Below are 57,671 nucleotides of genomic sequence, written 5' to 3'. Positions count from 1 at the left end.
CAACGAGTACACCGGTGCCGATGATCCGGGCGTACAGTCGGTCACCCGCATCTACAACTACTACAAGTCCAATGACTACAAGACCGTGGTCATGGGCGCGAGCTTCCGCAACCTCAACCAGATCGAGCAACTGGCTGGCTGCGACCGCCTGACCATCAGCCCGGACCTGATCGACAAGCTGGCGGCCGATACCGGCAAGCTGGAGCGCAAACTGGCCCCGGGTAACGCCGGTGAAGCCCGTCTGAGCCTCAACGAAGCGCAATTCCGCTGGTTGTCCAACGAAGACGCAATGGCCACCGAGAAGCTGGCTGAGGGCATTCGTCAGTTTGCTCGTGACCAGGAGAAGCTCGAGGCGCTGTTGCAGGCCAAGCTGTGATTTGAGTTAGCGAAATGCAAAAAGGGCGAATCCTGGTGGATTCGCCCTTTTTTATTCAGTCAGCCATGGAAAATGTATCGTCTGATCTGAAGCCTTCGCGAGCAAGCTCGCTCCCACAAGGGGATTGGTGATCGACACTGAGCCAGTGTGGGAGTGAGCTTGCTCGCGAAGGGGCCAGCCCAGAAAACATCACTTCATGAGATCAATGCCGCTCGAGGGCATTGACCAGGTCATGGAACGCTTCACGGTTGGAATCGTTCAGGCCCATGAGAATCTTGTGCGCTTCAAGCACCTTGATCCGCACCACTTCTTCCGACTGATCCTGATCCGGCAGGTCGTCCAGGCACTCCGGGCATGGCACCGGGTGGTTGACGATGTTGAACACCTGCTCGAAGCCCATCGATTGCAGCAGACGGGTGATGTCTTCGTGGGTGGTGACAACGGTCGGCAACAGGCCGACCTTCTGCCGCGACAGGATCGACAGTTTGGCCAGCAGGCCTAACGTCGTGCTGTCGATGCTGCGGGTTTCGGTCAAATCGATCACGATCGCGTTGAAATTCAGCGCGGTGAAGATTTTCTCAATAGTCGCATCCAACGCCGAACACAGGGTCAGGCGAACTTCACCGACGAACTTGAGGACGAAGGTGCCGTCCTGCTCGGCGAACTGGATTCTACCGGTACTCATTAAAGATTCCTGCTCAACACCAACAGGGCGATATCATCCGGCATCTCCCCTAGCGTGGCCAATCCAAACACTTGCCGCAGACCATCCAGGCTGCCGCCCGCCGACTTCACCCGTTGCGGCAAAGCGGCTTCTTTTTCTTTGAGCGTAGGTTCTGGCAAAAGATCCAGAATGCCATCGGACATCAGCGTCAGGCTGAACGTCGGCGGCAGCTCAAGCACGTGATCTTCGTAGGTGGCTTCATTGAAGAGGCCCACCGGCAGACCACGTCCTTCGAGATAACGAACACTGTCAGGCGTGTACAACACAGGCAACGGCAGGTGCCCGCCGATGCTATAGGTCAACAAACCGGTCTCCTCGTCGATGACTCCACCGACCATTGTGACGTGTTTACCCAGCTTACAACTGATCAGCCCCCGGTTGATATGACCAAGGACTTCCGAAGGCTTGAATTCCGGCAATGTGCCGTTGCGCTTGGATTCGAACAGCAAGCGCGTGGTCATGAACTTCAGCAGCACGGTGACGAAGGCTGAAGAGGCGCCATGACCGGAAACGTCCGCCAGGTAAAACGCGACCCGGCGCTCGTCGACGCGGAAATAGTCGACAAAATCACCCGACAGGTACAACGACGGGATGATCTGGTGCGCGAACTTGAACTCGTCGATGCTCCACGGGCTTTCCGGCAGCATGTTCATCTGCACCTGGCGACCGGCGTTCTGGTCTTCCTGCAGCAGGTTCAGGCTGGCCTCAAGCTCGCGGTTGGCCTTTTCCAGCTTCTCGCGGTAGCGCTGGTTTTCCAGCAGCAGGCGCGCACGATCCAGGGCCCGGCGCACAGAGTGCTCGAGCACAGCCAGATCTTCGAGAGGCTTGATCAGGTAATCCGCCGCGCCCAGGCGCAGGGCCTCGACCGCGTCGTTCATCACGCCGGCACCCGACACCACGATCACCGGCGTCTGCGGTGACCGCTCGGTGACCTGACGAATCAGTTCGAGACCGCCCATCTGCGGCATGCGCAGATCGCAGATGACCAAGTCGGGCTGTTCTTGCTCGAATACCTGAAGACCCTGTTGGCCGTTACTGGCCTGCAGGACGCTGAAACCACTGTCTTCCAAATAGGCCGCGAGGCTCGCGCGCACTACTTCGTCATCATCGATTATCAGCAGCGTGGCACTGGTTTTTGGCATGTGGGCAAACGGCGCCAGAATTAGGTTGGCGTAGTTGGCGGGGCATTTGACCCTGCGCTGACTACTGGATTCGCTTTCTAGCCTCTCTGCTGCACCGCTTTCGAGCATTGGCTGCAAATGCGGTTGCACCAGAGGTGCCCTTCTAAGGCGCAGACGGTACTCCCATCCGCAGAGCGTTTCAAGCATGCGCCGATGGTCGCTTGACGACTTTACTTGTCAAATCACCGAGAGTTATAAGAACCGCTCAAACCGTAACCCAATGGAAGGACGTAACCATGAGTCAAACCAGTCGGGACTACAGCGAAAAGCGCGATTTCATCCGCATGCGGGTCGATGCCGATGTCGTGTTGATTCATGAAGGGGATGAGATTTCGGGGGTATGCATCGATCTTTCCAGCAGTGGCATGCAGGTCGAGGCGCCCCGTCAGTTCGCGGTCGGCGACCGTTTGAGCGTACGCATCGACTCTGACCATGCCGCACTCAGCGGCCTTGAGGCCGACACTCAAGTGGTCTGGGTCAGGCCGCAGGACGGCGGCGGACAGAAACTCGGGCTGACCATTTTGAAGATGAAATAGCTACACACAAAAAAGGCGACCCTGCGGTCGCCTTTCTTTTTACCGGTCGAGATTAAAAATCGTCTTCGACCTGGCCATCCTTCACTTTGAACTCGCGGTTCTGCAAGTAGGCATTGCGGATGAAGGTGTACTTGTCGCCGCTGATCAGCTTCTCGCTCGACAGCAGGCTGGCGCGGGTGTCGACGATGTTCAGACCGAAAATCGAGTTACGCGTAGGCACGTGGTCGATGTAGCGGTACATACCGGTGTAGCTGTCAACGTACTTGGATGGCGCATCACGCAAAGTGCTCGGCCCCATCAACGGCAGCATCACGTACGGACCGCTACCTACGCCCCAGTAACCGAGGGTCTGGCCAAAGTCTTCGTCGCTACGGTTCAGGCCCATTTGGGTGCCGACGTCGAAGAAACCGAGCAGGCCAAACGTGGTGTTGAAGATCAGCCGCGCCGTGTCGACGCCCGCCGCAGCCGGTTTGGCTTGCAGAATGTTGTTGGCAAGGTTGGTGACATCGCCAACGTTGCGGAACATGTTGTGAATGCCGTCTTCGAGGAACTGCGGTGTCACGAACTCATAGCCCTGGGCCAGTGGCTTCAGCGCGTAAGTGTCAACGAAGTCGTTGAACTGGAAGATTGGACGGTTGACGCTTTCCCAAGGGTCTTCTTCCGTTGCCGCCTGAGTGGCGAACGGCGCCAGCATCAAGCCGGCACATACACTTAGCTGAGCGAGCGGATAGCTCCAGCGCATAGAAAAACTCCTTGGATGTGTACTGTCGCGGACATCGGGGCCCGGGCATTAAGGCCGCTAGTATAAGCGTAAAAGGCCGTTTGGGCAGTCAGCCAATTGTGCAAAGTTGTAGGACGCCTCCCACACCGTGCTTCACATAGCCGTCACGCAACTGTCACCTGGAATGACTAGCCTTATCGGTATTTCAGGGACGCTGCCATGACACACGCCGAAACCTTGCCCGTCGCTGCGCCCAGCCTGACCGCTGTGCTGTTCGGACTCAGCGGTTGTCTGGTGGATTTCGGTGCCCGCGCCCGGCAAGACACCCTCGCCCTGCCCGAATACGCGCAAGCCACGCCGGGCGCACTCGACAGTCTGCACAGCTTGCAGCGCCAGCAAATCCCCTGCGCCTGGCTGGATGAGTTGCCCCCTGCCCTCACCCAACCGTTGTCGGCCTCGCTACCGGCGTGGATCAAACCTGTGCAACATTCGGCAACAATCACTCCGTGGCCCTCCCCGAACGCCTGCTGGCAAGCGTTGATGACGTTGAACGTCGGCAGCCTGGACGGCTGCGTGCTGGTCAGTGGCGAACCGCGTCTGTTACAGGCCGGCCTGAATGCCGGGTTGTGGACCATTGGCCTCGCCTCCTGCGGCTCACTGTGCGGGCTGGCGCCGGGCGAATGGCAAGCCTTGAGCCAAAAAGAACGCGAACAGTTACGTGGCAAGGCCACCGTGCAGTTATTCGGACTGGGCGTGCATTCGGTGATCGACCACCTGGGCGAACTCGACACCTGTCTCGCGGACATCAACCTGCGCCGCCTCAAAGGCGAAAAGCCCTGATCGGGATCATGCAGGTTTGCCGCGAGTGGATTAATCTAAAGGTCAGCCATAGACCTTTGGCGCGCGGCTGCGGTCAATGCCAGTGCCTATTGATAAAAGGAAAACACCATGCCCGCCCAAGAACTGCAAAAACAGCTCGATACCCTGCGCGAGCAGCTGGAGCAGAACCCGCCGCTGTCGGAAGCCGAGCGTGAGGATTTGCATGCGCTGATGGCGCAGATTGAATCCGAGATTCAACTGGAGACTGCCACGCAAGACACCAGCATCGCCGATGGCGTGAACCTGGCGGTTGATCGCTTCGAACTCGAACACCCGGCCATCGCCGGCACCCTGCGCAACATCGTCAATGCGCTGGGCAGCATGGGGATCTAACTCCCCTCCCCTGAAAATGCAAAAAGCCCTGCCATCACTGGCAGGGCTTTTTCATTTCTACTTTGGCAATGCATTCCCCTGTAGGAGTGAGCCTGCTCGCGATAGCGGTGTGTCAGTTAACATCATCGTCAGCTGACGCACCGCTATCGCGAGCAGGCTCACTCCTACAGTTGATCTTTACTGACGTACGAGGCGATGGTTCGGCAGCTGTACGCTTTCGGTACTGCGATACGGGTTGATATCCAGACCGCCGCGACGCACGTAACGTGCGAACACCGTGAGCTTCTCGGGTTTCAGCAAGCGCTGCAGATCCAGGAATATCCGCTCCACACACTGCTCATGGAAGTCCGAGTGCTGACGGAAGCTGACGATGTATTCCAGCAGACTGGCGTGATCCAGCGCCGAACCACGATACTCCACCACCACCGTGCCCCAGTCCGGCTGACTGGTGACCGGACAGTTGGATTTGAGCAGATGGCTATACACCGTTTCTTCGACGATCCGCGAATCATCGCAACGCAGCAGTTCCGGGCGCGGATGCTCGTAGTTGCTGACGCTGATGTCGAGATCATCGATGCACACGCCCGGCAACGCCACGACGCCTTCCGCCTCAACGTCCTTCAGGCTGCGAACGCGCACGCCCACCGGTTTGCCGGCGGCGGCCGACAGATCCTTGACCAGCGTCGCTTCCAGAGTCGCGACGTCGGCAAACGGCGTCTGGTTCAGCGAGTTCAAATACAGCTTGAACGACTTCGATTCGATGATATTCGGCGAGTCCGCCGGAATGCTGAATTCACCGATCGCCACCACTGGCTTGCCCGACGGCAGCAGCCAGGACAGCTCGAAGCAGTTCCAGAAATCCACACCTTTATACGGCAGGGTTTCGGCGGTCAGGCCCAGTTCTGCCCATTTCGCGGTGCGCGGAATCGGGAACAGCAGGGACGGCGTGTACGTGGCGATGTATTCGCTGGATTTGCCCAGCGGCGAATGTTCGGCTGCGGGATGCATGGCGGAAACCTGACTGAAGAATCAGCGGATTCTACCAGCCTTTGCCCGCGCCTTTGAGTGCTTACTGACTGACCGTCAGTTTGCCGACCATACCGGCCTGATAATGCCCGGGAATATTGCAGGCAAATTCCAGGCTCGTCGCCTTGCTGAAGGTCCAGGTCAGTTCGGCCGTCTTACCCGGCTCGACCAGCACGCTGTTGGGGTCGTCGTGCTTCATGCCATGGCCCATCGCCGCGTGATCCATGCCGGCCATATCGTGGGACATTTCCTTCATGCCGGTAGGTGTAAGCATGCCGCTTTGCTGCATCTGCAACATTTCCTGCTGGTGTCTGGCATGCATTGCCGCGTCACCGAGGTTGAATTCATGCAACAACTGGCCTTTATTCACCAGGACAAAACGAACGGTCTCACCGGCCTTGATCTGAATGGCCTTGGGATCGAACGACATATCGCCCATCACCACCTCAATGCTGCGCGTGGCTTTGGCGGCCGGTGCTGGCTGGCCGAAATCGTAGGTGTGGGCTGGCGCGGCCCACACTGGCGAACTCAGCGCCAACAGACAGGCAGCCAACGTCAGGGATTGGCGTAAAAACATGGTCGTTCTCCAACTGGATAAGGTTCAGCCTGTGGGAAACTTTAGCCGGCCTGCGCTGGCATCTACCTGACAGGCAGATTACAACTTTGTCAGGTTGGCGTTTGTCGCCTGCGCTCACGGTATAAAGCTTTCGTTTCTACACCCCCGAACAAACCCGAGTTGCCCATGAAACTGTTGATCGTCGAAGACCAAGCAAAAACCGGCCAATATCTGCGCCAGGGCCTGACCGAGGCCGGGTTCAACACGGAGCTGGTGGCCGACGGTAACAGCGGTCAGCAATTGGCGCTGAGCGGTGACTACGCGCTGCTGATTCTTGACGTAATGCTGCCGGGGCGCAGTGGCTGGCAGATTCTGCAAGCGGTGCGCAGCGCCGGACTGGAAACACCGGTACTTTTTCTGACAGCCAAAGACGCCGTGGAAGACAGGGTTCATGGCCTCGAACTGGGCGCCGACGATTATCTGGTCAAACCGTTCGCTTTCTCCGAACTGCTGGCGCGGGTGCGTAGCCTGTTGCGGCGCGGCAGCGCGACACCGCAGGAAACCAGTCTGCAACTGGCCGACCTGCGTCTGGATCTGATCCGCCGCCGGGTTGAACGCTCTGGCCAACGCATCGACCTGACCGCCAAAGAATTCGCGCTGCTGGAAATGCTTCTGCGTCGCCAAGGCGAAGTGCTGCCGAAATCGCTGATCGCCTCGCAAGTCTGGGATATGAATTTCGACAGCGACACCAATGTCATCGAAGTCGCAATCCGCCGTTTACGGCTGAAGATCGACGATGAGTTCCCCAACAAACTGATCCACACCGTGCGCGGCATGGGATACGTGCTCGAAGAGCGTGGTGCCTGATGCGCCGGTTGTCCTTGAGTTCGCGCCTGGCCCTGTTGTTTGCCGCCTGCACTGCTGTGGTGTCGCTGTTCGCCGGCGTGTTGTTCGACCGTGCCAGCGAGGCGCACTTCATCGAACTCGACCAGCAACAACTGGACGGCAAACTGATCGGCCTGCGCCGCGCCTTGCAGGATGTTCAACCCGCTCAACGCGAGGCACGGCTGGCGGATGAGCTGAGCCGTCAGGCCGATCTGTCGCTACGCATCACCGGCAGCGACGGCCAACGCTGGTACGAAAGTTCGACGCAGATTCCCAAGGATTTGCCGCCACACTCCGGCCTGTCGACCGTGCGTCACGACGGCACCGACTATCGCGTGCTCAACGCCCCGCTCTACCCGGACCAACCCGACTCGCCGCAATTGACCTTGCTGCTGGACATCACCCACCACCAACACTTCCTGCAACGCATGCAGCACCTGATCTGGCTCACCGTCGGCCTCTCGGCGCTGGCCACTGCCTTGCTCGGCGCCTGGGCCGCGCGCAGCGGCTTGCGCCCGTTGCGGCGCATGAGCGCAGTCGCCCGTGGGATTTCCGCACAATCGCTGAATGCCCGACTGCCGGAACCGCAAATGCCGCCAGAGCTTGCGGAATTGGCCCACAGTTTCAACGCCATGCTCGCACGCCTCGACGACTCGTTTCAGCGCCTCTCGGCGTTTTCCGCCGACATTGCCCACGAACTGCGCACACCGTTGTCGAACCTGCTGACCCACACCCAGGTCACCCTCACCCGTCCCCGGCCGATCGAGGATTACCGCGAAGCGTTGCACAGCAATCTCGAAGAACTGCAGTGGATGGCGCAACTGGTCAACGACATGTTGTATCTGGCCAAGGCGGATCACGGCTTGCTGATGCCCAAGCGTGAACCGCTGCAACTGGCGGATGAAACGGATGTGCTTTTGGAGTTTTTTGCGCCGCTGGCGGAAGACGCCGGGGTCAGGCTGAGCCGGGAGGGCAATGCACGGATCGAGGGGGATCGCAGTATGTTGCGCCGGGCCTTGTCGAATTTGCTGGATAACGCGCTGCGGTTTACCTCGGCTGAGGGCTACGTGAGTTTGCGCATTGTTGATCAACCGAACGCCGTGCGCATTTCAGTCGAAAACAGTGGCGAAGGCATTTCTGCGCAGTTGCTGCCACGCTTGTTTGATCGGTTTTATCGGGCGGATCCGGCGCGGCAGGAAGGCAGCAGTGAGCATGCGGGGTTGGGATTGGCGATTACTCAGTCCATCGTCCGGGCCCATGGCGGACAGATTCATTGCGAATCGGAGGCGGGCTGGACGCGGTTTGTGATTGAGTTGCCCAAGCAGAATTGAGGCCAGCCATTCAGGCCCCTTCGCGAGCAAGCCCGCTCCCACATGGGATCTGCGTCGTTCACAAATCCAATGTGGGAGCGGGCTTGCTCGCGAAAGCGGTCTGGCAGATTACGAATACCTAAGCGCGTGAGCCGGCTCGATCTTCGCCGCCCGCCAGGCCGGATACACCGTCGCCAAAAAGCTCAGGATAAAACCCGCCGAGCAAATCAACAGCACATCGCCACCCTGCAATTCCGATGGCAGATTGCTGACGAAATACACGTCCGAACTGAAGATATGCTGCCCGCTGACTTGCTCGATCCAGCCCACAATCTGACTGACATTCAGCGCCGCAATCACACCCAGCACGCCGCCAATGATCGTCCCGACAATGCCGATCACCGTGCCCTGCACCATGAAGATCGCCATGATCTGCCGTGGCGTGGCGCCGATGGTGCGCAGGATCGCGATGTCCGCGCCCTTGTCGTTCACCACCATGATCAACGTCGCAATGATGTTGAACGCCGCCACCGCGACGATCATCAGCAACAGCAGGCCGATCATGGTTTTTTCCATCTTCATTGCGCTGAACAGACTGCCCTGGGTGTGGGTCCAGTCGTCAGCCTTGAACTCGGCGCCCAAACCGGCGGCGATGTCCGAGGAGACTTTCGGCGCGGCGTACAGGTCTTTGACCGCCAGACGCACGCTCTGTACCTGATTCGGTTGCCAATGCTGCATGGTCGCGGCATCGGCGACGTGGATCAGGCCCATCGAGCCGTCCAGCTCGGCACCGACCTTGAACACGCCGACCACGTTCAGACGCTGCATGCGTGGGGTGATGCCACCCGGCGCAGTGCTGACTTCCGGCACGATCAGGGTGATCTTGTCGCCAACATTGAGGCGGAAACGTCGCGCGGTGATCTCGCCGATCACCACGCCGAACTCGCCCGGTTTCAAGGCGTCGAGACGGCCCTGCACGATGTGCTGGGCAACGATGGAAACCTTGCCTTCCTGCGCCGGATCGACGCCGCTGATCTGGATCGGCTGCATCAGGCCCTTGTAGGACAGCATGCCTTCCATCTCGGTGAACGGCACGGCGGCGGTCACTTGAGGATTTTTCATCGCCGCAGCGGCGACCGGCTGCCAGTCATCGATCGGCTTGACGCCCACGATGGTCGCGTGCGGCACCATGCCGAGGATGCGCGAGCTCATTTCGCGCTGGAAGCCGTTCATCACCGACAACACCACGATCATCGCCAGCACGCCGAGGGCGAGGCCGATCATCGAGGTCATCGAAATGAACGAAACAAAGCGATTGCGGCGCTTGGCGCGGGTATAGCGCGTGCCGATAAAGATCGATAACGGTCTGAACATTCGCTGGGGCACCGTATAAAAATAAAAGACCCGACGCCTTTACAGACGTCGGGTTTCAGCCAATCAGATGGGTGTCAGGCAACCTTCTTGCAGGTGCAATACGCGATCCATCTGGCGAGCCAGGTTCATGTCGTGGGTCACCACCAGAAACGCCGTGCGCATCGAGGTGCTGAGTTCCAGCATCAAATCCTGAATGCCTTGCGCGGTGTGCGAGTCGAGGTTGCCGGTTGGCTCATCGAGCATCACCAGGCCTGGCTTGTTCACCAAGGCGCGGGCGATGGCCACACGCTGACGTTCACCACCGGACAGTTCCGCCGGTTTGTGCTCCAGACGATGACCGAGGCCAACGCGCTCCAGCAATGCCGTGGCGCGCTGACGAGCTTCCGGGATCGGTGTCTTGCCGATCAACAGCGGCATGCAGACGTTTTCCAGCGCGGTGAATTCCGGCAGCAAGTGGTGGAACTGGTAAACGAAACCGAGCGAACGGTTACGCAGCAGGCCACGCTTCTTCTCGCTCAGCGCCGACAGCTCTTCACCGTCGAGCCAGACGCTGCCCTTGGTCGGCGTGTCGAGGCCGCCGAGCAGGTTGAGCAACGTACTTTTGCCCGAACCCGAAGTGCCCACGATCGCGACACGCTCGCCCGGATGCAACTCCAGTTGCAGGCCGGCCAGTACTTCTACCGATTCCGGGCCTTCCTCGTAGGATTTGCCCAGGTTACGGCAGCTCAAGATTGCTTGTTCACTCATGCCCGACTCACTCATAACGTAGCGCCTCCGCCGGCTGGGTGCGCGCGGCACGCCAGGCTGGATACAGGGTGGCGAGGAAACTCAGGACCAACGCAGCGGCGCAGACCATGAGCACATCCTGGCTCTGCACCTGCGACGGAAGATAATCAATAAAATACACGTCAGCATTAAGGAATTTGTGGCCGATCAGGCCTTCCAGTGCCGAGATCGCCGCACTGACGTTAAGCGCCGCGAAAATGCCGAGCACCGCACCAATCGCCGTGCCGACCACACCGATGACCGTACCTTGCACCATGAACGTGCGCATGATCGTGCCCGGCGTCGCGCCCAAGGTGCGCAGAATGGCGATGTCGCCCTTCTTGTCGTTGACCACCATCACCAGTGTGGAAATGATGTTGAACGCAGCGACGGCGACGATCAGCAGCAACAGCAGGCCGATCATGGCTTTTTCCATGCGGATCGCCTGATACAGATTACCGTGGGTGCGGGTCCAGTCGCGGGCGTAGTAATGGTCTTCGCCAAGCTGCTGAGCGATGTTCCACGCCACACGCGGTGCCTGGAACAGGTCGTCGAACTTCAGGCGGATGCCCTGCACCTGATCAGGCTTCCAGCGGTGCATCTTCGCCAGATCCTGCAGGTTGGTGACGCCCAGATAGCCATCGAGCTCGCCAGCGCCGACATGGAAAATGCCCACGACGGTGAAGCGCTTCATGCGCGGGAACATCCCGGCCGGGGTCACACTGACCTCCGGCGCGACGAAGGTGACCTTGTCACCGATGCCCACGCCGAGCTTGGTCGCGGCCTTGTCGCCGATGACGATGCCGAAGCTGCCCGGCGTCAGATCGTCGAGTTTGCCCTGCTTCATGAAGTTGTCGATGATCGACACATTGCGCTCGAGTGCAGGGTCGATGGCGTTGAGCAACACCTTGGACACCTGACCGTTATTGGTCAGCAGGCCCTGCATCTGCGTGAACGGCGCTACCGCCGTCACCTGCGGGTTCTGCTTGACTTGGGTCGCCAGGCTTTGCCAATCGTTGAGCGGCTCAGTGGATTCAATGGTCGCGTGGGGCACCATGCCCAGCACACGGGTGCGCATCTCATGATCGAAGCCGTTCATCACCGACAGCACGACGATCATCACGACCACGCCAAGGGCGAGCCCGATCATCGAAGTCAGGGAAATGAATGACACAAAATGATTGCGACGCTTTGCACGGGTATAACGCGTGCCGATAAATACGAAGAGAGGTCTGAACATGTCGGGGCTTGTTCGGAGGGAAAAGGAACGTCCTTGTGGCGGGGGTCGATAACCAGCTTTACACTCAGACCACCGCCGCTACCATGGGTTCGCCATGTCGACATTAGATGAAGAAGATCGCCGCGAATACTACCGTATCGAGGACACGATCGCACTGGAAATTCGGCCCCTGTCTGCTCCCGAAGCCGCAGGCCAGGAAGTGTTGCAGGATGCTTCCCCACTGTTCAACCTGCTCAGCGAACTGCACCTGAGCGAATTCGAGTCGCAACACCTGTTGCGCCAGATCAGCGAGCGCGACCGGGCCATCGCCGCGTTCCTGAAATCCCAGAACAAACGCATCGACCTGCTCAGCCAGGTAGTCGCCCTGACCGTGCTCGGCCAGATCGGCGAGCCGCAACCGGTGATCATCTCCGAAGGCGGGATCGACTTTCAGCATCCGACACCGATTGCCGCCGGAGCACACCTGTCAGTGAAACTGGTGCTGATGCCGCAAGCACTGGGTCTGTTGCTGCGCGCCCGCGTCACCCACTGCGACCGCAAAGGCGAAGGCTACGACGTCGGCACCGAGTTCGAACACTTGACCGACGCCCAGCGCCAGTTGCTCGCCCGCTATATCTTGCAGAAGCAGGCTCAGGAACGACGTCTGGCCCGCGAACAGAACGAATCAGGCATTTAATTTAAGGAAGAACCGTGACCCTCATCTACGGCCACCGCGGCGCCAAGGGCGAAGCACCGGAAAACACCCTGAGCAGTTTTCAGGAATGTCTCAAGCACGGCGTGCGCCGTTGCGAACTGGACCTGCACCTGTCCAAGGACGGTGAGTTGATGGTCATCCACGACCCGACCCTCAAACGCACCACGGAGCGCCGCGGCAAAGTCGTTGAGCATACTGCCGCCGAACTGGTGACCTACGACGCGCGCAAGGGCGGCCCGGGCTGGATCAAGCCGTGCCCGATTCCGACACTGGAAGAGTTGTTCGAGAAGTGTGATTTCGAGCACTGGCAACTGGAAGTCAAAAGCGCCTCACGTACGCGCGCGGCAACCACGGTGCTGGCGATTCGTGAAATGGCCCAGCGCCACGGCCTGCTCGACAAGGTGACGATCACCTCGAGTTCGCGGGAAGTGCTGAAGGCGGCGCTGGATCTGGTGCCGGACGTGTCACGCGGCCTGGTGGCCGAATACGCCTGGCTCGACCCGTTGAAAGTCGCGGCCAGCTATGGCTGCGAGATTCTCGCCTTGAACTGGACGTTGTGTACGCCGGAACGCCTGCAGAAGGCGCAGCGTCAAGGGCTGCATGTGTCGGTGTGGACCGTCAACGAGCCTGCGCTGATGCGCAGACTCGCCGACTTCGGCGTTGACAGCCTGATTACAGACTTTCCCGGTTTGGCCACTGCCACCCTCGAGAATTGCTGAAATCGGTCTCCCCGGCCGGCTCAGGCCACCGGCCGGAGCCCGTCAAAAAAGCCGGTTGAGACCGTCGTACGCCGCTACCCGATAGGCTTCAGCCATGGTCGGGTAGTTGAACGTGGTATTGACGAAGTATTTCAGGGTGTTCAGTTCGCCCGGTTGGCTCATGATCGCCTGACCGATGTGGACGATCTCCGACGCCTGATAACCGAAGCAGTGAACGCCCAGCACTTCCAGGGTTTCGCGGTGGAACAGGATCTTCAGCATGCCTTGCGGCTCGCCGGCGATCTGCGCACGGGCCATGCTCTTGAAGAACGCCTTGCCGACTTCGTACGGGACTTTGGCCTGGGTCAGTTCCTGCTCGTTCTTGCCGATCGAGCTGATCTCCGGAATGGTGTAGATGCCGGTCGGCACATCATTCACAAAGCGCCAGCTACCGTTATCAACGATGCTGCCGGCGGCCGAACGACCCTGGTCGTGGGCGGCGCTGGCCAGGCTCGGCCAGCCGATCACATCACCTGCGCCATAGATGTTCTCGACGCAGGTGCGGTAGTTCTGGTCGACTTCGATCTGGCCACGGCTGTTGACCTTGACCCCGATGTTTTCCAGACCCAGCGTGTCGGTGTTGCCGGTACGGCCGTTGCACCAGAGCAAGGCGTCGGCCTTGATCTTCTTGCCGGACTTGAGGTGCAGGATCACTCCGTTATCCACGCCTTCGACGCGATCGTATTCCTCGTTGTGGCGCACGGTGATGTTGTTGTTGCTGAAGTGGTAGCTCAACGCCTGGGAGATTTCCGAGTCGAGGAAGCTCAGCAACTGGCCACGGTTGTCGACCAGCTCGACCAGCACACCCAGACCACTGAAGATCGACGCGTATTCGCAACCGATCACGCCAGCCCCGTAAACGATCAGTTTGCGCGGGGTGTGGCCGAGGCTGAGGATGGTGTCGCTATCGTAGATGCGCGGATGATGAAAATCGATGTCCGCCGGGCGATAAGGGCGCGAACCGGTGGCGATGATGATGTGCTTGGCCACCAGTTTTTCGACCACACCGTTGCCGCATACCACTTCGATGGTTTGCTCGTCGGCGAAGCTGCCGGTGCCGAAGAACACGTCGACGCGGTTACGGGCGTAGTAGCCGGTGCGCGAAGCGACTTGCTTGGAAATGACCTTCTCGGCGCTTTTCAACACGTCCGGGAAAGAGAACCAGCGCGGCTCGCCGATCGCCCGGAACATCGGATTAGTGTTGAACTGCATGATCTGCCGCACCGAGTGACGCAGTGCCTTGGACGGGATGGTGCCGAGGTGGGTGCAGTTGCCGCCGACCTGGCGACGGCTGTCGACCATCGCGACCTTGCGCCCTGCTTTGGCGGCGTTCATTGCCGCGCCTTCTCCCGCCGGGCCGGAACCCAGCACCACCACGTCGTAGTTGTAGACAGCCATGCGTACTCCTCAGAACAGGCCGCGGTGCCAGCAGCACCGGCGGCTAAATCACGCCGAACGGCGGCGCGAAGGAACAATTGGGGGTCATTCAAGAACCCGGACACAGTCTATAGAAGCGTCAACGCCGCGCACATTAACCCTTGGTCGCGTCGTAGGCTACTTTTGCCTGCACTACAACGCCAGCTTTCGTATTGTTCTCAGTCAGTTTTTTGCGCCACTGAGGCGTTCGAAAGCCTCGTTGGTTCGGACGACAAAACCTGTATCGGCACGAATCACAAAGAATGCACCAATGTCATGTTTTTCGGCATAGGCCCATGCCCTTTCCGGGCCGAGAATCAGCAACAGCGTCGATAGTCCATCGGCCATCAACGCTGAAGGATGAATCACTGTGACTGACGCCAGGTCGTGTAGGACCGGTGCGCCAGTGCGCGCATCAAAGGTGTGGGAATAGCGTCGACCGTCCTGCAGGAAATAGTTGCGATAATCGCCAGAGGTAGAAACCCCGTAGCCGTCGACATTGATGATGCGCTCGGCGACCTGCCGATCATCACGGGGCTCTTCCAAAGCAATGCGCCAGGGCGAGCCGTCGAGCTTTCTGCCTTTGGCCTTTAATTCACCCGTGACTTCAGCGAGGTAATCGTCGATGCCCATGGCGTCGAGCCTGGCCGCAATGGTATCGACGGCATAACCGGCGGCGATGCTGTTGAAATCGACTTCGACGGCGGCGTCCTTGCACAACTGATCGCCCTTGATATGCAGATGCTGGTGGCCAACCCGCTGCATCGCTTCGGCCAACGCAGCGGCGCCAGGGACCTTCTCTTCGCGGCCTTGTGGGCCGAAGCCCCAGAGATTCATCAGAGGTTCGACGGTGAGGTCGTAGGAACCTTCGCTTTGTAGTGAGAGTTGTTCGCCTGTACGCACCAGTTCAAGCACCGGCACGGGCATTGTCTGACAGCTATTGGCCGGCAAAGCGTTGAAGCGTTCGATATCCGAATCATTGCGATAGGTGGACAGCTGTCGATCAACTTCGCCGAGGATACCTTCCACTTCCCGGCGAACTTGCGCGGAATCAGCGAGGCCGGCGTGGCGCACGTATTTGATCGAATAGGAGCTGCCCATGGTCGGGCCGGCGAAGCTCTCCATGGAGTTGCCATTGCCGCAGCCGGACAAAATACCCGCGAGCACCACAACCACCCACCCTCGTCCAGTTAACAATTCTTCATCTCTCCGCAAAACCGCGCCGGCCATTATGGGACACGAGCGAAACGCTTTCTTACAAGATTTAAAGTGAGTATCCAGAAATGTCTTCCACGACCGGTACAGGCAAGGCGATTTTTCGCGTTGTCAGCGGCAATTTCCTCGAAATGTTCGACTTCATGGTTTATGGCTTCTACGCCACAGCCATCGCCAAGACCTTCTTCCCGACCGACAGCGCCTTCGCCTCCCTGATGCTTTCCCTGGCCACTTTCGGCGCAGGTTTCCTGATGCGTCCACTGGGGGCGATTTTCCTCGGCGCCTACATCGACCGCCATGGCCGCCGCAAAGGCCTGATCATCACCTTGGCCATGATGGCTGCCGGTACCGTGCTGATTGCCTGCGTGCCGGGCTACGCGACGCTCGGCGTGGCGGCTCCCCTGCTGGTGCTGTTCGGACGCCTGCTGCAAGGCTTCTCGGCCGGGGTCGAACTGGGCGGGGTGTCAGTGTATCTGGCGGAAATTTCCACACCCGGACGCAAAGGCTTTTTCGTCAGTTGGCAGTCCGCCAGCCAACAAGCGGCGGTGGTCTTCGCCGGCCTGCTCGGCGTCGGCCTCAATCACTGGCTGAGTCCGGAACAAATGGGTGACTGGGGCTGGCGCGTGCCGTTCCTGATCGGCTGCATGATCGTGCCAGTGATCTTCGTCATTCGCCGCTCGCTGGAGGAAACGCCGGAGTTCCAGGCCAGAAAACACCGCCCTACCCTTCAGGAAATTGTTCGCTCGATCGGTCAGAACTTCGGCATCGTCATCGCTGGCATGGCGCTGGTGGTGATGACCACGGTGTCTTTCTACCTGATCACCGCGTACACCCCGACGTTCGGCAAGGCTGAGCTGCATCTGTCGGACCTCGACGCGTTGCTGGTGACGGTGTGCATCGGCCTGTCGAACTTCTTCTGGTTGCCGGTAATGGGTTCGGTGTCTGACAGGATCGGCCGTAAACCCCTACTGCTGGCGGCGACGATTCTGGCAATCCTGACGGCCTACCCTGCGCTGTCGTGGCTGGTGGCGAACCCGAGCTTCAGCCATCTGCTGATCGTCGAGTTGTGGCTGTCGTTCCTGTACGGTTCGTACAACGGTGCGATGGTGGTAGCGCTGACCGAGATCATGCCGGTGGAGGTTCGTACGACCGGTTTCTCGCTGGCTTATAGCCTGGCAACCGCGACATTCGGCGGGTTTACCCCGGCGGCGTGCACGTATCTGATTCATGTGCTGGATAACAAGGCTGCGCCGGGGATCTGGCTCAGTGGCGCGGCGGTGTTGGGATTGATCGCTACGCTGGTGTTGTTCCGTGGCAACAAGCATGAACTGCGGACTGCGCAAGCGGCCATACCCGGCGGCGCGCGATAGGACGCCATCGCTGGCAAGCCATCGATGAGGCCGCAACAGCCAATCGAGATTTAGCAGGCATAAAAAAACGCCCCGACCTAAGCCGGGGCGTTTTCATGTGCAGCTATCGCTTAGCGCGGGAACGCTCGCGGGTTTACACCGGCCATGTCTTCCATCACGCGAATCACCTGGCAGCTGTAGCCGAACTCGTTGTCGTACCAGACGTACAGAACAACGCGGTTGTCCTGAACGATGGTCGCTTCAGCGTCGACCACACCGGCGTGGCGCGAGCCAACGAAGTCAGTGGACACCACTTCCTGCGAGTTGACGAAGTCGATTTGCTTGTGCAGATCGGAGTGCAGCGCCATGTAGCGCAGGTACTCGTTCATCTCTTCACGGGTAGCGGCTTTCTCAAGGTTGAGGTTGAGAATGGCCATCGACACGTTCGGCGTCGGAACGCGGATCGCGTTACCGGTCAGCTTGCCGGCCAGCTCCGGCAGGGCCTTGGCAGCAGCGGTGGCAGCACCGGTCTCGGTGATGACCATGTTCAGCGCGGCGCTACGGCCACGGCGATCGCCCTTGTGGAAGTTGTCGATCAGGTTCTGGTCGTTGGTGTACGAGTGAACGGTTTCGACGTGACCGTTGATGATGCCGAACTTGTCATTCACGGCTTTCAGCACCGGCACGATGGCGTTGGTGGTGCAGGAAGCGGCGGACACGATCTTGTCGTCAGCGGTGATTTCGTTGTGGTTGATGCCGTGAACGATGTTCTTCAGCTTGCCCTTGCCAGGTGCGGTCAGAACAACGCGGTCGATACCCGGGCACGCCAGGTGCTGACCCAGACCATCGGCGTCACGCCATACACCGGTGTTGTCCACCAGCAGCGCGTCTTTGATGCCGTACTGGGTGTAATCCACCTCGGTCGGGTTCTTCGCGTAGATCACCTGGATCAGGTTACCGTTGGCGGTGATGGTGTTGTTTTCTTCGTCGATGGTGATGGTGCCGTTGAACGAACCGTGTACCGAATCGCGGCGCAGCAGGCTGGCGCGTTTGGTCAGGTCGTTTTCGGCGCCTTTGCGCACCACGATGGCACGCAGACGCAGACCGTCGCCACCACCGGTTTTCTCGATCAGGATACGCGCCAGCAGACGACCGATACGGCCGAAGCCGTACAGCACAACATCGGTGCCTTTACGTGCGGAAGCGTTTTGCTGGCCAACCACGTCAGCCATTTCTTCACGAACGAATTGCTCGGCGCTGCGGCCATTGCCTTCGTTACGGAATTTGAACGCCAACTTGCCCAGATCCACCGAAGCCGCGCCGAGCTTGAGCTCGCTCATGGCCTTGAGCAGTGGGAATGTTTCGTGGACGGAGAGTTCGCTGTCGTCGGAAGAACGGTGGCGAGCAAAGCGGTGAGCTTTGAGAATCGCGATGACAGACTGGTTGATCAGGCTGCGGCCATAGATCGAACTCACCACGTTGTTATTGCGGTAGAGCTGACCGATAAGCGGGATCATCGCTTCTGCGAGTGCTTCACGGTCGATCCATTCACCAAGACACTGGTCGGGCTTCTGAGTCACGGTAACCTTCCACATGTAGGGGCAGAAAAAAGGGGCTACATTATGCCGCCGACAACCTCATTCAGCAATGCGCGCTTGTCGCGAAACCGGTAACAAAATCCTGTTCAAAAAATTTGCGCATCGCGCCAGCCCAATAAAACCGGGGCTTTCAGCGCAGTCAATTTTTCGACGACTGTTAGACGATGTCTGTAACCCTCCGTAACACTACCTACTTTCGGCACTACATAATCGCTAAAAAACCGCTGGTTTTTATGGTTACCACTACATTTCGCCTAAACATCGAAGATAGACGTAGTCTGCAACTGACAGGCGGCACCGGACGCCGCTACAATTACCGACTTTGTCGCAAAGCCTGGAGCTCAACCTTCCGTGCCCGTTCTGCGTCTACCGCTACTCCCTGCCGAGGCAGGTAAACAGCATTGGGGCAATCTGCCCGGTGCTGCCCTCAGTCTCGCGATTGCCGAGGCTGCCAGCGCTGCCAAGCGCTTCACCCTGCTACTGACCGCCGACAGCCAGAGCGCTGAACGACTGGAACAGGAGCTGAGTTTTTTCGCCCCGGATTTGCCCGTGCTGCATTTTCCCGACTGGGAAACCCTGCCGTACGATCTGTTCTCGCCGCACCAGGACATTATTTCCCAGCGTATCGCCAGCCTGTATAGACTGCCGGAGCTGGCGCATGGCGTGCTGGTGGTGCCGATCACCACAGCGTTGCACCGGTTGGCGCCGACCAAATTTCTGCTCGGCAGCAGTCTGGTGCTGGATGTCGGGCAGAAACTCGATGTCGAACAGATGCGCTCGCGGCTCGAAGCCAGTGGTTATCGCTACGTCGACACGGTTTATGAGCACGGCGAGTTCACCGTTCGCGGTGCGCTGATCGACCTGTTCCCGATGGGCAGCAAACTGCCCTACCGCATCGACCTGTTCGACGACGAAATCGAAACCCTGCGTACCTTCGATCCGGAAAACCAGCGTTCCATCGATAAGGTCGACTCGGTCAAGCTGTTGCCGGCCCGTGAATTTCCGCTGCAGAAAGATGCGGTCACCCGCTTCAAGGCTCGGTTCCGCGAGCGTTTCGACGTCGACTTCCGTCGCTGCCCGATCTTTCAGGACCTGAGCAGCGGCATTACCCCGGCCGGTATCGAGTACTACCTGCCGCTGTTCTTCGACGAAACCTCGACCCTGTTCGATTACTTGCCGCAGGACACCCAAGTGTTTTCGCTGCCGGGCATCGAGCAAGCGGCGGAAAACTTCTGGAACGACGTGCGCAATCGTTATGAAGAGCGTCGCGTCGACCCTTCGCGTCCTTTATTGCCGCCGGCGGAACTGTTCCTGCCGGTGGAAGATTGCTTCGCGCGCCTGAAGAGCTGGCCACGGGTGGTCGCCAGCCAGCAGGACGTGGAAAGCGGTGTCGGCCGCGAACGCTTCCCGGCACAGGCACTGCCGAATCTGGCGATCGAAGCCAAAGCCACGCAACCGCTGGCGGCACTGTCGGCATTTCTCGATGAATTCCCCGGTCGCGTGTTGTTCACCGCCGAATCCGCCGGCCGTCGCGAAGTGCTGCTGGAGTTGCTTGAACGCCTGAAGCTGCGGCCGAAAACCGTCGACAGCTGGCCGGACTTCGTCGCGAGCAAGGATCGTCTGGCGATCACCATTGCTCCGCTCGACGAAGGCCTGATGCTGGATGAGCCGGCGCTGGCACTGGTCGCGGAAAGTCCGCTGTTCGGCCAGCGCGTGATGCAACGTCGTCGCCGCGAAAAACGCAGCGACGTCAGCAACGACGCAGTGATCAAGAACCTCACCGAGCTGCGCGAAGGTGCGCCGGTGGTGCACATCGACCACGGTGTCGGCCGTTATCTGGGCCTGACGATCCTGGAAATCGACAATCAGGCGGCCGAATTTCTCACCCTCGAATACGCCGAGAACGCCAAGCTCTACGTGCCGGTGGCCAACCTGCATTTGATCGCGCGTTACACCGGCAGCGACGATGCCCTGGCCCCGCTGCACCGCCTCGGCTCGGAAACCTGGCAGAAAGCCAAGCGCAAAGCCGCCGAACAGGTGCGCGATGTCGCCGCTGAATTGCTCGACATCTATGCCCGTCGCGCCGCTCGCGAAGGCTACGCATTCGCCGACCCGAAAGCCGATTACGCAACGTTCAGCGCCGGTTTCCCGTTCGAAGAAACCCCCGATCAACAATCGACCATCGAAGCCGTGCGCGAAGACATGCTCGCGCCGAAGCCAATGGATCGACTGGTCTGCGGCGACGTCGGTTTCGGCAAGACCGAAGTGGCCATGCGCGCTGCATTCATCGCCGTGCACGGCGGTCGCCAAGTGGCAATTCTGGTGCCGACCACCCTGCTCGCCCAGCAGCACTACAACAGCTTCCGCGACCGCTTCGCCGACTGGCCGGTGACCGTGGAAGTGATGAGCCGCTTCAAGTCAGCCAAGGAAGTCAGCGCCGCGATCGCCGATCTGGCCGAAGGCAAGATCGACATCGTCATCGGCACGCACAAGCTGCTGTCCGACGACGTGAAGATCAAAAACCTCGGGCTGGTGATCATCGACGAAGAGCACCGCTTTGGTGTCCGTCAAAAAGAACAGCTCAAGGCGCTGCGCAGCGAAGTCGACATTCTGACCCTGACCGCCACGCCGATTCCGCGCACGCTGAACATGGCGGTGTCGGGCATGCGCGACCTGTCGATCATCGCCACGCCGCCGGCGCGACGCCTGTCGGTGCGCACCTTCGTCATGGAGCAGAACAAGAGCACGGTCAAAGAGGCCCTGCTCCGCGAACTGCTGCGTGGTGGTCAGGTTTACTACCTGCACAACGATGTGAAGACCATCGAGAAATGCGCCGCCGATCTCGCCGAACTGGTGCCGGAAGCCCGTATCGGTATCGGTCACGGGCAGATGCGCGAGCGCGAACTCGAGCAGGTGATGAGCGACTTCTATCACAAGCGTTTCAACGTGCTGATCGCCTCGACCATCATCGAGACCGGCATCGACGTGCCGAGCGCCAACACCATCATCATCGAGCGCGCCGACAAGTTCGGCCTGGCGCAACTGCACCAGTTGCGTGGCCGTGTCGGCCGCAGTCACCACCAGGCTTACGCCTACCTGTTGACACCGCCGCGCCAGCAAATCACCTCGGATGCGGAAAAGCGTCTGGAAGCGATCGCCAATACTCAGGATCTCGGTGCCGGTTTCGTCCTCGCGACCAACGATCTGGAAATCCGTGGCGCCGGCGAACTGCTCGGCGATGGTCAGAGCGGGCAGATTCAGGCCGTGGGCTTCACCCTGTACATGGAAATGCTCGAGCGCGCGGTGAAGTCGATCCGCAAGGGCGAACAACCGAACCTCGATCAGCCATTGGGCGGTGGCCCGGAAGTCAACCTGCGGGTGCCGGCGCTGATTCCGGAAGACTATTTGCCGGATGTTCACGCGCGTCTGATTCTGTACAAGCGCATCGCTTCGGCCACCGACGAGGAAGGCCTCAAGGATCTGCAAGTCGAGATGATCGACCGCTTCGGCCTGTTGCCGGAGCCGACCAAGAATCTGGTGCGGATCACGGCGTTGAAGCTGCAGGCAGAAAAACTTGGCATCAAGAAAGTCGATGGTGGCCCACAAGGTGGGCGCATCGAGTTCGAAGCGCAGACCCCGGTCGACCCGATGACCCTGATCAAGCTGATCCAGAGCCAGCCAAAACGCTACAAATTCGAAGGCGCGACGATGTTCAAGTTCCAGGTCCCTATGGAACGCCCGGAAGAGCGCTTTAATACTGTAGAGGCGCTGTTTGAGCGCCTCCTCCCGAAAACTGTTTGAAGGACGCCCAATGCGCCTGTTTCGCTCGCTGACTTTGCTGCTCACCTTGGTAGCACCCTCGGCTTTCGCCGATGACCTGTATCAGGTCGAAATGATTCTGGTGCGCCAGAATGCTGTGCCAGCCATCGTCAGTCGCGCCGCTCCGGAAGACTGGGCGGCCGGCGCCCAACGCTTGGCCGATGACAGCAAGCGCACGCCTGCACTGAATGAGGTTGTCACCAAGCTAACGGCCAGCGGCGACTACAGCGTGCTGATGCACAAGGCCTGGCAGCAAACCCTCGGTGAGACACCGGCCAAAGTCGCGGTCAGCGACGGCCAGGAGCAATTCGGCCAGTTCCCGATCGAGGGCACGCTGGAAATGAAGCTGGGGCGCTTCACCGATGTGAACGCCGATTTCTGGGTCAATCAGATCGACGCCAATGGCCTGGTCACCGCCAGTGAGCGCCTGAAACAGGACAGCCACACCAAGAACGGCCAACTCAACTACCTGGACAACGGCCACTTGGCCCTGCTGATCAAGATCACTTCCCTGACCGCGCCTGCGCCACGGGAAGCGCCTGAAGACATTCCGGACTGATCGAAGTCCTTATGCCCCCACCCCTGAGTAAACCGTTGGCACCCTCCTGGGTCAGCCGATTCAAGGAACAGAGCCTGGAGCGTGGCCGCCGCTACGCCCTGGAAAACCGGGTACGCATCGCCCAGGTCGGCGATGCGACCATCACCGCCAGTTGCGAAGGCTCTGGCGGTAACGTTTATCGCCAGACCATTCAGCTGCGCGAATCCGCCAAAAGCACTTTGCTGCTGGTCGATGCCAGTTGCACATGCCCGGTTCGCAGCAACTGCAAACACTGCGCCGCGGTGCTGCTGAAAGTGCAGGAAACCCTCGATTACCCCGCTGCCGCCAAAGACGCCGAACTCTTGGAAAAGCTGCAAGCCGTGCTGGAAAACCGCAGCCCGAAAGCGCCGCCGCAAGTGTTGGTCGACAATGTGCAGCCATTGCCACGCCTGTGGCTGGCCAGCGTCGAATTCAGCGCTTTCGAACCGCGCAACGGCAAGATGCAGCGCTACATTCAGCATCGCGCGGCGCTGTCGTTCAGTTACCTCGACGAGTACGTCAGCGGGCAGAAGAACAGCGATATCCTGATTCGCCAGGAAAGCCAGACGCTGCGGGTCAAACGTCACCCGGACATCGAGCAGTCCTACCGCGAACAGTTGCGCATCCTCGGCTTTCGCATCGCCACTCGCCAGAGCAAAGCCCTGCCGGAAAGCGCCGGCGAGCTGTACGAGATGGTCAATGACAGCGCCTGGCTGACCTTCACCCTCAACGACCTGCCGAAACTGCGCAGCCAGGGCTGGGAGCTGCAGATCGATGAGGAATTCGGCTTCGATCTGACCGCCGTGGATGACTGGTACGCCACCGTCGAACAGGCGCCGGAGCGCGATTGGTTTGATCTGGAACTGGGGATCATCGTCAACGGCGAGCGCCTGAGCCTGTTGCCGATCCTGCTCAATCTGATGCGCTCGCACGCGGAAATCCTCAATCCGGAACGTATGGCGCGCCGCCGCGATGACGAGCTGATCCTGGTGAATATTCCGCAGCGCAACAGCGAGCACGGGCCGTTGCAGGTGGCGTTGCCGCTGGGTCGGTTGAAACCCGTACTCATGACACTTGGCGAGTTTTATTTGCAGGAGCCGGGCGAAACTACGCTGCGTTTGAGCAAGGCTGACGCCACGCGACTCAACTCGCTGGAAGGCCTCCCGCTGCTGTGGGAGGGTGGCGAGCAGATCCGCACGTTCGCCCAGCGCCTGCGGGATATTCGTGATTTCAGCGCAGAGGCGCCTGAAGGCTTGAACGCGACACTACGCCCCTATCAGCTCGAAGGCTTGAGCTGGATGCAGTCGCTGCGGCAACTGGAAGTCGGTGGGATTCTCGCGGATGACATGGGTCTGGGTAAAACCCTACAGACCCTGGCGCATATTCTCAGCGAGAAAAACGCCGGACGCCTCGATCGCCCGTGCATGGTGGTGATGCCGACCAGCCTGATTCCCAACTGGCTCGATGAGGCGGCGCACTTCACTCCGCAACTGAAAGTGGTTGCGCTGTACGGTGCCAGCCGCAAAAAGCACTTCGACAATCTGGCGGATTTCGACCTGATCCTCACCACTTACGCACTGCTGCCCAAAGACGTCGAACGTCTGGCCAGGCAACCGCTGCATGTGTTGGTGCTGGACGAGGCGCAGTACATCAAGAACCCGAACAGCAAAGCCGCACAAGCGGCGCGCGAGCTGAATGCGCGTCAGCGCCTGTGCCTCAGCGGTACGCCGCTGGAAAACCACCTGGGCGAGCTGTGGTCGCTGTTTCACTTCCTGCTGCCGGGCTGGCTAGGCGACGTAAAAAGCTTCAACGCCGATTACCGCGTGCCGATTGAAAAGCGCGGCAGCGAAGTCAGACTTCAGCACCTGAACGGTCGGATAAAACCGTTTCTGCTGCGCCGCACCAAAGAACAGGTGGCCACCGAGTTGCCACCGAAAACCGAGATCATCCATTGGGTCGATCTCAACGAAGCGCAACGTGATGTGTACGAAACCATGCGCCTGGCGATGGACAAGAAGGTCCGCGACGAGATCACCCGCAAAGGCGTGGCGCGCAGCCAGATCATCATTCTTGAGGCGCTGCTCAAGCTGCGCCAGGTCTGCTGTGATCTGCGCCTGGTCAATGACGCCACCCTGCCCGCCCGCGGTAGCACCTCGGGCAAACTCGACAGCTTGATGGAAATGCTCGAAGAGCTGTTCGAGGAAGGTCGGCGGATTCTGCTGTTTTCACAGTTCACCTCGATGCTGTCATTGATCGAAGACGAGCTGAAAAAGCGCAATGTCGCTTATGCACTGCTGACTGGCCAGACTCGCGATCGGCGTACGCCGGTGAAGGAATTCCAGAGCGGCAAGCGTCAGATCTTCCTGATCAGCCTGAAGGCTGGCGGTGTCGGCTTAAACCTGACCGAGGCGGATACGGTGATCCACTACGACCCGTGGTGGAACCCGGCGACCGAGAATCAGGCGACGGATCGCGCCTATCGAATCGGCCAGGAGAAACCGGTGTTCGTCTACAAAATGATTGCCCGGGGCACGGTGGAAGAGAAAATTCAGCACCTGCAGAAGGAAAAATCCGACTTGGCGGCAGGCGTGCTGGATGGGCGCAAGGCCGGGGACTGGAAGCTGCAGAGTGATGATATTGAAGCGTTGTTTGCGCCGTTGCCGGATAAGGCCGACAAGCGTTGAAATATTTGCTGCCTGTTAGATAGCTATCGCGAGCAGGCTCGCTCCTACAATGAGTTTGTGGTTGCCACAGATGCAATGTAGGAGTGAGCCTGCTCGCGATTGAATCGACTCGATCTAACGCCAGCCTCAGCCCTTGAGCACCCGCGCCAACGCCGATTTCACCTTGCCCATGCCGTCATGCAGCGCCTGCTCGATTTCGGCCATGGTGATCACGTCGGTGGTCTTGCCCGCCGCCGGATTCACTACCAGCGCCAGACAGGCGTAATCCAGATCCAGCTCACGCGCCAGCGCCGCTTCCGGCATGCCAGTCATGCCCACGATGTCGCAGCCATCGCGTTCCAGACGCACGATCTCGGCAACGGTCTCGAGGCGTGGACCCTGGGTGCAGGCATACACCCCCTGATCGCTGTACTCGCAACCTTCGGCGGCCACGGCGGCGATCAATTGCTGACGCAACGGCTCGCTGTAGGGGAAGCTGAAGTCGATGTGCGTGACATGTTCCAGATCATCAGCGAAGAAAGTGTGCTCGCGCCCGCTGGTGTAGTCGACGATCTGGTGCGGCACGCAGAAATGCCCCGTGCCCATGGCCGGATGAATCCCGCCCACCGCGTTAACGGCGATGATCGCTTCGGCACCGGCCTGCTTCAACGCCCACAGATTGGCGCGGTAGTTGACCTTGTGCGGCGGGAAGCGATGCGGGTGGCCGTGACGGGCGAGGAACAGCACTTCCTTGCCGGCGTATTCGCCGATCTGCACGTCGGCCGATGGCGCGCCGTAGGGCGTGTCCACTGCCAGCGATTGGCGAATGGTCAAGCCTTCGAGCTGGGTCAGGCCGGTGCCGCCGATGATTGCGTAAACCGTCATAGCAAAAATCCTTAATCGATCAGTTGAGCGTCTTTGAGCGCGCCAATAGCGGTGAGCCAGCGCGGATCCTGACGGTAGTCGGTGCTGGCGAATGCCTGACCACGCATACGTGCGATGCGCGCGGATGGCTTGACCTTCATGCGTTGCGCGGCACTGAGGGCCAGCTCTGCAGCGGCGCGGTCGTTGCACACCAGGCCCATGTCGCAGCCGGCAGTCAAAGCGGCTTCGATACGGCTGGCGGCATCGCCGACCACGTGGGCGCCGGCCATCGACAGGTCGTCACTGAAGATCACGCCATCGAACTGCAATTCGCCGCGCAGGATGTCCTGCAACCAGCGCCGGGAAAAACCGGCGGGCTGCGAATCCACTTGCGGATAAATCACGTGGGCCGGCATTACAGCGGCCAGTTGCTTGCTCAATCGGGCGAAAGGCACAAGGTCGTTGGCGCGTATCTCGTCGAGGCTGCGCTCGTCGTTCGGGATCGCTACATGGGAATCCGCTTCGGCCCAGCCGTGGCCGGGGAAGTGCTTGCCGGTGGCAGCCATGCCCGCGCTGTTCATGCCGCGAATAAAGGCTCCGGCGAGCACGGCAGCGCGTTCGGGATCGCCCTCGAATGAACGGGTGCCAACCACGGCGCTGCGCTGGTAATCCAGATCAAGCACCGGGGCGAAACTCAGGTCGAGTCCGACTGCCAGCACTTCAGTGGCCATGATCCAGCCGCACTGCTCGGCGAGGTATTCGGCGTTCGAGTTGTCGGCGATGGCACGCATGGCCGGCAGGCGCACAAAGCCCTGACGCAGGCGCTGTACGCGACCGCCCTCTTGATCCACCGCCAGCAGCAGATCCGGACGAATCGCGCGAATCGCCGCACTGAGTTCACGCACCTGGCGCGGATGCTCAATGTTACGCGCGAAAATAATCAGGCCGCCCACTTCGGGCTGACGCAACAATTGGCGATCTTCGGCCGTCAGCCAGGTACCGGCGACGTCCACCATCAACGAGCCTTGCAGGCCAGCAGTCATAGAGATTCCTTGAAAACGAAAAACCCGATCCGCAAGAAATCGCTACCGTGAGCCATGCTCGGCAGGTCGGCAATTTCTATGGATTTCGGGTTCAGAACGAGAGTCGGCATGGGCGGCTAGCTTAGCGGATACCAGCTGCCGCGCCCACCCGTGCGCGGTTAAACCTTGGCGGCGACCGGCGTTGATTTGCTCCGAGGACGCAGTTGCGCGGTGGCCATGGCGGCATCAGTAACGCCGGTTTCGGCACGCATGCCCGCAGCGAGGAACGGTACCATCAGGCGCATCACTTGCTCGATAGAAGTGTTGACGCCGAAATCGGTCTCGGCGATCGCACGCAACGCCTTGATACCGGACATGCTGAACGCCGCGGCGCCGAGCATGAAGTGCACGCGCCAGAACAGCTCGATCGGCGGAATGCGCGGCGCAGCCTCGTTGACCAGCAGCATGTAGCGACGGAACACCTTGCCGTACATGTCTTCCAGATAACGGCGCAGGTGGCCTTGGCTCTGGCTGAACGCCAGACCGAGCAAGCGCATGAAGATCGACAGGTCGTTGCCACTGCGTGGTTGAACCACGAGGGCTTGCTCGACGAGGATTTCCAGCAGTTCTTCGAGGGTTGGCTTGTTTTCAGGCTTGGCCTGACGTCGCTCCAGCTCTTTGTCGAGGCTGATGCAGAACGGACCGAGGAAGCGCGAGAAAACCGCTTGGATCAGCGCTTTTTTCGAGCCGAAATGATAGTTCACCGCTGCCAGGTTGACGCCAGCCTTGCTGGTGATCAAACGCAATGAGGTTTCAGCGAAACCTTTCTCCGCGAACAACTGCTCGGCAGCATCAAGAATGCGTTCAACGGTTTCCGACTGGGCCATGGCTACTCCGCCTGACAAACACTTGTTTGAAACATACGTTTCAGCCTGTGCCTTGTCAAGCCTGCCAGTTCGTTTTGGGAATGGTCGGTCAGCTATTTAACCACACAAGCTCAATGCATTAATAAGCACGAATGCCGACCGTCTGGCGGCATGCAAAAAAACGGGCATTGCCAAGGGCGCTTCACTGTATATAATCCCAGTCACTGTATAAAAAGACAGAGCGATCAATATGCTAAAGCTGACGCCACGCCAAGCCGAGATTCTGGCCTTTATCAAACGCTGCCTCGAAGACAACGGCTACCCGCCAACCCGAGCGGAAATCGCTCAGGAACTGGGCTTCAAGTCGCCGAACGCGGCTGAAGAACATCTCAAGGCACTGGCCCGAAAAGGCGCCATCGAGATGACCCCCGGCGCTTCTCGCGGTATTCGCATTCCCGGCTTCGAAGCCAAGGCCGATGACTCTACCCTGCCCATCATTGGCCGGGTCGCTGCCGGCGCGCCAATCCTCGCCCAGCAGCACATCGAAGAATCCTGCAACATCAATCCGGCCTTCTTTCATCCACGCGCTGACTATCTGTTGCGTGTACACGGCATGAGCATGAAGGACATCGGCATTTTCGATGGTGACCTGCTCGCCGTGCATACCACCCGCGAAGCACGTAATGGCCAGGTTGTCGTTGCCCGCATCGGCGATGAAGTGACGGTCAAACGCTTCAAACGTGAAGGCAGCAAGGTCTGGCTGATCGCCGAAAACCCCGAGTTCGCCCCTATCGAAGTCGACCTGAAAGATCAGGAACTGGTGATCGAAGGCTTGAGTGTCGGCGTTATCCGCCGCTAATTGGAGGCTTTATGCAGTTCCCACACACACCTCAGCAAACACAACTGCCTTTATTCGAAGCGTTTCTGGCACAACCGATGGCGCCGATCCTGAAAGACGTGGTCGAGCGCCCGTGGACTGCCGAACCCGAAGTATTCAGTGAGCTGTCACTGCGCGGTGCTGCCGGGAACTGCCTGAACCTGCTCGCCCCGATCCTTCGCGAACTCAGTGAAGATCAGGACGCGCGCTGGCTGACACTGATCGCACCACCAGCCAGCCTGACCCAAACCTGGCTGAGGGATGCGGGCCTGAACCGCGAGCGCATCCTGCTGCTGCAACCACGGGGCGCTCAAAGCGCTCAGCAACTGGCGTGCGAAGCTCTAAGACTGGGTCGCAGTCACACTGTGGTCACTTGGCTCAACCCGCTAAGCACCAGCTCGCGGCAACAACTGATCAGCGCCGCACGCACGGGCGAGGCTCAGAGCCTGAACATTCGTTTGGGTTGATTGATGGGCAACAAGCGCTGTGTGAAGCGCAGGGCTTCTCCAGGGACAGAGAAGCCGATCTGAAGCGGTAACGTCCAACAGTAAAAAGGCGGGGATCAATGAAGAACCCGCGGCCCTTCTTCCTTATCAAACTCGCCTTCGACCATGCGACCGGCCATCTGCACGCCGACGCTTAACATCGCTTTAGCGATTTCCACATGCTGACCTTGCAGGAACGCCTTGGCATCCTCGGAGAAATCCAGCGTCACCAAAGAACCCTCGTCCTCAGCCCTGCGCAGTTCGATTCGGCCGTCTGGTAACTCGACAATTTCTAGAAAGGACGTTGGCATAAAGGTCTGTTCTCCACGAAAGGCAGGGATTATATAGACATCATTCAGGCTTCGCTCGGGATCTTGACCAGCAGCATGTTTCAGATTGCCACTGTGTCGATCGCCCTCAGCACTCGTTCAAGCCTTCGCGAAAACGAATCGCCAGACCTTTCAAGTTCTGCCGCCAGCTCTCCAGCTCCTCTCGGCTCAACTCTTCTGCCGCGTCTTCTTCATCCAGGTTAATCGCCTGAATCAATGGCTGTGTCACATCGCCCTTCGGTTTGTGTGGAACGCGCGGCGGCTGAAACAGCGCCGAATGCGCAGCCAGCAGTTTCGCCAGCCAGGTTTCAGGATTACCCGCCAGCTCGACCATCTCGGCCAACTCGGGAATCGCAATCGACTCCAGAACTTCATGCGTCAGCAGCATCTCGGCGCGCGGTGCATTGGCCTGCGGCAGCCGATAGAAACCCGCAATCTCATGACAAAGACCGAGCAACGCGCCGTAGAGGTGAAACAATGCTGACTCACGCCCAGCCTGAATCAACGCCAGAGAATTCATCGCGCGCCCTTCTTCGGCTCGAGCCAGAGCCTCGAGTGACAGGCCGGCGAAATAGATCTTCTGGTTGGTGCGGGTATAGAGCTCGTGGGCCATGACGGCAGTCTCCACTACGAAATAATTGCTTCACACAGGCCGGACAGTGTCGTGGATCAGCCGATCCCACCGCAAGCACAAAACAAAAAGGCCGCATGAAAACCCGAGGGGTCGTCATGCGGCCTTTCAGTTTCAGGCTAATGTTTACTCAGCCTTGGCCTTCGTACGCTTGTCTTCAACCGTCCACTTACCGCCGTCGAAGTACGCCTTCCAACCGGTAGGCTTGCCATCGACTTCGGTCTGTACGTATTGCTCCTTGGTCTTGCGGCTGTAGCGGATCACCGCCGGCAAACCATCAGGATCCTTCTGTGGAGCTTCGCAGAGGAAGTGGTACTTCGGATCGATCTCGTCCTTGTGCGGCAGAATCTCGATCACCAGCGGAGCACGGGTCTCGCGGTTTTTCGGGAACTGACTGGCAGCCAGAAACAGACCAGACGCACCATCACGCAGGATGTAGGTGTCGTTGACCTTTTCGCATTTCAGCTCAGGCATCTTCACCGGGTCCATCTTCGGCGGCGCCGCGTCACCGCTCTTCAGCAGTTTGCGGGTGTTTTTGCAGGTCGGGTTGGTGCAACCGAAGAACTTGCCGAACCGGCCGGTCTTGAGCTGCATCTGACTGCCGCACTTGTCGCATTCCAGGCTCGGACCTTCGTAGCCCTTGATGCGATAGCTGCCCTCTTCGATTTCGTAGCCGGCGCAATCCGGGTTGTTACCGCAGATGTGCAGCTTGCGCTTCTCGTCCAGCAGGTAAGCGTCCATTGCCGTGCTGCAGATCGGGCAGCGATGCTTGCCGCGCAGCACCAGCGATTCCGACTCGCCTTCGTCGTCCGCGGCGATTTCATCGCCCGGCACGAGGTTGACGGTGGCCTTGCAGCGTTCTTTCGGCGGCAGGCTGTAGCCCGAGCAACCGAGGAACACGCCGGTCGATGCGGTACGGATCTGCATCGGACGGCCGCACGTGGTGCACGGAATGTCAGTCATGACCGGCTGATTGGCACGCATGCCGCTGTCCGGATTTTCGGCCACTTCGAGTTTCTTCTTGAAGTCGCCGTAGAACTCGTCCAGCACGTTTTTCCAGTCGCGCTCACCCTGCGCCACGTCATCGAGATTCTCTTCCATGCCGGCGGTGAAGCCATAGTCCATGAGGTTCGAGAAGCTTTCCGACAGGCGCTCGGTGACGATATCGCCCATCTTTTCCGAGTAGAAACGACGGTTGTGCAGGGTCACGTAGCCGCGATCCTGAATGGTCGAAATGATCGCAGCGTACGTCGAAGGACGACCGATACCGCGCTTTTCCATTTCCTTCACCAGACTGGCTTCCGAGTAACGCGCCGGCGGCTTGGTGAAGTGCTGCGACGGATCGAGCTTGATTAGCTTCATCACGTCGCCTTGCGCCATATCAGGCAGAACGTCGTCATCACCTGGCTTGGCAATCTGCGGCATGACGCGCGTGTAACCGTCGAACTTGAGGATACGGCCCTTGGCGCGCAGCTCGAAGTCACCAGCGCCTACGCTGACGGTGGTCGACAGGTATTGCGCTGGCAGCATCTGGCAAGCGAGGAACTGGCGCCAGATCAGCTCGTAGAGGCGCTCAGCGTCACGCTCCATGCCCGCCAGCTTGCTCGGAATGGTGTTGGCGTCGGACGGACGAATCGCTTCGTGAGCCTCTTGCGCGCCTTCCTTGCTGCTGTAGACGTTCGGCGTTTCCGGCAGGTATTTCTTGCCGAATTCGTCTTCGATATAAGTGCGCGCCATCGCCACGGCATCAGCCGAGAGGTTGGTCGAGTCAGTACGCATATAAGTGATGTAGCCGGCTTCGTACAGACGCTGGGCCATCATCATGGTTTTCTTCACGCCGAAGCCCAAGCGGTTGCTTGCAGCCTGTTGCAGGGTCGAGGTGATGAACGGCGCCGAAGGCTTGCTGCTGGTCGGCTTGTCTTCGCGCTTGACGATGCTGTAGCTGGAGGACTTGAGCTTCTCCAGCGCAGCCATGGCCTGGGCTTCGTTCAACGGCTTGAAGGCCTCGCCTTTTTCACGAGCCACTTCGAAACGCACGGTCGAGCCTTTGGTGGTGCCGAGATCGGCGTGCACTTCCCAGTACTCTTCCGGGTTGAACGCACGAATTTCGCGCTCACGCTCGACCACCAGCTTCACGGCAACCGATTGCACACGACCGGCGGACAGACCACGGGCAATCTTCGCCCACAGCAGCGGCGAGACCATGTAACCCACAACGCGGTCGAGGAAGCGACGTGCCTGTTGAGCGTTGACACGATCGATGTCCAGCTCGCCCGGTTCCGAAAAAGCCTCCTGAATCGCCTTCTTGGTGATTTCGTTGAACACCACGCGTTTGTAGCGGCTGTCGTCACCACCGATGGCTTCGCGCAGGTGCCAGGCAATGGCTTCCCCCTCGCGATCCAAGTCGGTTGCGAGATAGATGGTGTCAGCATCCTTGGCGAGCCGGCGCAGCTCTTCGATGACCTTCTCTTTACCCGGCAGGATCTCGTACTGAGCTTTCCAGCCGTGATCGGGATCGACACCCATGCGCGAAACAAGCTGCTTGCGCGCTTTCTCTTTCGGTGTGAGCACCGGACCTTCGCCTGCGGCAGCCTTGCCGCGCTTGGCGGCCGGCTCTTTGCTGGCGCTAGCCGAACCGCTGGTGGGCAGGTCTCGGATATGGCCGATACTCGACTTCACCACGTATTGGTTACCCAGATACTTGTTGATGGTCTTGGCCTTAGCCGGGGATTCCACAATGACCAGCGATTTGCCCATGGATCAGAAAATTCCTGAATTCTAGAAGTGAAAGGCGGTTGGCGCCTGACGCGGCACCGCTATATATAGTTGATACAAGGTGAGGTCAAGCACAGGGTTCTGTGCGCGCTCGCCTCATGCCTTGGAAAAAAGGCTCGGTTCGGCTTGCACCAAAGCAAAGCGTGGCACCTGCTCGCCGTCAACCTCGACCGACTCGAGAAACATGCTCAGAGGGCGCACCCAAAAGCCGTAATCGCCATACAGGGCTTGGTAAAAGACCACTTCCTCTTCGGTCTCGGAATGCCGCGCAATACTGAATACGCGGTACTGCGGACCTTTGTAATGTTGGTAGAGCCCAGGTTGTATCGGCATGCTTCGGCCCTCACTCAAATTTTTTCTAAATAAAATAAAAATAAATCCGCAAAAACAAAAACCGGGGCACTTGGCCCCGGCTTCCATCGACGAGACGCTTAAACGCGTTCGAAGACGGTGGAGATGCCTTGGCCGAGACCAATGCACATAGTGGCCACCCCGAAGGTGCCGCTATTCTGCTTCATCACGTTCAGCAAGGTGCCGGAAATACGGGCACCGGAGCAACCGAACGGGTGACCCAGGGCGATCGCGCCGCCGTGCAGGTTAACCTTCTCGTTCATCTTGTCGAGTACTTTCAGATCTTTCAGCACTGGCAGGGCCTGTGCGGCGAAAGCTTCGTTGAGCTCGAAGAAGTCGATATCGTTGATGCCAAGGCCCGCACGCTTCAGAGCTTTTTGTGTCGCCGGAACTGGACCATAGCCCATGATTGCCGGATCCACACCCGCCACGGCCATCGAACGGATCACCGCCATTGGCTGGATGCCCAGGTCCTGTGCACGCTGCGCCGACATCACGATCATGCACGAAGCACCATCGGTGATCTGCGACGAAGTACCGGCTGTCACGGTGCCGCCCTTTGGATTGAAGGCCGGCTTGAGGGCCGCCAGACTCTCCAGGGTAGTTTCCGGACGAATGGTTTCGTCGTAGTCGAACAGTTTCAGGAAACCGTTCTCGTCATAGCCCTGCATCGGGATGATTTCGTCTTTGAACTTGCCTTCCACGGTTGCCTTGTGGGCCAACTGGTGGGAACGCACGCCGAAAGCGTCCTGTTGTTCGCGAGTGATGCCGTGCATTTTGCCGAGCATTTCAGCGGTCAGGCCCATCATGCCCGAGGCTTTTGCCGCGTACAGCGACATGTGCGGGTTCGGATCGACACCGTGCATCATGCTCACGTGGCCCATATGCTCGACGCCGCCAACGACGAACACGTCACCGTTACCGGTCATGATCGCTTGTGCAGCGGTGTGCAGCGCGCTCATCGACGAGCCACACAGACGGCTGACGGTCTGGCCGGCCGAGGTGTGCGGGATCTGGGTCATCAGCGACGCCATGCGCGCGATGTTCCAGCCCTGCTCCAGGGTCTGGTTCACACAGCCCCAGATCACGTCCTCGACTTCTGCGGGATCGACCTTGGCGTTGCGTTCCAGCAATTTGCTGATCAGGTGCGCCGACATGTCTTCGGCGCGGGTGTTGCGGTGCATGCCGCCCTTGGAGCGGCCCATCGGAGTACGACCGAAGTCGACAATCACGACGTCTCTAGGATTCAAGCTCATAAGTTCACTCTCACTCTAGTTGGGGGCGCTTAACCGAAGAAGCTCTGGCCGTTTTTGGCCATTTCGCGCAGCTTCGCGGTCGGGTGGTACAGCGCGCCCAAATCGGCGTACTGGTCAGCCAGGGCAACGAACTCGGCAACACCGATCGAATCGATGTAGCGCAGCGCACCGCCACGGAATGGAGGGAAACCGATACCGTAAACCAGACCCATGTCGGCTTCGGCGGCGGTTTCAACGATGCCGTCTTCCAGGCAACGCACGGTTTCCAGGCACAGCGGGATCATCATCCAGTTGATGATGTCTTCGTCAGTGACCTCGCGCTGCTCGTAAACGATCGGCTTGAGCACTTCCAGCACCGATGGATCGGCGACTTTCTTCTGCTTGCCTTTCTTGTCGGCCTCGTAAGCGTAGAAGCCCTTACCGTTCTTCTGACCCAGGCGCTTGGCTTCGTACAGCACGTCGATGGCCGAACGACGGTCATCCTTCATGCGGTCCGGAAAACCTTCAGCCATCACGTCACGACCGTGGTGACCGGTGTCGATACCGACCACGTCCATCAGGTACGCCGGGCCCATTGGCCAGCCGAATTTTTCCATGACCTTGTCGATACGGACGAAGTCCACACCGGCGCTGACCAGTTTGGCGAAACCGCCGAAGTACGGGAACAGCACGCGGTTGACCAGGAAGCCCGGGCAGTCGTTGACGACGATCGGGTTCTTGCCCATCTTCTTGGCGTAGGCAACGGTGGTGGCAACCGCCAGCTCGCTGGACTTCTCGCCACGGATCACTTCCACCAGCGGCATCATGTGCACCGGGTTGAAGAAGTGCATGCCGACGAAGTTTTCCGGACGCTTAAGGGCCTTGGCCAGCAAGCTGATGGAAATGGTCGAGGTGTTGGACGCGAGGATGGTGTCCTCTTTGACCTGAGCTTCGACTTCGGCCAGCACGGCTTGCTTGACCTTCGGATTCTCGACAACTGCTTCAACCACCAGATCGACGTGACCGAAGTCGCCGTAGGACAGGGTCGGACGAATGCCGTTGAGCACTTCGGCCATTTTCGCAGCGGTCATGCGACCTTTATCAACGCGGCCAACCAGCAGTTTGGCGGCTTCGGCCAGACCCTGCTCGATCCCGTGCTCGTTGATGTCCTTCATCAGGATCGGCGTGCCTTTGGAGGCCGACTGATAGGCGATACCGCCACCCATGATGCCGGCGCCAAGTACGGCGGCCTGCTTCACGTCTTTGGCGATTTCGTCGTAGGCCTTGGCCTTTTTCTTCAGTTCCTGATCGTTCAGGAACAGACCGATCAAGCTCTGTGCGGCAGAGGTCTTGGCCAGTTTGACGAAACCGGCGGCTTCGACTTCGAGCGCCTTGTCGCGACCGAAGTTCGCGGCTTTCTGGATGGTCTTGATCGCTTCAACCGGCGCCGGGTAGTTCGGGCCCGCTTGACCGGCGACGAAACCTTTGGCGGTTTCGAAAGCCATCATTTGCTCAATGGCGTTCAACTTGAGTTTTTCAAGTTTCGGCTGACGCTTGGCCTTGAAATCGAACTCGCCGGAGATGGCACGCTTGATCAGTTCAAGGGCAGCTTCCTGCAGTTTTTCAGGAGCAACCACGGCGTCGACGGCACTGACTTTCAGGGCGTCTTCAGGGCGGTTTTCCTTGCCGGCGGCAATCCACTCGATGGCGTTGTCGACACCGATCAGACGCGGCAGACGCACGGTGCCGCCGAAGCCTGGGTAGATGCCCAGCTTGACTTCCGGCAGACCGATCTTGGCCTTGGTCGACATGACGCGATAGTCAGCTGCCAGGCACATTTCCAGACCGCCACCGAGCGCAATGCCGTTGATGGCCGCGACGGTTGGAACGTTGAGGTCTTCGAAATCGCTGAAGATCTTGTTGGCTTCGAGATTGCCAGCAACCAGCTCGGCATCCGGCAGCTTGAAGTTGTCGACAAATTCGGTGATGTCGGCGCCGACGATGAACACGTCCTTGCCACTGCTGACGATCACGCCCTTGACCGAAGCATCTGCCTTGATGGTGTCTACGGCCTGACGCAGTTCGTTCAGGGTTAGACGGTTGAACTTGTTGACGGACTCACCCTTGAGGTCGAATTTCAATTCGACGATGCCACTTTCAAGAGCTTTAACCGTGATGGCTTTACCTTCGTAAATCATCAACTGATCTCCACGATATGGAAGCTGAACAGTACACGTCGGACGCAGGCGAATGGCTCGGCAGGACGCTTTTTCGTCGATGCTGACGCCAATCCACCCGGCACACCCGCCAACGCGATAGTCGGGATTCTGTAGGAGCAGTCTGTAAGACAAACGCTCAATTCATACGCCCGTTTGATTTGGGTACGTCACCTTCACGGAATTTCCGACAATTGTCAATCGCCCGAAATACGGGTTGAAATGCGACTTTGCGGTCATTTCCGTAGGACGAAGACCTACAACACGCGTCTGCATGTGAAGCCATTCATAGAATCAATAGTTAGAAAAGTCGTCCTAATTCGCGGCAGCCCTTGTTTAAAGGGCTACGCTGGGTGGACGGCAGAGAGATGCGCTGATCGAGTCAGCATCAAAAAGGTTTCCGGCCTGCCTGGCCACCCCGCCCGATGAATCATGTCGGGCTTTTTATTGCGCGTCTGCCGGACGCTCCCCACCGTTGCAGTGGGAAAAGTCCGCGTGTTATGCCAGTGCTTTCAGAGTGGCGTCGATGTCCTGCAAAACGGCAGCTTCGCCCTTCTCGCCCCAATACAAGGCGATCATCTGCTTGTCTGCCTCAACTTTGAAAACGTTGCCCGGCAACTTTTCGAAATGATTCAGCAGCGTGGGGTCCTCACAAACTTCCTGCCATTGATTGACCCACATACCCGGCGACTTCTGCCAGTAAGTCCAGCAGTTCGGCTGCTTGCTACGGCGCGGACGATGATATTGCGCACACGGGTTCGGCGGCTCCTGCGCCAGCCAGTGCGGCCATTCCTGCGGCGCTAGCTGCATGGCCAGCCCCATGCGTCGTGCCTCCATGCGCAGGGCAATGCGACCGCTTTGCGCGCGCGATGGGCGCAACCAGGCCAATGGACTTAAAACCACCAGCAGGATTGACACCACCAACCAGACCGTCATATCTCTATTCCCAATTCTTGGTGAGCCCATTGTGTCACTTTGGAACCAATGCGCTTGAAACCAGCCATACTTACCAATATTGAACCGTCACGAGGAGCACCTCATGCCCTACACCCATATCCTGGTCGCCGTAGACCTGACCGAAGAGTGCGACCCTGTGATTCACCGCGCCCGAGAGCTGTCGGCGAGCAATGGCGCCAAACTGTCGCTGGTGCATATCGTCGAGCCGATGGCCATGGCGTTCGGTGGCGACGTGCCGATGGATCTGTCACAACTGCAACAACAGCAGTTTGATCAGGCCAAGGAGCGTCTTGAACGCCTGAAAGCCAAATACGCGGAACTTGAAGGCGCCGATTGCCACCTTAACTATGGCCAGCCACGTCAGGAAATCCATCACTTCGCCAAGGAACAGAAGTGCGATCTGATCGTAGTCGGCAGCCATGGCCGTCACGGTCTCGCGCTATTGCTCGGCTCGACCGCCAACGACGTACTGCACGGCGCGCCATGTGATGTATTGGCGGTACATCTGGTCAAACGCTGACCTGCGGCAGCTCCTGCAAAAAGCCCGGCCTCACGCAAATGAGGCCGGGCTTTTTTGTTACCGGATCAATCAGGCATCCAGCTCAGCCCAACGCTCCACCAACGCATCCAGCTCAGCCTGCAACTGCTCCAGAGAAGCAATCACCTTGGCCGTTTCTGCCGGCGGACGCTGATAGAAACCGGCCTCAGCCATCTCTGCCTCGACAGCGGCAATCTGCTGTTCCTTGGCATCGATGTCACCCGGCAGCGCTTCCAGCTCGCGTTGCAGTTTGTAGCTAAGCTTCTTCTTGGCCGCCGGAGCAGCCGCGACAGGCGCAGCAGCCACAGCCGGCTCAGCAGTGACTACCGCCGAATTCAGGTCAGCCTTGCCCGATTTGCTTTCAGTCACGCCCAGCAGGCGCGGCGAGCCGCCCTGACGGATCCAGTCCTGATAGCCGCCGACGTATTCACGCACCTTGCCTTCACCTTCGAAGACCAACGTACTGGTGACCACGTTGTCGAGGAATGCCCGATCGTGGCTGACCATCAGCACGGTGCCGTTGAAGGTCAGCAGCACTTCTTCGAGCAGTTCGAGGGTTTCCACGTCGAGGTCGTTGGTCGGTTCGTCGAGCACCAGCAGGTTCGCCGGTTTGCTGAACAGTTTGGCCAGCAACAGACGCGCCCGCTCACCACCCGACAGCGCCTTGACCGGCGTGCGGGCTCGCTGCGGGCTGAACAGGAAGTCGCCGAGGTAGCTCAGCACGTGACGGCTCTGACCATCGATATCGATGAAGTCGCGACCTTCGGCGACGTTGTCGATCACGGTCTTTTCCAGATCCAGCTGATGGCGCAACTGGTCGAAGTACGCCACGTCGATCCGCGTGCCCTCTTCCACTTTACCGCTGGTCGGTTGCAGACCGCTGAGCATCAGTTTCAGCAGAGTGGTCTTGCCGGTACCGTTGGCGCCGAGCAGACCGATACGGTCGCCGCGTTGCAGGACCATCGAGAAGTCCTTGATCAGGAACGGCCCGCCCGGATGCGCAAAGCTGACATTCTCGAGGACCATCACTTGCTTGCCGGACTTGTCGGCGGTTTCCAGCTGAATGTTGGCCTTGCCGGTGCGCTCACGACGCTCGCTACGCTCAACGCGCAGGGCTTTCAGGGCGCGGACGCGGCCTTCGTTACGGGTACGCCGGGCCTTGATGCCCTGGCGGATCCACACTTCTTCCTGGGCCAGACGCTTGTCGAACAGCGCGTTGGCGGTTTCTTCTGCGGCCAGTGCGGCTTCTTTGTGCACGAGGAAACTGGCGTAGTCGCCGTTCCAGTCGATCAGGCCACCGCGATCCAGTTCAAGGATGCGCGTGGCGAGGTTTTGCAGGAAGGAACGGTCGTGCGTAATGAACAGCACGGCGCCCTGGAAATCTTTCAGCGCTTCTTCAAGCCAGGCAATCGCACCGATGTCCAGGTGGTTGGTCGGTTCGTCGAGCAGCAGCAGATCCGGCTCGGACACCAGCGCCTGCGCCAGCAGGACGCGACGACGCCAGCCACCGGACAGTTCGGCGAGGGTCTTGTCGGCCGGCAGTTGCAAGCGGCTCAGGGTACTGTCGACCAGGGTCTGCAAGCGCCAGCCGTCACGGGCTTCGAGGTCGTGCTGAACGTGCATCAGTTTGTCCAGATCGGCATCGGTAACGATGTTCTGGCTCAGGTGATGGTATTCGGCAAGCAGTGCGCCCACTCCGTCGAGGCCTTCAGCCACCACGTCGAATACGGTCCGCTCGTCGGCCACCGGCAATTCTTGCGGCAGCTCGCCGATTTTCAGACCGGGGGCACGCCACACCGAGCCGTCATCGGGCTTCTGGTCGCCCTTGACCAGTTTCATCATGCTGGACTTGCCAGTGCCGTTGCGGCCGATGATGCACACCCGCTCACCACGGGCGATCTGCCAGGACACCTTGTCCAACAACGGCATAGCGCCGAACGCAAGGGACACATCGCTGAATTTGAGCAGGGTCATGAGCTTCTCCAAAAACCGGGCGCGCATTCTACCTGAGTTAGGGCTTCAGCAGGCCGGCAATTTGTCTGTCGAAGCACTCTGCACAACATTTGTTGCGAACTTGTGCTGCGAGGTCCGCAAAGCTTTCGCCGCTTGCTGGCAAAAGGCTAAGCTACAGACAATTCAGTGCTGATTGATGTCGGCACTTGTCATGATTTCTCTGCCCGGATGTCTCATGCGCAGTCGCCTTTTCAGTGTCTTGTCCTGTTTGCTACTTACCGCCGCTGCCGCTCAATCCGCCCAGGCGGTGGACCTGTCCACCCAACGCCAGTATTACGATGAAGCCAAGCGCGCCCTGGCCAAGGGCGATACCGGCCCGTATTTCCGTTACAGCCAGGCCTTGGCCGATTATCCGCTGGAACCCTACCTGGCCTACGACGAACTGACCGCACGGCTGAAAACCGCAAGCAACGCGGAAATCGAGAAATTCCTCGCCGAACACGGTGACCTGCCCCAGGCCAACTGGATGAAACTGCGCTGGTTGCGCTGGTTGGCCGACCGTGGCGACTGGGCAACCTTCGTCAAGTATTACGACCCGAAACTCAACTTCACCGAGCTGGATTGCCTCAATGCGCAATACCAGATCACCCACGACAAGAAAGCCGAGGGTTACGCCAACGCCGACAAGCTCTGGCTGACCGGCAAATCGCAACCCGCCGCTTGTGATGGGCTGTTCGGCATCTGGGCCGCCGATGGCCAGCTCACCGAACAGAAACGCTGGGAGCGCACCAAACTCGCCGCTCAGGCGCGCAACTATCCTTTGGCCAACAGTCTGGTCAACGGCCTGACCACCCTCGCCCCGCGCGGTCGTTTGCTGGTGGACGTGGCACAGAAACCGGAGTTGCTGAATCAGCCTTCACGTTTCACCCCGGCCGATGAGCCGATGTCCGACGTGGTCAGCCTCGGCCTGCGTCGCCTCGCGCGTCAGGATCCGGACAAAGCCATGGCGTTGCTCGATGGTTACGCCAGCAGCATGCATTTCTCCCGTGACGAGAAAGTCGCGATCGCCCGGGAAATCGGCCTGACGCTGGCTCGGCGTTTCGACAGCCGCGCGCTGGATGTGATGACCAAGTACGATCCGGAGCTGCGCGACAACACCGTCTCCGAATGGCGTTTGCGCCTGCTGCTGCGTCTGGCGCGTTGGGACGATGCGTATCAGTTGACCCGCCGCCTGCCGCAGGATCTGGCCACCACCAACCGCTGGCGCTACTGGCAGGCACGCAGTCTGGAACTGGCTCAGCCGCAAAACCCGGAAGCGCAGACCTTGTACAAAGGCCTCGCGCGGGAACGTGATTTCTACGGTTTCCTCGCCGCCGACCGCTCGCAATCGCCGTACTCACTGAACAACAAGCCATTGGTGCTGAGCCAGGCGCTGATCAACAAGGTCCGCAATACCCCGGGCGTGCGTCGTGCTCTGGAATTCCATGCTCGCGGCCAGATCGTCGACGGTCGTCGCGAGTGGTATCACGTCAGCCGCCATTTCAATCGCGATGAAATGGTGGCCCAGGCCAAACTCGCTTACGACCTGAAATGGTATTTCCCGGCGATCCGTACCATCAGCCAGGCGCAGTACTGGGACGATCTGGATATTCGCTTCCCGATGGCCCACCGCGAGACCCTCGTGCGTGAAGCCAAGGTACGTGGTCTGCATTCAAGCTGGGTGTTCGCCATCACCCGTCAGGAAAGCGCGTTCATGGATGACGCCCGCTCCGGCGTTGGCGCCAGTGGCCTGATGCAGTTGATGCCCGGCACCGCCAAGGAAACCGCGCGCAAGTTCAGCATCCCGCTGGCCTCGCCGCAGCAGGTGCTGGATCCGGACAAGAACATCCAGCTCGGTGCCGCTTATCTGAGCCAGGTGCACAGCCAGTTCAATGGCAACCGCGTTCTCGCCTCTGCCGCCTACAACGCCGGCCCGGGACGCGTACGTCAATGGCTGCGTGGCGCCGACCACCTGAGCTTCGACGTGTGGGTGGAAAGTATCCCGTTCGACGAAACACGCCAGTACGTACAGAACGTGTTGTCGTACTCGGTGATCTACGGCCAGAAGCTCAACTCGCCACAACCGCTGGTGGACTGGCATGAGCGCTACTTCGACGATCAGTGATCACGCGACTGACGCCAAGTAACGAAAAATGCCCGTATCGCGAGATACGGGCATTTTTTATTGCGCAACCTGACTGGTGACCTAGTGAATTGCAGGGTCGCTGACAGTATTCGTTGAGGCGTTCTTGCCATCATTGAACTGCAACGACGCCAGCCGCGCATACAGCGGATTGCTGGCAATCAACTCCTGATGGGTACCAATGGCCACAAGCTTGCCCTGATCCATCACCGCAATCCGGTCAGCGTTTTTCACCGTGGCCAGTCGATGCGCGATCACCAGGGTGGTGCGGTTCTGCATCAGGCTCGGCAAGGCTTCCTGAATCAGATGCTCACTCTGCGCATCGAGGGCGCTGGTGGCTTCGTCCAGCAGCAGGATCGGTGCGTCGACCAGCAACGCCCGGGCGATCGCCAGGCGCTGACGCTGACCACCGGAAAGCCCGAGGCCGCCATCGCCGAGATGGGTCTGGTAACCGTTGGGCATTTTTTCGATGAAATCGTGGGCGTGAGCAATTTTGGCGGCGTCCTTGACTTGCTCCAGCGTCGCCCCCGGATTGCCGTAGCGAATGTTCTCTTCAACGCTGCCGAAAAACAGCGCCGGCGATTGCGATACCAGCGCGAAGTGACGGCGCAGGTCCAGCGGATCGAGACGAGTCAGTGGCACACCATCGATGAGAATCTGCCCTTCCAGCGGATCATAAAAGCGCAACAGCAAGTCGTACACCGTGGACTTGCCGGCGCCGGACGGCCCCACCAGCGCCAGCGTCTCGCCGGCCCGAATGGTCAGATTCAAGCCATTGACAGCGTAGCTTTCAGGACGCGAGGGGTAGGAAAAGCGCACGTCCTGCAATTGCAATTCGCCGCGCACGCGCTCCGGCAGGGTCACCTGTCCGGTGGTGGGCGGCTGGATGATATTTTCCGAACTCAGCAGTTCAGCGATGCGCTCGGCGGCCCCTGCCGCGCGCTGCAGTTCGCCAATCACTTCGCTCAAAGTGCCAATGGCACTGCCGACAATCAGACTGTAAAAGACAAACGCTGCCAGTTCCCCCCCGGTGATGCGTCCGGCAATCACGTCCATGCCACCGACCCACAACATCACCGCCACCGCACCGAGCACCAGCACAATCACCAGAGTGATCATCCACGAACGCTGAAAGATGCGTTTGCGCGCCGTGTCGAATGCATCCTCGACCGTTGTCGCAAAACGTCGCTCGTCCTGGACCTGGTGGTTGTAGGCCTGCACCGTTTTGATCTGGCCGAGGGTTTCCGACACATAGCTGCCGATATCCGCGACCCGATCCTGGCTAAGCCGCGAGAGATTGCGCACGCGCCGGCCGAAAATCAGGATCGGCGCTACCACGAACGGCAAGGCAATCACCACGATGCTGGTGAGTTTGGCGTTGGTGACAAACAACAGGATGACACCGCCAATCACCATCAACAGGTTGCGCAGAAACATCGACAGTGACGAGCCGATCACCGATTGCAGCAGCGTCGTGTCGGCGGTCAGCCGCGACTGGATTTCCGAACTGCGATTGTTCTCGTAAAAGCCCGGATGCAGATAGACCAGATGGTTGAACACCTCGCGGCGGATGTCGGCCACGCAGCGCTCGCCGATCCACGACACCCAGTAGAACCGCGCAAACGTACCCAGCGCCAGACCCAGCACCATCAGCATGAAGATACCGATGCTCTGGTTGAGCTGATGCGGCGACTGGGTCATGAAGCCACGGTCGACCAACAGTTTGATCCCCTGCCCCATCGACAGCGTGACGGCGGCAGTGACGATCAACGCCAGCAGCGCAGCGATGACTTGCCAGCGGTAAGGGGCCAGAAATCGACTGGTCAGACGCAACGCGCGACGATGTCGTGAAGAAAGCTTCGGGGTCATTCAGATGCACATCCGTGTTGATGAAAGGGCTAGCGTAAACCTTCTTTGGGTGGAACTCTGTAAATCACAATGAGTCAGGTTAAATATGCCCCCAAAGACTAGGCCATAGTTGCTATCGGTCTAACGTCGAGGTTGAGACGAACGGTCATTTCTGTTGGACTGGAATGGCCGCTCATGACGGATCGAAAGGCGCTGTCACGGCCTGGTCACGTGGCGGTTTTAATCTGGGTACACAACCTGATGAGGAGACAGGCCATGTCCTTGCAACACAGCAGCGAAGACAAGATTGAAGTGATCCGCACCAAGCCCGGCCAATCTCTGGGTTGCTCGATTATCGATAAGGATGGGCGTGAAGTACCGATCACTGAAGACATGATCCAGGACGCGTGCAGCGAGCTGGAGAAGCGCCTGGTCAAGCCTGCCGAACAAGACTGATATAGCCACCGTCTTCCTGACCCGGTCCCTTTGGCCGGGTTTTTTCTGTGTACCTATCTGAAATTTGTGCCGCGACCTTCGCAAGCAAGCTCGCTCCCACAGGGATCTCCCATCCACTGAAGATTTCCTGTGGGAGCGGGCTTGCTCGCGAAAGTCGCGGCACCTCGGTTTCTAGACAGCTACCGCACCCAACGCCGCCACGATCTTCGCCAACGCCGGCGATTCGCCTTCAATCCGCACCTTCAGCCCTTCAATCTCGCGCCGTACCGGATACTGCTTGCGCAACACGTCGAACGCCGCGCGCTGCTCGCCGACATTGCCTACAAGGCTGCGGCGAAAATCCGCATCATCGCGGCGCGGGTCGTACACGCCACGACACAACATCGCCAGCGCCCAGGCCGGATCGCTGTCGCTATGCAAAGTGACTTGCGACAACCACGGCGCCGGCAGCAGCTCACTGAGCTGGATGCTCGCAGGCTGACCAATGAATGCGCAATAAGCCTGATAAATCTGCGCCGTCCCGCGCTGTTTACCGTCGAGGCTGTAACCGGCAATGTGCGGGGTGGCCAACACGCAGAGATCAGCCAGTGCGACATCGACTTCGGGTTCGGCTCCCCAGACATCGAGCACCGCTTGCAGGTCTTCACGCTCCAGCAGCACATCACGCAAAGCGGCGTTATCCACCACCGGACCACGCGCCGCATTGATCAGCCACGCGCCGGGCTTGAGCTGCTGCAATCGCTGCTGATCGAACAAGTGCCAGGTCGCAGCGCCGCCGCTGCGTGTCAGCGGTGTGTGCAGACTGATCACATCGCACTGCTCGATGATCTGCTCCAGGCTGACGTAATCGCCCCCTTCAGAGGCCTGACGCGGCGGATCGCAGACTTTGACGTTCCAGCCCAGTCCTTTCAGGACCTCGATCAGGCGCCCACCCACCTCACCGGCACCGACGACACCGTAAGTCCGCTGAGTCAGATCGACGCCCTCGATTTCGGCGAGGGTCATCAGACTGCCCAGCACGTAATCGACCACGCCCCGGGCATTGCAGCCGGGTGCGCTCGACCAGGTGATGCCGGCCTCGTTGAAGTAGTCGAGATCCAGATGATCGGTGCCGATGGTGCAGGTGCCGACAAAGCGCACCTTGCTGCCCTCAAGCAATGCGCGGTTGACGTGGGTCACCGAGCGCACGAGCAACACGTCGGCCTGCTCGACCGTCGCACGGTCGATGGAACGGCCCGGCACCCGGCGGATCTCGCCGAAACCGGCAAAAAAAGCATCGAGCAGCGGGATATTTTCGTCGGCAACAATCAGCATGGCGGGCTCCTTTGGCGGATCGGCAGTTTAGGTGCAGATCGGTCGCCGGGCCAGCAGGCTTTGCGCTTACAAATCCGCAACAGAGGATTTTTCCTGACCAAGGCGTCAGCGGCGTAGAATGCGGCGCCTTGCGCATCAACACCTGTGGACGTTTTGCCCGTGAATTCTGTAACTGATCAACCTGTCGCCGTCTCCCTCACCCGCCCCGCGCGGATTCGCCTGGAGTTCAAGAACCTGCTCGCCCTGGCGTTGCCGATCATCATCGCGCAACTGGCAACCACAGCCATGGGCTTCGTCGATGCGGTGATGGCTGGCCGCGTCGGGCCAAAGGATCTGGCCGCCGTGGCGCTGGGCAACTCGATCTGGGTGCCGGTATTCCTGCTCATGACCGGCACCCTGCTGGCGACTACACCGAAAGTCGCTCAGCGTTTTGGCGCTGGCACTCACAGTGAGATCGGCCCGCTCGTGCGACAGGCACTGTGGCTTGCGCTGGTGGTCGGACTGATCGCGACGGCGATGCTGGTGGCCGCCGAGCCGGTGCTGCACCTGATGAAAGTCGACCCCGAGCTGATCGGACCGTGCATGCAATACCTGCACGGCATCGCCAGCGGCCTGCCGGCGGTGGCGATCTATCACGTGCTGCGCTGCACCAGTGACGGCATCGGCCGCACGCGTCCGGCCATGGTGCTAGGCCTGTGCGGTCTGGCGCTGAACATTCCGCTGAACTACATCTTCATCTATGGCCACTTCGGTGTGCCGGCGATGGGCGGCGTCGGTTGCGGTTGGGCCACGGCCATCGTGATGTGGGTGATGGCCTTGGGACTGGCCGGGTATGAGCGCTGGGCGCCAGCCTATCGCTCGAGCGAGATCTTCAGCCGCTTTGACTGGCCACAATGGGCGGTGATCAAACGTCTGCTGGCGATTGGTCTGCCAATTGGTATCGCGGTGTTTGCCGAGTCGAGCATTTTTGCCGTGATCGCCCTGTTGATCGGCAGCCTTGGCGCCACCGTCGTGGCCGGGCACCAGATTGCGCTCAACGTCAGCTCGCTGGTGTTCATGATTCCGTACTCGCTCGGCATGGCCGTTACCGTGCGCGTCGGTCAGGCCTTGGGCCGCGAAGAACCGCGTGAGGCGCGCTTTGCCGCTGGCGTCGGTATGGGCACCGCACTGGCGTACGCCTGCCTGTCGGCGAGCATGATGCTGTTGCTGCGCGAGCCGATTGCGGCGATCTACACCGCTGACCCGACGGTGATTCAAATTGCGGCGATGCTGATTGTGTATTCGGCGCTGTTCCAGTTTTCCGACGCGATCCAGGTCACCGCCGCCGGCGCGCTGCGTGGCTATCAGGACACGCGGGTGACGATGATCCTGACCCTGTTCGCTTATTGGGGCATTGGGCTGCCGGTGGGTTACGCCCTCGGCCTGACCGACTGGCTCGGCGCACCACGCGGCCCGAGCGGCTTGTGGCAAGGTCTGATCGTCGGCCTTAGCTGTGCGGCATTGATGCTGTCGATTCGCCTGACACGCAGTGCGCGCAAGCGTATTCGGATCAGTCGCTCGGCGGGCTAAGCCCTTACGCAGGACAAAAAAAGTGGGAGCGGGCTTGCTCGCGAATGCGGTGTATCAGTCGACATTTATAGTGCCTGACACACCGCATTCGCGAGCAAGCCCGCTCCCACATTTGCTTTTGCGTTTGCCTTGGGCTCAGGCGTGTTTCTTGCGGATCCAGTACAGGTAGGTACCGGCCTCTTCGTGCTGGCTCACCAGTTCATGGTCGAGAAACACGCAGAATTTGGGGATATCGCGTTTGGTCGAGGGGTCGGTGGCGATGACCTTGAGCAAGCCGCCGGGCACCAGATCACGGATGTGCTGGTGCAGCATCATCACTGGCTCCGGGCAATTGAGGCCTGTGGCGTCGAGGGTGCCGTCGACCGGGGTATCGATCATTTCACTCATGGTTCACTCCTGAAACTGGCCGGCATTGTCGCGCATTGCCGGGTATTCGGTCATCTGTGGCGTTACGCCACACTCCTACAGGGGTTTTGTGTTGTGTCAGCGGGATTTGGCTTTTTTGGTGTCGTGGCGACGCAAGTGGCAGGTCACTTCTTCGCGATCGTGATACAGCTGCTTGCAGCCGATATCGACCTTGATACCGCGCGCCTTGAAACCATCGGCAATGCGCTCAAGCAAGCGCTTCACTTCGGCATAGCGCTGCTTCATCGGCAATTTCAGGTTGACCACTGCCTCGCGGCAATGCCCCTCGCCGATCCACTCTTCCAGCATCGCGGCGTTGCGTGCCGGCTTCTCGACGATGTCGCAGACCATCCAGTCCACCGGTTGCTTGGGCTTGAAGGTGAAACCGTCGGCCATCAAATGCTGGACCAGACCGGTGTCCATCAGGCTTTCGGCCATCGGACCGTTGTCGATCGCGGTCACCAGCATGCCGCGATTGGCCAGTTGCCAGGTCCAGCCGCCCGGCGCGGCGCCGAGGTCGACGCCGGTCATGTCGCTGTGCAGGCGATCTTCCCATTGATCACGCGGGATAAAGTGGTGCCACGCCTCTTCCAGCTTCAGCGTCGAGCGGCTTGGCGCCTCACGCGGGAACTTCAGACGTGGAATGCCCATCGGCCACATCGCCGAATTGCCGGCATCGGCCATGCCCAGAAACACTTCACGACCGCTCTTGAAGGTCAGCAGCAGACGCGGCTTGCTGGCGTCTTCCACCAATTTGCCAGCGCCGGTCAGCGCCTTGCGCAGCGGGCCTTCGAATTTCTTGCAGAAGTTCGACAGTTCCTTGCCGTCATTGGTATCAACGACTTCCAGCCACAGGCTGCCGCACACCGGAAATTCAGCCATGTGCGCGAGGATTACGCTAATGCGATCGGTTTCCGGCAGATCGATGAAAACCCCGCGCGCCCACTGGCGCGGGAAGATCAGTTCGGCGAAACGCTGACCGCGCATCAAGCGCTCGGCGCCATCCTCTTCGGTGCAGACAAACTCGGCGTAGGCAGTGGCCGCTTTGGCCTTGGCGTAGCCGGCCACGTTGAGTTGGGCGGCGAGGTCGGAAATCTCCGAACAGACTTCGCCTTCGAAGCCTGGCCGGCAATGCATGAATAGGGTGTTCATTCTTACTCCTGGGCAGCGGGCGATCATTCGGCCTCTGCGCGATGCTCAGGCCTTGCGATGAAGCAAAGCCTGTCACGAAAACCGGCGCATGATAGCCGATGTCGGAACCTTGGTTCCGCTCATAGAGTCCAGTTATTAGCCAGCTAATGAAAACAGGGCTACGTTGATAGCTCTGTCCGTCCCCCGATCCGTAGCCGTGCGGATTCAAAGGAGTGATTGTAATGCCGTCCCTCGATAGCCTGAAAACGCTCAAAACCCTGCAAATCGACGACAAGACTTACCACTATTTCAGTTTGCCGGATGCCGCCAAAAGCCTGGGCGACCTCGACAAGCTGCCCATGTCGCTGAAAGTCCTGCTGGAAAACCTGCTGCGCTGGGAAGATGAAAAAACCGTCACCGGCGCCGACCTCAAGGCAATTGCGGCGTGGCTCAAGGAGCGCCGCTCCGATCGCGAAATCCAGTACCGCCCTGCGCGGGTATTGATGCAAGACTTCACCGGCGTGCCCGCCGTCGTCGACCTCGCCGCCATGCGCGCAGCGATGGCCAAGGCCGGCGGCGACCCGCAACGCATCAATCCGTTGTCGCCGGTGGATCTGGTGATCGACCACTCGGTAATGGTCGACAAGTTCGCCACCGCCAGTGCGTTCGAGCAGAACGTCGACATCGAAATGCAGCGCAACGGCGAACGTTACGCCTTCCTGCGCTGGGGCCAGAGCGCCTTCGACAATTTCAGCGTGGTGCCGCCGGGCACCGGCATCTGCCATCAGGTCAACCTCGAATACCTCGGCCGCACGGTGTGGACCAAGGATGAAGACGGCCGCACCTACGCGTTCCCCGACACGCTCGTCGGTACCGACTCGCACACCACCATGATCAACGGCCTCGGCGTGCTCGGCTGGGGTGTCGGCGGGATCGAGGCGGAAGCGGCGATGCTCGGGCAGCCGGTGTCGATGCTGATTCCGGAAGTGATCGGCTTCAAACTGACCGGCAAACTCAAGGAAGGCATCACTGCCACCGACCTGGTGCTGACCGTCACGCAGATGCTGCGCAAGAAAGGCGTGGTCGGCAAATTCGTCGAGTTCTACGGCGACGGCCTCGCCGACTTGCCCCTGGCCGACCGCGCGACCATCGCCAACATGGCTCCGGAATATGGCGCGACGTGCGGCTTCTTCCCGGTCGATGACGTGACTCTGGAGTACTTGCGCCTGTCCGGGCGGCCGCCGGAAGTGGTGAAACTGGTCGAGGCGTATACCAAGGCTCAGGGCTTGTGGCGCCTGCCCGGTCAGGAACCGGTGTTCACCGACAGCCTCGCGCTGGACATGGGCAGCGTCGAAGCCAGCCTTGCAGGGCCAAAACGCCCGCAAGATCGCGTATCGCTGCCGAACGTACCGCAAGCCTTCAGTGATTTCATCGATCTGCAATTCAAACCCACCAGCAAAGAAGAGGGACGCCTGGAAAGTGAGGGCGGTGGCGGCGTCGCGGTGGGCAATGCCGATCTGGTCGGCGAAACCGAATATGAATATGAAGGCCGCACCTATCGCCTGAAAAACGGCGCGGTGGTCATCGCGGCAATTACCTCGTGCACCAACACTTCCAACCCGAGCGTGATGATGGCCGCCGGCCTGCTGGCGAAAAAAGCCGTGGAGAAAGGCCTGACCCGCAAACCATGGGTGAAGAGTTCGCTGGCGCCCGGTTCGAAAGTGGTCACTGACTACTACAAGGCTGCGGGGCTCACGCAATATCTTGATCAACTCGGCTTTTCGCTGGTCGGTTATGGCTGCACCACCTGCATCGGCAACTCCGGCCCGCTGCCGGAACCGATCGAGAAAGCTATCCAGAAAGCCGATCTGACCGTTGCATCGGTGCTGTCCGGCAACCGCAACTTCGAAGGACGCGTGCATCCATTGGTGAAAACCAACTGGCTGGCCTCGCCGCCGCTGGTCGTCGCCTATGCCCTCGCCGGCAGTGTGCGCAGCGATATCAGCAGCGAACCACTGGGCGAGGACCCACAAGGCAATCCGGTGTACCTGCGGGATATCTGGCCTTCGAGTAAAGAGATCGCCGACGCGGTGAGTCAGGTCAACACGGCGATGTTCCACAAGGAATATGCCGAAGTGTTTGCCGGTGATGAGCAGTGGCAGGCCATCGAGGTGCCGCAGGCCGCGACTTATGTGTGGCAAGACGATTCGACCTACATTCAGCATCCGCCGTTTTTCGACAATATTTCCGGGCCGCTGCCGGAGGTCAAAGATGTGAAAGGTGCACGGGTGCTGGCCCTGCTGGGTGACTCGGTGACTACCGACCACATCTCCCCTGCCGGCAACATCAAGGCTGACAGCCCGGCCGGGCGATATCTGCGCGAGAAAGGCGTGGAGCCACGGGACTTCAACTCCTACGGTTCAAGGCGAGGCAATCATGAAGTGATGATGCGCGGCACGTTCGCCAACATCCGTATCCGCAACGAAATGCTCGGTGGCGAGGAAGGTGGTAACACGATCTATATTCCAACCGGGGAAAAACTGGCGATCTACGACGCGGCGATGAAGTACCAGGCGTCAGGCACGCCGCTGGTGGTGATTGCCGGGCAAGAATACGGCACCGGCTCCAGTCGTGACTGGGCGGCTAAAGGCACCAATCTGCTGGGAGTGAAAGCGGTTATCGCGGAAAGCTTCGAACGGATTCATCGCTCCAATCTGGTGGGCATGGGTGTGTTGCCACTGCAGTTCAAGCTTGATCAAAACCGCAAGAGCCTCAATTTGACCGGCAAGGAGACTTTCGAGATTCAGGGCCTGACCGGCGTAGAGCTGACACCACGAATGAATCTGCCGCTGGTGATCACCCGAGAGGATGGACGCCAGGAGAAGATCGAAGTGCTGTGCCGGATTGATACGTTGAATGAGGTGGAATACTTCAAGTCGGGCGGAATTCTGCATTACGTCCTGCGCCAATTGATCGCTTCGTAACGCTGCACAAACCAATGTAGGAGCGGCCGCGGGCTGCGATCTTTTGACTTTGGCTTTTATAACCAAGATCAAAAGATCGCAGCCCGCGGCAGCTCCAACATGCAGGCGAAAAAAAACCCGCCGAAGCGGGTTTTTCCCAAGACCATTATCGACTCCCTGTCGGCAGCGATCCTTGCAATGGTCGATCATCCTTGATCCTGAAACACTCCCTGTGTCTCAGTTGATGTGTGTAGATTACGCAGTGGATCCAATCGACAATAGTCGTAAAAGCTACCAGTGCGTGTAAGACATTCGCTATAGCAACCCTTCCGGAAACCCCTAGCCGTGTCAGGCATGAGCATGGAAACCGCGTCCTGCGCGACTTTCAGCTGCCCAGTGCCTGCTCCATACCCCCCACGAGCTTGGCCGGCGTGTCGTTCAGGCAAGATTCGAAAATATCAGCCACCGTCACGCTCTCGGGCCTTGGCACTCTCGGTGAGAAACTGTTCGAGCCGGCTCAATTGCTCTTCCCAGCCACGGCTGTCCATGAAATAAGCCTCTTTCTGGCGAACATCGGGTATATGTGCAAATCCTGACTCGGAAACCTTGAGCAGTGTGCCGTCCTCGTAATCTTGAAGCTCGAACTTGACCAGCGTGGTCGGCTCCTGGGAATAATCGATCTTCGGATTGACTGCATACGGATGCCAGCGAAAGGAAAACAGCTGCTGCGGCTCGACCCGCTCGATCAGTACATTCCACAACACATGTTCATAACCCGGATACGTGACCTGCCCCTGCGTCCACTCACCGGCAATGAAACGCCGACCTTCCAGCGCCACACCAAACCACTGGCCAAACGCCTCGGCATCGACCAATGCACGCCAGACATGCGAACGCGGCGCCTTGAGCGTGATCTTGCGTTCGAAACTATTGGGTACTGGTTTCATACGTCACCTCCTGTTCTGAACACTAGGACTGTATGACCACATGTCCAATGTGAAGTTGTATCAGAGCGGTACCGTCGTTCATCAGAAAGGAAATATTCAGCTGCATTTTTCTGACCGGTGCAGCGAGGGTTCCAGCCCCCTACGGATCGTGATGCTGTTACCTTTACCAGCGAATTTGAATGAACAAGGACGACTCATGCAGCCATCTCTCGCCGAACGTTATCGTGGCGCCCTGCTCGGTCTGGCGTGCGGCGACGCCGTCGGTACTACAGTCGAGTTCAAACCACGGGGATCATTCCAGCCGTTGACCGATATGGTCGGGGGTGGCCCGTTCCACCTCAAGCCCGGGCAATGGACCGATGACACGTCAATGGCGCTGTGTCTGGCGGAAAGCCTGCTGAACAAGAATGGATTCAATGCGGCCGATCAGATGGGCCGTTACCTCAACTGGTGGCAGTGGGGTTATCTCAGCTCGACTGGTGAGTGTTTCGATATCGGCATGACCGTCAGTCAGGCGCTGGCAAGGTATCAGCAAACCGGCGACCCCTTTGCCGGCTCGATCGACCCATACAGTGCTGGTAATGGTTCGCTGATGCGCCTGGCACCGGTGGTGCTCTTCTACTTTCCCGATGCCCGGCAGATCCACCCGTTCGCCGCCGACAGTTCGCGCACCACCCACGCCGCCCCGGAAGCCGTCGAGTGTTGCCAATTGCTGGCCGGCCTGATCGCCAGGGCACTCGAAGGCGCAACCAAAGCAGAGCTGCGCGAACCGCCATTCGACACTTTCTCGCAACCCAGGGTCGCGGCCATTGCCCGTGGCGATTACCTCGATCTGTCTGAAGCAGACATCAAAGGCAGCGGCTACTGCGTGCAGTCGCTGGAAGCGGCGCTGTGGTGCTTTCAGCGTACGGACAGTTTCGCTGCGGCCATTCTGCAAGCCGCCAATCTGGGCGATGACGCCGATACCACTGCTGCGATCACCGGTCAGTTGGCCGGTGCCTATTACGGCGCGCGGGGCATTCCTGCGCACTGGCTGGAAAAGCTGCACGACGCTGAAGAGATTGCGGCGACTGCCGACCGGCTGCTCGCGGCCTCCCGACTGCGTCTGCCTGAATAAGCGCGATGCAGACGCTACACTGCTCGGCACTTACTTTCGATACAGCGAGATTTGACCATGTCCCCACGCCTGCTTCTGGTCCTGACGCCCTTCCTGTTCACCCCCCTCGCCCACGCTGCCGTCGACTGCGCGAATGCCAGCGATCAGGCAACGATGAATCAGTGCGCAGGGCAGGAGTTCAAAGCGGCGGACAAGGAGTTGAACACGGTGTATCAGCAGATCACCGCACGCCTTAAGGATAATCCGGACGGCAAGAAGCTGTTAGTCAGTGCGCAGCGGACGTGGATCGGGTTTCGCGATGCCGAGTGCAAGTTTTCAGCCTCAGGGGTATCCGGCGGGAGTGTTTATCCGTTGATCTACAGCAATTGCCTGACCCGCGTGACCAAGGTGCGGGTTGAGGCGCTGAAGCAGTATTTGAAGTGTGAGGAAGGCGATATGAGCTGCCCTGTGCCCGGAGTCTGATTCTCTATTCCAAGGCCAGCACGCCCGGCACACTGTAGTTGCCTCGTTGCCGGTAGCGGCTGGGGATCTCGATATCTGGCTGATCGCTTTTTTTGGGCATCCTGTCCCTTGTCCTAAGGTTAAACGTGCGGGTCACCCGGCGCTTTCGTCGGCGCGGCATATTGCGGCTTGAGATGGCCGTCCTGGTCAAGTAACCAGGCGTCCATGATCTGTCGCACCACAGGGCCGGCGACACGACCACCGGCCTCGCCGTTTTCGATCATCACCGAAATCGCGATCTTCGGATGCTCGGCCGGTGCGAAGCCAACGAACAAAGCGTTATCGCGGTGGCGTTCAAGGGTCTTCGCACGGTTGTAGCGCTCGCCCTGCTTGATCGCCACCACCTGCGCGGTACCACTCTTGCCGGCGATGCGATACTGCGCACCCGCCGCTGCGGCTCGGGCGATGCCTCGGGCATCGTGCATGACCATTTGCATGCCGTGGTTGACCTGCTCCCAATCGCGCGGATCTTTGAGCAGAATGTTCGGCATCGGATGCTCGTCGACCGGAGCGACACCATCGACAGTCTTGGCCAGGTGCGGACGGTTCCATACACCTTTGTTGGCGATCAATGCTGTGGCCTGCGCCAGTTGCAACGGCGTGACCTGCATATAGCCCTGACCGATGCCGAGGATAACCGTTTCGCCCGGGAACCAGGCCTGCCGGCGGGTTGCGCGTTTCCAGGCTTGCGATGGCATCAAGCCGGGCGATTCTTCAAACATGTCCAGCGAGACTTTCTCACCGAGGCCGAACATGGCCATGTAATCGTGCAGGCGATCGATACCGAGCTTGTGGGCCAAGTCATAGAAGTAGGTGTCATTGGAACGCATGATTGCCGCGTCCATGTCCACCCAGCCGTCACCACTGTGGTTCCAGTTGCGGTACTTGTGATCGAAGTCCGGGAGTTGGTAATAACCGGGGTCGAAGACGCGCGTCTGCGGTGTCACGACGCCGGCGTCGAGGCCGGCGATGGCCACTTCCGGCTTGATCGTCGAGCCCGGTGCGTAGAGCCCGCGCAACACGCGGTTGAACAGCGGCCGATCAATTGAATCGCGCAGTGCCGAGTATTCCTTGGAGCTGATGCCAGTGACGAACAGGTTCGGGTCAAAGCTCGGATTGCTGACCATGGCCAACACTTCGCCGGTCGATGGATCGAGCGCGACCACCGAACCGCGACGATCACCCAGCGCCGCTTCAGCAGCTTCCTGCAGCTTGATATCGAGGCTCAGCACGATGTTCTGGCCCGGAATCGGGTCGGTGTGTTTCAGCACGCGAAGTACGCGACCCTGGGCGTTGGTCTCCACTTCTTCGTAGCCCACGTGGCCGTGTAGCTGCGCCTCGTAGAAGCGTTCGATGCCGGTTTTGCCGATTGATTGAGTGCCACGGTATTCAACCGAATCGAGGGTCTTGGATTCTTTTTCATTGATCCGGCCGACGTAACCAATCGAATGTGCGAAATGCTCGCCGAAGGGGTAATGCCGAACGAACTGCGGTTCGACATCGAGGCCCGGCAGACGGAATTCGTTGACGGCCAGAACGGCGATCTGCTCCTCCGTCAGCTCATAGAACAACGTCACCGGTGTAAACGGATGACGGGACTGCTTCATGGCTTTATCGAAGACTGTGCGATCTTCTGCAGGCAAGTGCAGGAGGTTGATGACCTCGTCCAGCTCTTGATTGACGTCGGTGGCGCGTTCGCGGGTGATGGCCAGGTTGTAACTGGGACGGTTATCAGCGAGCAACACGCCATTGCGGTCATAGATCAAGCCGCGTGTCGGCGGGATTGGCAAGACGTGGACGCGGTTGTTTTCGGAGATCGTGGAGTGGTAATCGAATTCCACCACTTGCAGGATGTACAGGCGCACGACCAGGGCGCAGCTGATGGCGAAGACGAACAAGGCACAGGCGATCAATCGTTTGTTGACCAGACGCGTCTCTTTTTCGTGGTCCTTGATCGGGATGGGTTCAGGCATTTCTACAGCAACTCTTCTTTGACATAGATGAGTGCCGATCCGTGGGCATGACATCAGTCCGTTAAAAAAACGAGCTGCACCATACCAAAAACTGCCCGGTCATTTCAGAAGGAATTTCCCCAATGGCAGCACTTGCGTGCGGTCAGGGGCAGATCAATGCGTTGGCAAAAC

General features: G+C 59.4%; 49 protein-coding genes (1 of these 49 running past the window's edge). 21 read left to right on the top strand and 28 right to left on the bottom strand.

Going from position 1 to position 57,671, the window contains the following annotated elements; all coding sequences use genetic code 11:
* Positions 1-376, top strand: partial view of a transaldolase gene (gene tal, locus ACM6IV_RS04375; RefSeq protein WP_414868873.1) — the end only. Its footprint begins 551 nt before the window's first position; 376 of the gene's 927 nt are visible here — the last part of the coding sequence; its start codon lies beyond the left edge, outside the window; the stop codon is at positions 374-376.
* Between the two features lie 202 nt (positions 377-578).
* On the opposite strand, the gene rssC is transcribed toward tal, so the two are convergent.
* Both rssC and rssB read right to left on the bottom strand, forming a co-directional pair.
* Positions 579-1,061: an anti-sigma factor antagonist RssC gene (gene rssC, locus ACM6IV_RS04370; RefSeq protein ID WP_003226553.1), complete on the bottom strand. Its 483-nt coding sequence runs from the start codon at positions 1,059-1,061 to the stop codon at positions 579-581.
* Positions 1,061-2,242, bottom strand: a complete 1,182-nt coding sequence (gene rssB / locus ACM6IV_RS04365; RefSeq protein WP_414868872.1) for a two-component system response regulator RssB — start codon at positions 2,240-2,242, stop codon at positions 1,061-1,063. The genes rssC and rssB overlap by 1 nt, the downstream gene beginning before the upstream one ends.
* A gap of 275 nt (positions 2,243-2,517) precedes the next feature.
* Between rssB and ACM6IV_RS04360 the strand changes: the two genes are divergently transcribed.
* Complete coding sequence (locus tag ACM6IV_RS04360) at positions 2,518-2,817, top strand: PilZ domain-containing protein (RefSeq protein ID WP_414868871.1); 300 nt, start codon at positions 2,518-2,520, stop codon at positions 2,815-2,817.
* Between the two features lie 52 nt (positions 2,818-2,869).
* Here the strand turns inward: ACM6IV_RS04360 and ACM6IV_RS04355 are convergent, their stop codons facing one another.
* Complete coding sequence (locus ACM6IV_RS04355) at positions 2,870-3,559, bottom strand: VacJ family lipoprotein (protein ID WP_414868870.1); 690 nt, start codon at positions 3,557-3,559, stop codon at positions 2,870-2,872.
* 198 nt (positions 3,560-3,757) lie between these two features.
* On the opposite strand from ACM6IV_RS04355, the gene ACM6IV_RS04350 reads away from it, so the two are divergent.
* Positions 3,758-4,378: an HAD family phosphatase gene (locus tag ACM6IV_RS04350; protein ID WP_414868869.1), complete on the top strand. Its 621-nt coding sequence runs from the start codon at positions 3,758-3,760 to the stop codon at positions 4,376-4,378.
* A gap of 108 nt (positions 4,379-4,486) precedes the next feature.
* The gene (locus ACM6IV_RS04345) at positions 4,487-4,750 is read left to right on the top strand and encodes a DUF4404 family protein (RefSeq protein ID WP_414868868.1); all 264 of its coding nucleotides are present in this window, start codon (positions 4,487-4,489) and stop codon (positions 4,748-4,750) included.
* A gap of 177 nt (positions 4,751-4,927) precedes the next feature.
* Here ACM6IV_RS04345 and queF read toward each other — a convergent pair whose 3' ends face one another.
* Both queF and ACM6IV_RS04335 read right to left on the bottom strand, forming a co-directional pair.
* A complete protein-coding gene (gene queF, locus ACM6IV_RS04340; protein ID WP_414868867.1) occupies positions 4,928-5,758 on the bottom strand; it encodes an NADPH-dependent 7-cyano-7-deazaguanine reductase QueF in 831 nt (276 codons plus the stop codon).
* Positions 5,759-5,819: 61 nt separating this feature from the next.
* Entirely contained in the window at positions 5,820-6,353 is a 534-nt protein-coding gene (locus tag ACM6IV_RS04335) for a plastocyanin/azurin family copper-binding protein (protein WP_038362253.1), read from the bottom strand.
* A 165-nt stretch (positions 6,354-6,518) separates the two neighbouring features.
* Here ACM6IV_RS04335 and ACM6IV_RS04330 point away from each other — a divergent pair, with 165 nt between their 5' ends.
* A complete protein-coding gene (locus ACM6IV_RS04330; RefSeq protein WP_414868866.1) occupies positions 6,519-7,199 on the top strand; it encodes a heavy metal response regulator transcription factor in 681 nt (226 codons plus the stop codon).
* The gene (locus ACM6IV_RS04325; RefSeq protein ID WP_414868865.1) at positions 7,199-8,548 is read left to right on the top strand and encodes a heavy metal sensor histidine kinase; all 1,350 of its coding nucleotides are present in this window, start codon (positions 7,199-7,201) and stop codon (positions 8,546-8,548) included. Before ACM6IV_RS04330 ends, ACM6IV_RS04325 begins: the two co-directional genes overlap by 1 nt.
* Positions 8,549-8,656: 108 nt before the next feature.
* Here the strand turns inward: ACM6IV_RS04325 and ACM6IV_RS04320 are convergent, their stop codons facing one another.
* The 3 genes from ACM6IV_RS04320 to ACM6IV_RS04310 all read right to left on the bottom strand — a co-directional run bounded on the left by ACM6IV_RS04320 (position 8,657) and on the right by ACM6IV_RS04310 (position 11,906).
* The gene (locus ACM6IV_RS04320) at positions 8,657-9,901 is read right to left on the bottom strand and encodes a lipoprotein-releasing ABC transporter permease subunit (RefSeq protein WP_414868864.1); all 1,245 of its coding nucleotides are present in this window, start codon (positions 9,899-9,901) and stop codon (positions 8,657-8,659) included.
* 63 nt (positions 9,902-9,964) lie between these two features.
* Positions 9,965-10,663, bottom strand: coding sequence for a lipoprotein-releasing ABC transporter ATP-binding protein LolD (gene lolD / locus ACM6IV_RS04315; protein WP_414868863.1), 699 nt, complete (start codon positions 10,661-10,663; stop codon positions 9,965-9,967).
* The gene (locus tag ACM6IV_RS04310; protein WP_414868862.1) at positions 10,656-11,906 is read right to left on the bottom strand and encodes a lipoprotein-releasing ABC transporter permease subunit; all 1,251 of its coding nucleotides are present in this window, start codon (positions 11,904-11,906) and stop codon (positions 10,656-10,658) included. Before ACM6IV_RS04310 ends, lolD begins: the two co-directional genes overlap by 8 nt.
* Positions 11,907-12,000: 94 nt before the next feature.
* Here ACM6IV_RS04310 and ACM6IV_RS04305 point away from each other — a divergent pair, with 94 nt between their 5' ends.
* Both ACM6IV_RS04305 and ACM6IV_RS04300 read left to right on the top strand, forming a co-directional pair.
* Complete coding sequence (locus ACM6IV_RS04305; protein WP_122595358.1) at positions 12,001-12,582, top strand: PilZ domain-containing protein; 582 nt, start codon at positions 12,001-12,003, stop codon at positions 12,580-12,582.
* A gap of 14 nt (positions 12,583-12,596) precedes the next feature.
* Complete coding sequence (locus ACM6IV_RS04300) at positions 12,597-13,319, top strand: glycerophosphodiester phosphodiesterase (protein ID WP_007910500.1); 723 nt, start codon at positions 12,597-12,599, stop codon at positions 13,317-13,319.
* A gap of 42 nt (positions 13,320-13,361) precedes the next feature.
* Here the strand turns inward: ACM6IV_RS04300 and sthA are convergent, their stop codons facing one another.
* Together sthA and ACM6IV_RS04290 are read right to left on the bottom strand one after the other, a co-directional pair.
* The gene (gene sthA / locus ACM6IV_RS04295) at positions 13,362-14,756 is read right to left on the bottom strand and encodes a Si-specific NAD(P)(+) transhydrogenase (RefSeq protein ID WP_122607477.1); all 1,395 of its coding nucleotides are present in this window, start codon (positions 14,754-14,756) and stop codon (positions 13,362-13,364) included.
* 201 nt (positions 14,757-14,957) lie between these two features.
* Positions 14,958-16,004 (bottom strand): FAD:protein FMN transferase, encoded by a 1,047-nt coding sequence (locus tag ACM6IV_RS04290; protein ID WP_414868861.1) that lies wholly within the window; start codon positions 16,002-16,004, stop codon positions 14,958-14,960.
* A 53-nt stretch (positions 16,005-16,057) separates the two neighbouring features.
* Between ACM6IV_RS04290 and ACM6IV_RS04285 the strand changes: the two genes are divergently transcribed.
* The gene (locus ACM6IV_RS04285) at positions 16,058-17,359 is read left to right on the top strand and encodes an MFS transporter (RefSeq protein WP_414868860.1); all 1,302 of its coding nucleotides are present in this window, start codon (positions 16,058-16,060) and stop codon (positions 17,357-17,359) included.
* A gap of 110 nt (positions 17,360-17,469) precedes the next feature.
* Here the strand turns inward: ACM6IV_RS04285 and ACM6IV_RS04280 are convergent, their stop codons facing one another.
* A complete protein-coding gene (locus tag ACM6IV_RS04280) occupies positions 17,470-18,933 on the bottom strand; it encodes a glyceraldehyde-3-phosphate dehydrogenase (protein ID WP_414868859.1) in 1,464 nt (487 codons plus the stop codon).
* A 354-nt stretch (positions 18,934-19,287) separates the two neighbouring features.
* On the opposite strand from ACM6IV_RS04280, the gene mfd reads away from it, so the two are divergent.
* The 3 genes from mfd to ACM6IV_RS04265 are packed head-to-tail and all read left to right on the top strand — an operon-like array spanning position 19,288 to position 26,016.
* A complete protein-coding gene (mfd, locus tag ACM6IV_RS04275) occupies positions 19,288-22,737 on the top strand; it encodes a transcription-repair coupling factor (RefSeq protein ID WP_414868858.1) in 3,450 nt (1,149 codons plus the stop codon).
* 10 nt (positions 22,738-22,747) lie between these two features.
* Positions 22,748-23,314 (top strand): CsiV family protein, encoded by a 567-nt coding sequence (locus ACM6IV_RS04270; protein WP_414868857.1) that lies wholly within the window; start codon positions 22,748-22,750, stop codon positions 23,312-23,314.
* An 11-nt stretch (positions 23,315-23,325) separates the two neighbouring features.
* Positions 23,326-26,016: an SNF2-related protein gene (locus tag ACM6IV_RS04265; RefSeq protein WP_414868856.1), complete on the top strand. Its 2,691-nt coding sequence runs from the start codon at positions 23,326-23,328 to the stop codon at positions 26,014-26,016.
* A gap of 126 nt (positions 26,017-26,142) precedes the next feature.
* Here the strand turns inward: ACM6IV_RS04265 and ACM6IV_RS04260 are convergent, their stop codons facing one another.
* From ACM6IV_RS04260 to ACM6IV_RS04250, 3 genes are all read right to left on the bottom strand, one after another.
* The gene (locus ACM6IV_RS04260) at positions 26,143-26,880 is read right to left on the bottom strand and encodes an S-methyl-5'-thioinosine phosphorylase (protein ID WP_414868855.1); all 738 of its coding nucleotides are present in this window, start codon (positions 26,878-26,880) and stop codon (positions 26,143-26,145) included.
* An 11-nt stretch (positions 26,881-26,891) separates the two neighbouring features.
* Positions 26,892-27,902 (bottom strand): beta-N-acetylhexosaminidase, encoded by a 1,011-nt coding sequence (nagZ, locus tag ACM6IV_RS04255; protein WP_414868854.1) that lies wholly within the window; start codon positions 27,900-27,902, stop codon positions 26,892-26,894.
* A 158-nt stretch (positions 27,903-28,060) separates the two neighbouring features.
* Positions 28,061-28,768 carry a TetR/AcrR family transcriptional regulator gene (locus ACM6IV_RS04250; protein ID WP_007910473.1) on the bottom strand — a complete coding sequence of 236 codons (708 nt, stop codon included), beginning with the start codon at positions 28,766-28,768 and terminating at the stop codon, positions 28,061-28,063.
* 229 nt (positions 28,769-28,997) lie between these two features.
* Between ACM6IV_RS04250 and lexA the strand changes: the two genes are divergently transcribed.
* Together lexA and sulA are read left to right on the top strand one after the other, a co-directional pair.
* Complete coding sequence (lexA, locus tag ACM6IV_RS04245; protein WP_003226590.1) at positions 28,998-29,606, top strand: transcriptional repressor LexA; 609 nt, start codon at positions 28,998-29,000, stop codon at positions 29,604-29,606.
* Positions 29,607-29,617: 11 nt separating this feature from the next.
* Positions 29,618-30,091, top strand: coding sequence for an SOS-induced cell division inhibitor SulA (gene sulA, locus ACM6IV_RS04240; RefSeq protein ID WP_414868853.1), 474 nt, complete (start codon positions 29,618-29,620; stop codon positions 30,089-30,091).
* Positions 30,092-30,186: 95 nt separating this feature from the next.
* On the opposite strand, the gene ACM6IV_RS04235 is transcribed toward sulA, so the two are convergent.
* From ACM6IV_RS04235 to ACM6IV_RS04205, 7 genes are all read right to left on the bottom strand, one after another.
* The gene (locus ACM6IV_RS04235; protein WP_003226592.1) at positions 30,187-30,420 is read right to left on the bottom strand and encodes a hypothetical protein; all 234 of its coding nucleotides are present in this window, start codon (positions 30,418-30,420) and stop codon (positions 30,187-30,189) included.
* Positions 30,421-30,526: 106 nt separating this feature from the next.
* Positions 30,527-31,051, bottom strand: coding sequence for a DUF6586 family protein (locus ACM6IV_RS04230; protein WP_414868852.1), 525 nt, complete (start codon positions 31,049-31,051; stop codon positions 30,527-30,529).
* A gap of 144 nt (positions 31,052-31,195) precedes the next feature.
* Positions 31,196-33,826, bottom strand: coding sequence for a type I DNA topoisomerase (gene topA / locus ACM6IV_RS04225; RefSeq protein WP_414868851.1), 2,631 nt, complete (start codon positions 33,824-33,826; stop codon positions 31,196-31,198).
* 114 nt (positions 33,827-33,940) lie between these two features.
* Positions 33,941-34,177: a DUF1653 domain-containing protein gene (locus tag ACM6IV_RS04220; protein WP_017337558.1), complete on the bottom strand. Its 237-nt coding sequence runs from the start codon at positions 34,175-34,177 to the stop codon at positions 33,941-33,943.
* Positions 34,178-34,275: 98 nt separating this feature from the next.
* Complete coding sequence (gene fadA / locus ACM6IV_RS04215; RefSeq protein ID WP_007910465.1) at positions 34,276-35,451, bottom strand: acetyl-CoA C-acyltransferase FadA; 1,176 nt, start codon at positions 35,449-35,451, stop codon at positions 34,276-34,278.
* 29 nt (positions 35,452-35,480) lie between these two features.
* Positions 35,481-37,628: a fatty acid oxidation complex subunit alpha FadB gene (gene fadB / locus ACM6IV_RS04210; RefSeq protein WP_414868850.1), complete on the bottom strand. Its 2,148-nt coding sequence runs from the start codon at positions 37,626-37,628 to the stop codon at positions 35,481-35,483.
* Between the two features lie 516 nt (positions 37,629-38,144).
* Complete coding sequence (locus tag ACM6IV_RS04205) at positions 38,145-38,582, bottom strand: hypothetical protein (RefSeq protein WP_414868849.1); 438 nt, start codon at positions 38,580-38,582, stop codon at positions 38,145-38,147.
* Between the two features lie 103 nt (positions 38,583-38,685).
* On the opposite strand from ACM6IV_RS04205, the gene ACM6IV_RS04200 reads away from it, so the two are divergent.
* A complete protein-coding gene (locus tag ACM6IV_RS04200) occupies positions 38,686-39,123 on the top strand; it encodes a universal stress protein (RefSeq protein WP_414868848.1) in 438 nt (145 codons plus the stop codon).
* A gap of 69 nt (positions 39,124-39,192) precedes the next feature.
* Here ACM6IV_RS04200 and ACM6IV_RS04195 read toward each other — a convergent pair whose 3' ends face one another.
* Positions 39,193-41,115 carry an ATP-binding cassette domain-containing protein gene (locus ACM6IV_RS04195; protein WP_414868847.1) on the bottom strand — a complete coding sequence of 641 codons (1,923 nt, stop codon included), beginning with the start codon at positions 41,113-41,115 and terminating at the stop codon, positions 39,193-39,195.
* A 214-nt stretch (positions 41,116-41,329) separates the two neighbouring features.
* On the opposite strand from ACM6IV_RS04195, the gene ACM6IV_RS04190 reads away from it, so the two are divergent.
* Positions 41,330-43,258, top strand: coding sequence for a transglycosylase SLT domain-containing protein (locus ACM6IV_RS04190; RefSeq protein WP_414868846.1), 1,929 nt, complete (start codon positions 41,330-41,332; stop codon positions 43,256-43,258).
* Between the two features lie 81 nt (positions 43,259-43,339).
* On the opposite strand, the gene ACM6IV_RS04185 is transcribed toward ACM6IV_RS04190, so the two are convergent.
* Positions 43,340-45,145, bottom strand: a complete 1,806-nt coding sequence (locus tag ACM6IV_RS04185) for an ABC transporter transmembrane domain-containing protein (protein ID WP_414868845.1) — start codon at positions 45,143-45,145, stop codon at positions 43,340-43,342.
* A 255-nt stretch (positions 45,146-45,400) separates the two neighbouring features.
* Between ACM6IV_RS04185 and ACM6IV_RS04180 the strand changes: the two genes are divergently transcribed.
* On the top strand, positions 45,401-45,580 hold the full coding sequence (locus ACM6IV_RS04180) for a PA1571 family protein (RefSeq protein WP_414868844.1): 180 nt from the start codon (positions 45,401-45,403) through the stop codon (positions 45,578-45,580).
* A 171-nt stretch (positions 45,581-45,751) separates the two neighbouring features.
* On the opposite strand, the gene pdxB is transcribed toward ACM6IV_RS04180, so the two are convergent.
* A complete protein-coding gene (pdxB, locus tag ACM6IV_RS04175; RefSeq protein ID WP_414868843.1) occupies positions 45,752-46,894 on the bottom strand; it encodes a 4-phosphoerythronate dehydrogenase PdxB in 1,143 nt (380 codons plus the stop codon).
* Positions 46,895-47,053: 159 nt separating this feature from the next.
* Between pdxB and ACM6IV_RS04170 the strand changes: the two genes are divergently transcribed.
* Entirely contained in the window at positions 47,054-48,463 is a 1,410-nt protein-coding gene (locus tag ACM6IV_RS04170; protein WP_414868842.1) for an MATE family efflux transporter, read from the top strand.
* Between the two features lie 135 nt (positions 48,464-48,598).
* Here ACM6IV_RS04170 and tusA read toward each other — a convergent pair whose 3' ends face one another.
* Positions 48,599-48,850 (bottom strand): sulfurtransferase TusA, encoded by a 252-nt coding sequence (gene tusA / locus ACM6IV_RS04165; protein WP_007910424.1) that lies wholly within the window; start codon positions 48,848-48,850, stop codon positions 48,599-48,601.
* A 96-nt stretch (positions 48,851-48,946) separates the two neighbouring features.
* Positions 48,947-50,020 carry a 23S rRNA (cytidine(2498)-2'-O)-methyltransferase RlmM gene (gene rlmM, locus ACM6IV_RS04160; RefSeq protein ID WP_414868841.1) on the bottom strand — a complete coding sequence of 358 codons (1,074 nt, stop codon included), beginning with the start codon at positions 50,018-50,020 and terminating at the stop codon, positions 48,947-48,949.
* Between the two features lie 221 nt (positions 50,021-50,241).
* Here rlmM and acnA point away from each other — a divergent pair, with 221 nt between their 5' ends.
* Positions 50,242-52,983, top strand: a complete 2,742-nt coding sequence (gene acnA / locus ACM6IV_RS04155) for an aconitate hydratase AcnA (protein ID WP_414868840.1) — start codon at positions 50,242-50,244, stop codon at positions 52,981-52,983.
* Between the two features lie 437 nt (positions 52,984-53,420).
* Here the strand turns inward: acnA and ACM6IV_RS04150 are convergent, their stop codons facing one another.
* Positions 53,421-53,909, bottom strand: a complete 489-nt coding sequence (locus ACM6IV_RS04150; protein ID WP_414868839.1) for an SRPBCC family protein — start codon at positions 53,907-53,909, stop codon at positions 53,421-53,423.
* Between the two features lie 196 nt (positions 53,910-54,105).
* Here ACM6IV_RS04150 and ACM6IV_RS04145 point away from each other — a divergent pair, with 196 nt between their 5' ends.
* Both ACM6IV_RS04145 and ACM6IV_RS04140 read left to right on the top strand, forming a co-directional pair.
* Complete coding sequence (locus ACM6IV_RS04145; protein ID WP_414868838.1) at positions 54,106-55,026, top strand: ADP-ribosylglycohydrolase family protein; 921 nt, start codon at positions 54,106-54,108, stop codon at positions 55,024-55,026.
* A gap of 57 nt (positions 55,027-55,083) precedes the next feature.
* Entirely contained in the window at positions 55,084-55,488 is a 405-nt protein-coding gene (locus ACM6IV_RS04140; RefSeq protein WP_414868837.1) for a lysozyme inhibitor LprI family protein, read from the top strand.
* Between the two features lie 119 nt (positions 55,489-55,607).
* Here ACM6IV_RS04140 and mrdA read toward each other — a convergent pair whose 3' ends face one another.
* The gene (gene mrdA / locus ACM6IV_RS04135) at positions 55,608-57,500 is read right to left on the bottom strand and encodes a penicillin-binding protein 2 (protein ID WP_414868836.1); all 1,893 of its coding nucleotides are present in this window, start codon (positions 57,498-57,500) and stop codon (positions 55,608-55,610) included.
* Positions 57,501-57,671: the final 171 nt, after the last annotated feature.

Origin of the sequence: Pseudomonas sp. IT-347P (genome assembly GCF_949768005.1) — a bacterium.
Classification (GTDB): domain Bacteria; phylum Pseudomonadota; class Gammaproteobacteria; order Pseudomonadales; family Pseudomonadaceae; genus Aquipseudomonas.
Note: the sequence above shows the minus strand (reverse complement) of the source record. Positions and strands in the feature narration are given on the sequence as shown.

Bases quoted from the DNA above. Each gene is read 5' to 3' on its own strand.
- ACM6IV_RS04200 (WP_414868848.1), top strand. From the start codon at position 38,686: ATGCCCTACACCCATATCCTGGTCGCCGTAGACCTGACCGAAGAGTGC.
- ACM6IV_RS04320 (WP_414868864.1), bottom strand. From the start codon at position 9,901: ATGTTCAGACCGTTATCGATCTTTATCGGCACGCGCTATACCCGCGCC.
- ACM6IV_RS04310 (WP_414868862.1), bottom strand. From the start codon at position 11,906: ATGTTCAGACCTCTCTTCGTATTTATCGGCACGCGTTATACCCGTGCA.
- ACM6IV_RS04330 (WP_414868866.1), top strand. From the start codon at position 6,519: ATGAAACTGTTGATCGTCGAAGACCAAGCAAAAACCGGCCAATATCTG.
- queF (WP_414868867.1), bottom strand. From the start codon at position 5,758: ATGCATCCCGCAGCCGAACATTCGCCGCTGGGCAAATCCAGCGAATAC.
- ACM6IV_RS04325 (WP_414868865.1), top strand. From the start codon at position 7,199: ATGCGCCGGTTGTCCTTGAGTTCGCGCCTGGCCCTGTTGTTTGCCGCC.
- ACM6IV_RS04350 (WP_414868869.1), top strand. From the start codon at position 3,758: ATGACACACGCCGAAACCTTGCCCGTCGCTGCGCCCAGCCTGACCGCT.
- ACM6IV_RS04265 (WP_414868856.1), top strand. From the start codon at position 23,326: ATGCCCCCACCCCTGAGTAAACCGTTGGCACCCTCCTGGGTCAGCCGA.
- ACM6IV_RS04285 (WP_414868860.1), top strand. From the start codon at position 16,058: ATGTCTTCCACGACCGGTACAGGCAAGGCGATTTTTCGCGTTGTCAGC.
- ACM6IV_RS04150 (WP_414868839.1), bottom strand. From the start codon at position 53,909: ATGAAACCAGTACCCAATAGTTTCGAACGCAAGATCACGCTCAAGGCG.
- ACM6IV_RS04280 (WP_414868859.1), bottom strand. From the start codon at position 18,933: ATGTGGAAGGTTACCGTGACTCAGAAGCCCGACCAGTGTCTTGGTGAA.
- ACM6IV_RS04195 (WP_414868847.1), bottom strand. From the start codon at position 41,115: ATGACCCTGCTCAAATTCAGCGATGTGTCCCTTGCGTTCGGCGCTATG.
- ACM6IV_RS04205 (WP_414868849.1), bottom strand. From the start codon at position 38,582: ATGACGGTCTGGTTGGTGGTGTCAATCCTGCTGGTGGTTTTAAGTCCA.
- ACM6IV_RS04250 (WP_007910473.1), bottom strand. From the start codon at position 28,768: ATGGCCCAGTCGGAAACCGTTGAACGCATTCTTGATGCTGCCGAGCAG.
- pdxB (WP_414868843.1), bottom strand. From the start codon at position 46,894: ATGCTGATTGTTGCCGACGAAAATATCCCGCTGCTCGATGCTTTTTTT.
- ACM6IV_RS04230 (WP_414868852.1), bottom strand. From the start codon at position 31,051: ATGGCCCACGAGCTCTATACCCGCACCAACCAGAAGATCTATTTCGCC.
- ACM6IV_RS04345 (WP_414868868.1), top strand. From the start codon at position 4,487: ATGCCCGCCCAAGAACTGCAAAAACAGCTCGATACCCTGCGCGAGCAG.
- ACM6IV_RS04260 (WP_414868855.1), bottom strand. From the start codon at position 26,880: ATGACGGTTTACGCAATCATCGGCGGCACCGGCCTGACCCAGCTCGAA.
- topA (WP_414868851.1), bottom strand. From the start codon at position 33,826: ATGGGCAAATCGCTGGTCATTGTGGAATCCCCGGCTAAGGCCAAGACC.
- nagZ (WP_414868854.1), bottom strand. From the start codon at position 27,902: ATGACTGCTGGCCTGCAAGGCTCGTTGATGGTGGACGTCGCCGGTACC.
- ACM6IV_RS04355 (WP_414868870.1), bottom strand. From the start codon at position 3,559: ATGCGCTGGAGCTATCCGCTCGCTCAGCTAAGTGTATGTGCCGGCTTG.
- ACM6IV_RS04190 (WP_414868846.1), top strand. From the start codon at position 41,330: ATGCGCAGTCGCCTTTTCAGTGTCTTGTCCTGTTTGCTACTTACCGCC.
- rlmM (WP_414868841.1), bottom strand. From the start codon at position 50,020: ATGAACACCCTATTCATGCATTGCCGGCCAGGCTTCGAAGGCGAAGTC.
- ACM6IV_RS04185 (WP_414868845.1), bottom strand. From the start codon at position 45,145: ATGACCCCGAAGCTTTCTTCACGACATCGTCGCGCGTTGCGTCTGACC.
- ACM6IV_RS04180 (WP_414868844.1), top strand. From the start codon at position 45,401: ATGTCCTTGCAACACAGCAGCGAAGACAAGATTGAAGTGATCCGCACC.
- ACM6IV_RS04145 (WP_414868838.1), top strand. From the start codon at position 54,106: ATGCAGCCATCTCTCGCCGAACGTTATCGTGGCGCCCTGCTCGGTCTG.
- mrdA (WP_414868836.1), bottom strand. From the start codon at position 57,500: ATGCCTGAACCCATCCCGATCAAGGACCACGAAAAAGAGACGCGTCTG.
- ACM6IV_RS04305 (WP_122595358.1), top strand. From the start codon at position 12,001: ATGTCGACATTAGATGAAGAAGATCGCCGCGAATACTACCGTATCGAG.
- sthA (WP_122607477.1), bottom strand. From the start codon at position 14,756: ATGGCTGTCTACAACTACGACGTGGTGGTGCTGGGTTCCGGCCCGGCG.
- lexA (WP_003226590.1), top strand. From the start codon at position 28,998: ATGCTAAAGCTGACGCCACGCCAAGCCGAGATTCTGGCCTTTATCAAA.
- ACM6IV_RS04360 (WP_414868871.1), top strand. From the start codon at position 2,518: ATGAGTCAAACCAGTCGGGACTACAGCGAAAAGCGCGATTTCATCCGC.
- ACM6IV_RS04220 (WP_017337558.1), bottom strand. From the start codon at position 34,177: ATGCCGATACAACCTGGGCTCTACCAACATTACAAAGGTCCGCAGTAC.
- fadB (WP_414868850.1), bottom strand. From the start codon at position 37,628: ATGATTTACGAAGGTAAAGCCATCACGGTTAAAGCTCTTGAAAGTGGC.
- tusA (WP_007910424.1), bottom strand. From the start codon at position 48,850: ATGAGTGAAATGATCGATACCCCGGTCGACGGCACCCTCGACGCCACA.
- lolD (WP_414868863.1), bottom strand. From the start codon at position 10,663: ATGAGTGAGTCGGGCATGAGTGAACAAGCAATCTTGAGCTGCCGTAAC.
- ACM6IV_RS04140 (WP_414868837.1), top strand. From the start codon at position 55,084: ATGTCCCCACGCCTGCTTCTGGTCCTGACGCCCTTCCTGTTCACCCCC.
- ACM6IV_RS04270 (WP_414868857.1), top strand. From the start codon at position 22,748: ATGCGCCTGTTTCGCTCGCTGACTTTGCTGCTCACCTTGGTAGCACCC.
- ACM6IV_RS04335 (WP_038362253.1), bottom strand. From the start codon at position 6,353: ATGTTTTTACGCCAATCCCTGACGTTGGCTGCCTGTCTGTTGGCGCTG.
- ACM6IV_RS04290 (WP_414868861.1), bottom strand. From the start codon at position 16,004: ATGGCCGGCGCGGTTTTGCGGAGAGATGAAGAATTGTTAACTGGACGA.
- acnA (WP_414868840.1), top strand. From the start codon at position 50,242: ATGCCGTCCCTCGATAGCCTGAAAACGCTCAAAACCCTGCAAATCGAC.
- ACM6IV_RS04235 (WP_003226592.1), bottom strand. From the start codon at position 30,420: ATGCCAACGTCCTTTCTAGAAATTGTCGAGTTACCAGACGGCCGAATC.
- fadA (WP_007910465.1), bottom strand. From the start codon at position 35,451: ATGAGCTTGAATCCTAGAGACGTCGTGATTGTCGACTTCGGTCGTACT.
- rssB (WP_414868872.1), bottom strand. From the start codon at position 2,242: ATGCCAAAAACCAGTGCCACGCTGCTGATAATCGATGATGACGAAGTA.
- rssC (WP_003226553.1), bottom strand. From the start codon at position 1,061: ATGAGTACCGGTAGAATCCAGTTCGCCGAGCAGGACGGCACCTTCGTC.
- sulA (WP_414868853.1), top strand. From the start codon at position 29,618: ATGCAGTTCCCACACACACCTCAGCAAACACAACTGCCTTTATTCGAA.